The organism is Aurantiacibacter sediminis, from assembly GCF_016019885.1.
Lineage (GTDB): Bacteria > Pseudomonadota > Alphaproteobacteria > Sphingomonadales > Sphingomonadaceae > Alteraurantiacibacter > Alteraurantiacibacter sediminis.
In genome coordinates this window covers 337815-394138 of record NZ_JAEANY010000003.1, presented here as the reverse complement: position 1 = coordinate 394138, position 56324 = coordinate 337815, and the positions used below count along the sequence as shown (strand labels likewise).

The following is a 56324-nucleotide window of genomic DNA, read 5'->3' as shown; positions in this document are numbered from 1 at the left end:
GCGATCCCTTTTCGTTATCACGCTCCTTTATGGCGGTATGACCGTGATCGCCGGCGTGCTGGCGTTCAAACAGTTCGCTATTCCTATTTTCGATCTTGGCACAATTAAAGTGGAGAGCGGAATCCTGGCTTTCCTGCTGCTGGTTGTGATGTCGAGTACGGTCTCGCAATTGCACGGCAAGGCAGCGGCAGACCGGCTGGTGTTGTGGGGCTTTCTCCCCCTTGCATTCTCCATCGGACTGATCTGGATCGTGCTCGCACTGCCTGCATCGCCGCAGATGCCGACAGAAAATCTCGACGCCTTCAACACGGTGCATGCGCAAACGCCGCGGATTATGGCGGCAGGGCCGGTGGCTTACGGTGTATCGCTGTTGCTCAATGTGTGGATCTTCAACAAGCTGCGCGGCAAGGGTGAAGGCGGCGGTTTCTGGCTCATGGCGCGCGGGGCGATTGCCTCTGCAATCAGCCAGGCGATCGACACGCTGATTTTCATCACGCTCGCTTTCTACGGTGAATTTCCGATTGGCGACCTGCTGGTCGGCCAGGCCATCGCCAAAATCGTGCTTAGCTTCGCGCTTGTGCCCTTCCTGATTGCAGGTGCGATCGCCATTGCGAAGAAGCTGGATGCACAGCCGGCGGGCGAGGCATCGTGAGCGACCTCCTCGCCAAGGCCAAAGAGGCGCGGCTGCGCGCCCATGCACCCTATTCGGGTTTCATTGTCGGCGCAGCGGTCGAAAGTGTCGATGGCGAAGTGGCGGTGGGCGCGAATATGGAGAACGCGTGCTACCGTCTCGGCGTGTGTGCGGAGCAATCCGCGCTTACCGCAGCCCAGCAGGCGTTTGGGCTGGAAAATGTCGCGCGCGTGCTTGTGATCGGCGGTCCGGCGGATGAGAGCCAGCCTAGCGTCGGCCCGGTGACTCCTTGTGGTGGTTGCCGTCAGGCGATTGCAGAGGCTGCACAGCTATCGGGCCGCAATATTGAGATCCTATGCTGTGACAGGGAAGGGGAAGAGACCCTCACCACCAGCATTGCCGAATTGCTGCCTTCCGCCTTTTCGCTCGACTAGGCGAAGCGGCGAAAGCTCCCGCCATCGTCAATCACTTCGCGCGCGCAATTGTGGCCCGGTGCGCCGGTGACCCCGCCGCCCGGATGCGCGCCCGATCCGCACATGTAGAGCCCCTTTACCGGTCCACGATAGGCACCATGACCGAGAACGGGCCGCGCCGACCAGAGTTGGTCAAGGCTCATATGCCCATGGAAAATATCCCCGCCCACGAGGCCGAACTTGCGCTCCAGACCTTTGGGGCTGAGCACCTGCTTGCCGATGATCGAGGCGCGAAAACCGGGAGCGTGGCGCTCTACTGTGTCGATAATGGTATCGACCGCAGCCGCCTCTTCGTCATCCCAGTCGCGGCGATCGGGCAATTCGGGCGCGAATTGCTGGCAGAACAGGCTGGCGACGTGCTGGCCCGGCGGAGCGAGGCTGTCGTCCACTGTGCTGGGTATCAGCATCTCGACGATCGGCTTGCGTGACCAGCCGTGTTGTTTCGCATCGAGAAACGCGCGGTCCATGTAATCGAGCGTCGGCGCGATGATGATGCCGGATGAATGATGCTCGCCCGGTTCGGGGTGAGCGGTGAAGCGCGGCAATTCGCTCAGCGAGACATTCATTCGGAACGTGCCGCCGCCTGCCTTGAAGCCTTTCATCGCGCGGCGGAATTCTTCTGGCTGATGGCTCGGATCGAGCATTTTGCCGTAGAGCAGCTTGGGCCCGACATTGGCGATAACGCGCTTCGCCGCCACTTCCTCGCCGCTCTCCAGCTTTACGCCCGCCACCGTGTCACCATCGACCAGCACTTCGCTGACCGGCGATTCCAGGCTGATCTCCACACCCGCTTCGCGGCAAGCTTTGGCCATCAGCTGGGTGATCGTGCCCATGCCGCCGACGCAGTGACCCCACGCGCCCTTCTTGCCGTTCACCTCGCCAAACACGTGATGCAGCAGGACATAGGCGCTGCCGGGCGTGTCGGGCGAAGCGTAGTTGCCGACGACCGCGTCAAAGCCGAACGCCGCCTTCACCGGCTCGCTTTCAAACCATTGTCCGAGGAAGCTGGTGGCGGATTTGGTGAACAGGTCGAGCACATTGCGCTTCGCCTGGGTGTCCAGCCGAGACATGCCATAACCCTGCAACGCTGCTGCAATGATACTGCGAAAACCATCGCCCACGTTTGGCGGAGTCTTCAGTGCGAGCGCGCGAAGGACTTCGGCAACACCTTCCAACGCATCGTAATAAGCGGGCAGTGCCTCCGCATCAGCGTTTGAGAACTTGCGAAACTCCGCTTGGGTCCGCTCCAACCCTCCGCCAAGTTTCAGATAGCCGCCATCCTCCTGCGGCAGGAAGTTGAAAATTGGCCGCTCGATCACGCGGTAGCCTTTTTCTACCAGCCGCATATCCGCGATCACCTTGGGCTGCAGAAGGCTGACCGTGTAGCTGGCGACGGAGTTGCGGAATCCAGGATGAAATTCCTCAGTAACCGCCGCGCCGCCCACGACATCGCGCCGCTCCACAATGCGCACCTTAAGGCCGGCCCGCGCAAGGTAGAAGGCGCATACGAGGCCATTGTGCCCCGCGCCGATGATCGCTGCATCAAATTGCTCGCTCATGTCTGCGGTGAACCGCGTTTTCCCGCGCAAGTCCAGCGCATGGGCGCTACTCGCAGTTGAAACATTGTGCCCAGCGTTTGTTAGCGTATGAAGACGCACGGGACTGAAAAACACACACGCAACCAGACAGGAAGCCTATGCTCCGCAACAATTCGCTTTTCGCCGCCAGCCTGCTCGCCATTGCGATTGCCATGCCTGCCCACGCGCAGGTGCAGCCGCCCGCCGAGTCAGATGATCCTCCGGTGGAAAGCGAAGCGACGGAAGATGAGAATACGAGGGTGGCCCCGCCTGCCATTCCCGAATCCGACCAGACGGGTGAAGGCGATGCCGCACCCGCTACGGCTGAGGCCGAAGAAACCGGCTGGGACGTTAACAATCCTCCCGGCGTGCAAATCACGCAGGTGCCGATCCGCACCGATGAGGGCACATGGATGGATGTCGATGTGTCGCCGGACGGCAGGACGATCGCCTTCTCGCTGCTCGGCGATATCTACACCATGCCGATGACTGGCGGCACGCCGACGCGGATTGCCGAGGGGCTTGCCTGGGAAGTGCAACCGCGCTTTTCTCCCGATGGCAGCCGCATCGCTTTCACGTCCGACAGGGGTGGCGGCGACAATATCTGGATCATGAATGCCGATGGCTCGGACGCGCGGCAGCTGACCAATGAAGATTTCCGCCTGATGCACCAGCCGAGCTGGTCGCCTGACGGGCAATTCATCGTCGCCAAGAAGCATTTCACGACCGGCCGCTCGCTCGGCACGGGTGAGGTGTGGATGTATCACATCTCCGGCGGCAGCGGCGTGCAGCTCGTCGCGCGGCCTAACGAACAGCACCAGAAGGAGCTGGGCGAGCCGATCTTCACCGCCGATGGCACCGGGGTATATTACACCCGCAATGTCACTCCGGGCGGCACTTTCGAATATGCGCAGGATTCCAACCAGGGCCTATTCAACATCGAACGCTATGACCTCGCCACTGGCGAAGTGACGACGGCGGTTTCCGGCCTCGGTGGATCGGTGCGGCCAACGCCTTCGCCCGATGGCACGATGATTGCCTTTGTGCGGCGCGAGCAGATCAAGTCGCAGCTCTGGGTGCGCGATCTCGAGACGGGCGAAGAGCGCCGGATCTATGACGATCTCGACCGCGACGTGCAGGAGACATGGGCCATTACCGGGGTCTATCCGAACATGGACTGGACGCCGGACAGCCGCTCCATCGTCTTCTGGGCTGGCGGCAAGATCAATCGCGTCAATGCCGATGGTACGGGCTTGGCCGAAATTCCCTTCGTGGTCGACGATACGCGCGGCGTCTTGCCTGCACCGCATCCGGCGATCCCGGTGGCAGCAGACAATGTCGATGTCACCATGGCGCGCTTCGCTACGGTCTCGCCCGATGGTGATACGGTCGTATTCGAGAGCCTTGGCCGCCTTTACACCATGCCGGCGAGCGGCGGCACACCGCGCCGCCTGACGCGGGACAGTGGCGATGCGATGGAAGCATACCCCGCATGGTCGCGCGACGGATCACAGATCGTCTATGTGCGCTGGACCGATGCTGGGTTGGGAGAAATTCGCACTGTGGGTCCGAACGGGCAGGGCGGCCGCGCAATCACCAGCACCCCGGGCCATTTTTCGCGCCCGCAATTCTCTCCCGACGGCCGCACTATCGTGTTTGAGCGCAACTCGGGCGGTTATCTGACCGCTCCCGAATACAGCGACAATTCGGGCGTGTATCGCATGTCTGTTGGCGGCGGGGAGCAGGTGCTTGTCAGCCGGACGCACCGAACTCCGCATTTCGGTGCGAGCAATAATCGCATCTTCATGACCGGGTCTGACAGCGGCGCGCAGGCGCTGTTCTCCAGCGATCTTAACGGCGAGGACATCCGCACCCATGCGCGCGGCGATCTGGCGACAGGTTTCTATGTCTCGCCAACTGGCCGCCATGTGGCTTTCACCGAGAATTACGACGCCTTCGCCATGCCACTGATGCCGGGCGGGCAGACCGTCACCGTATCGGGCAGCGCGCGCGCACTACCGGTGGTCGAGGTTTCGGATTCGGGCGCGGATTACGTGCATTGGTCCGATGGCGGAGAGCGGCTGAATTGGTCGCTCGGCGCAACGCTCTATTCTGCAGCAGCCGACGAATTCTTCGCTTCGGCCCCTCCGGGGGATGGTGATGAGAGCGGCTATGAGCAACCCGAGAACGGGGTCTCATTGCTGCGCACCGTGCCCGCGGATCGCTATGAGGGTTCGCTCGCCATCACAGGCGCACGTATCATCACCATGGCGGGTGAAGACGGCGGCATCATCGAAGGCGGCACGATCTTGATCAATGGCGATGTCATCGCTGCGATCGGTCCTGCTGGTGAGGTGCCCGTCCCTGCTGGCACGCCCACGATCGATGCGAGCGGTCGCACGATTATTCCAGGGCTGGTCGATGCTCATGCACATGGCCCGGTGGCGACAAACGATCTGGTGCCGCAACAGAATTGGCACCTGCAGCAGGTCCTCGCGCTGGGCACGACGACGATCCACGATCCGTCGAGCGACAGCCCCTTTTTCGTTGCCGAAGACATGCAGCGCACTGGCATGATCCTCGCCCCGCGCATGTTCAGCACCGGCCGGATAATTTACGGCGCGCGCAGCCCCTATGCCTATGCGCAGATCGACAGTCTCGAGGATGCTCTCGACCATGTCCGCCGCCTGCGAGCGGAAGGCGCGCCAAGCGTCAAGAATTACAACCAGCCGCGCCGTGAACAGCGGCAGATGGTGGTCGAGGCTGCGCGGCAGGAAGGCATGATGGTCGTGGCCGAAGGTGGCTCGCTTTACGGCATGGACATGAACCTTGTCGCCGACGGCAATTCGACGCTGGAGCACAACCTGCCGGTCGAATTCATGTATGAAGACGTGCTGCAATTTTTCGAGCACGCAAATACCAATTACACCCCGACAATCGGGGTCGGTTATGGCGGTCTCGCGGGCGATCCCTACTGGCGTCAGGCGACCAACGCTTTTGAGCAGCCCCTGCTGCAGGCACATACGCCTCCGGCCATCCTGCGCGCCGCCACTGCACGCCGTACTACCGCGCCCGAAGGCGATTTCGTGGATGACGATATCGCGCGCGAATCCCTCCGCCTGATGGAGCGGGGCGTAGAAGTTGCAGCAGGCGGCCACGGGCAGCAAAGCGGGATCGACATCCATTGGGAAATCTGGTCATTCCACCGCGGCGGCATGACCCCGCTGCAAGCGCTTGAGACCGCCACCATCATGTCAGCGCGATCGCTTGGGATGGCCAGCGAGATTGGCTCATTGGAAGTCGGCAAGCTGGCCGATCTGGTGATCCTGACAGGCGATCCGCTGGAGAATATCCAGAACACCCAGACGGTTGAAACCGTCGTTCTGGGCGGCCGCGCCTTTAATGCAGCGACGCTGAATGAGGTCGTGACGGGAAACCGCGAGCGCGCGCCTTATTGGTGGGAAGACTGAGGGCGCAGGGCGCTAGTTGAGTTCGACTAGCGTCCGCTCCTGCAATTCGCCGAAGAGCTTGCCGAGTTCGCTGCGGCAAGTTTCTTCGGCGACATCATATTCACCGCACATGGCGTTCACCAACGAGCCGAATTGCTTCTCGTCTTCAAGCAGCTCCCACGCGCGCCTGCCGGTGTCCTTGAGGCTGTAAAACTGGCCATTGACGATGTGCAGCAGAACCAGCTCGTCATCGACGACGGTCTCTACGAAGTTATCGGTCTTTCGGATGGTGGTGTCGTTTGCAATATCCACGATATTTCCAGTCCCTCCCTCAAGGCTTGTAGCCCAGTTCTTCCATCACGTCGCGATGGGCCGTGTAAAGCCTCTCGCGCAGCTCGTCATCAAGCAGGTCCCAGCCGTCGCCGGCGCGGCCCGCGCGAAAGAAGCGCTCTGTCTTCTCAGGCCGCTCACGAAATCCGTGTTCATCCTCTTTCGCGCGTAGCTTTTCAAAGCGGCTCTCTTCCACCGCGCGCGCGATTGCTTGCTTATCATCAGCCTCAGGCAGTTTCAGGAAACGCCCCATCCGTGTGAGGCACGCTGCCGTATCGGCAAGCATGTCCTCATAGCGAATGGTGAGCACGGGGATCTGATCCTGGCGATGCCATGTCAGATAATGTTCGCTCCAGGTCAGCAATTTCTGGCGCAGCTGGCCCTTGCTGCCGCCCGCCATGATATGTGCCGGATTGGCCATGTGATTAATGGTCTTCGCAAAATCCTGATGGCCCTGATGGCTGGCATAGGAAACCGCCACGTCGAAGGGATGTCGCACGAGGTAAATTGCGCCAAGGCTGCAATCTGCCGGAAAAAGCGGCTTTCCCGCGCCGTTGCCGTGATAGGCATCGTGAACTTTGACAAACTGCCGCTCATCTCCGGTCCGTGCGAGCTCGCGATAATAGTCCGGGCGCAGCAAATCGATTTCGTCATCGGTCAGATCGGATGAGGGCAGGCCGCTGACCGCGTCGAGGCCTACCCGATTGGAGGAAATCGAGCCGTGGAGCGGAGCAAAATTGTCGTCGGTAATGTCATCAGGCGCGATCAGATTGGAAAGCAGGATGCGCGTCCAGGTATTGCCCGATTTGGGATAGGAAGCGAGCCAGGTGATTCCGGGCTTGTCTAGCGTATCCGACGCCTCAGTCATTGCTCTTGCCAAAATCACAGATCCAGCCGCGCATGGCTGCCGTGGTTTCAGGAAACGCATGTTTGTTCAGAGGCCTATCGAAAGTCTGCACATGCACGGCCGAAATCAGCTGGGCGAGCGCGCTGTAAAGCTTTTGCCTCCCCATGATCGCCACCCCGAAACGCATGCGATATATGCTATCGCGAAGGCGCTTGATGGCGACCGCTCCGCTAAGCTTTTCGATTTCCACCGGCTGCCGGTCTCGCCGCGCGTTCTCGTTCTTCAGGATCGAAAGGCTGGCAAGATTACCACTTCCTGCGCTTTCTGAGGTGGCGGGTGTGGCGAAGAATTTGTTGAAGCCCGGCTCGTCACGCACCGCGCCCATTTTGCTCGCGCCTGTCAGCGTCAGCGCATCGGCCCATAGTTTCATATCCTTCTGGCCTGCAAAGCAGCGCGCCGCGCCATCGCTTATCTGCGCCGGATCGATGATCAGCACATCGTCCGTGAAGAAATCGAGGCCTCTCTTAGCCAGCGCCGCGGCGAGCGTGGATTTGCCCGCGCCAGATTGTCCCGTGAAGGCGTGCACCTTGCCCTTATGTATTACGGCGCTTGCATGCAGCGGGACAAGCCCGCGCTGGAAACAAAGCGCTCCCCAGGCAGAGCCGAGAAGGAACAGCGCGACGTCGCGGTCCGACGCGCCGTTTCGCCGATAGGTGATGCGCTCGCCCCCTTCGACCAAGTAGGTCGCACCATTAGGCACGTTCAGCAAAAATTGGCTGGAATTTACGCTGAAGTTGGTGCCCATATCGTCGCTTTCGATAGCGTCGGGGACTTCGCCTTCTACGATCGTCACCTCGCCGCCGCTATCCCGCACATAGGGAGCGACCCGCGTGCCGAGATCGAGATCGGCAGTAATCGTAAAAGGCACATCGTTCATCGGTTCCTGCCTTCTACCCAATTAATAAAGCGCTTAATTCCAAACATTCGTCCCATACCGACCATGGCGAGAAGGTAATCCGGATGATCGTTCGCATCGAGCGGAGTCTTGTCCGGCCAGGTGTCGAAGACTCTACGAATACGGGGAATGTCGAAGCGCTCTGCCATGTCTGGATCATGCGCCATAGCTTCGAATTCTTCGCGGTGGCGATCCAAATTCTGGGTGAAGCGCGCATGCCAATCGGCAGACTGCCGCCCGCGCTGTTGAAAATTGACAATTTCTCGCGGCAGGCGGTCTTTCATCAGCCGCCTTACCAGCCAGCGATCGACGCCCGGCGTCATATATTGCTCGTCCGGGATGGCGAAACAGAATTCGGTGATGCGACGACACCCTAGCGGATCGCGGCTCTGCACGCCGCTCGAACTTTGCATGGCAGCGCGCATCAACGCATTTTGCTCACGATTTCCGTTAAAACTCATACGTTTGCGCATTTCCTGCGGGCTGCGCATGGTGCTGAAGCTGTCGTCCCAGCCCATTTCCTGTGCGCGTTCACCCACGCGCATTTCCGCCGCGTAGTCCGGGTTGATCGCAGAATATCCTGAGTAACCCGCCATACTCTGATCGCGGCGAACGCGGCCGATCAGCTTGTTGACTGACGCAGGAAACAGGGGTTGCGCGACGAAGCGATAATAACGCTTGGCAATACCCTGCTCGATATTGAGTGCGCGCAGCATCCGGTGCAATTCTCCCCAGCGCCGTTCCTTGAAAAGCTTGGGAAAGATGTAGCGATTGGAGAAGGAAATGGTGCGATTGCCGCTGCCGCCGCCAAGCAGCACATTGCGTCCGGTTTCTTTCGTCAGCCGCTGGATTTCTGCGCCCCAATGGAGATTGTTCCACCCAAAGGGCGGCATTTCGCTCAACCGGATGACCTCATCCAGCCCATGGTCGAGCGGTAGACCTTCCGAGGCGACGAAGGTCACGTCGAAGTGCGGATACATGGCGGCAAGCGCTTTGACCGGTCCGGACTCGTCACCCAACCGTCCTTTGCCATAGGTGCGGCCATCCCAATCTTTTCCCGGCACATGTGTGAAGCCGATCAGGGGATCGGTCAAACCCGGCACGCCGCGCTCCAAGGCTTCGAGCGCGTAGACCGCAACCGTCGAACTATCGAGACCGGCGCTCACCGTACATGCTGGCGTCTTGAGTGCGCGCATGGAAGTAGCGACGGAGTCCTGCATCAGCGCATCGAGCGCTTCGACATAATCTTCGTCCCGGGCGAAGCGGATCGGCTCCAACCTATCGACATCGTAAAATCCGGTGATCGTGCTCGCGTCGCGCGTCACTTCCATCCAATGGCCGGACGGGAGCGAGAACACGTCTTTGAAGTAAGTCTTCTCCTTGAATTCGAAATTCAGGATAAGCGCGTCGGCAACGCGCTCTTCATCGACCATGCGCGGGATCGTCGGCAGGGCGAAGAGCCCGCGGGGAAAGCTCGAAATGGCGAAGCGATCGCGGCTTTCATGATAGACCAGCGGCGGCGCGTGAAATGGGGATCGGGCTGCTGTCAGGCGCTGGTTTTCCGCATCGATGACGATAAGGCTCCAGCCACCTTCAAGTCGATCGAAACTGTCCGTGCCCCACTTTTCCCACGCTGCCATTGCAAGGCCGCTATCTGCCATTTTTGCGGCTGTGGCTGTTTCCAGTCCGAGCGCGCGAACGAGGTCATCGCGGTAATCGAGCCGGCCGACGAAGAGGAAACTACCTGATGGCAAACTCATCGGCTGGTGATCGAACAGATCTTCGGGGGTGTATGGCGTGCCTTGCGTCCATGCCGCCGCAAAATTGCCGAAGCGCGCATTTTGCTGCTTGCGTTCCCCATGCACGCGAAGCGCGCTCATAATTCGCTCAGCGTCCTGCTTCGACGCTGGTTCACCGCTTCGTTCGAACAGGGCGCCGATCGCTGTCATCGCTGACTGCCTAATCACGGTGCGATGCGCGGCACAAGAGCGTGTTGCAGCACATTCACAAGCTGGGTTAGAGGCCGGTATGAATTCACCGCCCCGTCAACTTTTGGAACTGGCCGATGCGCTGCGGCCTGCCCTGCATCATCCGAACGCGGGGCCGCCCAAGCCGAGCATCGCGCTTGCGCAATTCGCGGTCTGGCGGCATCGAGTGGGAGCGTTGCTTGATCGATCTTGGTCGAATGCTTTGGAGCAAGAGGGCGAGCACACTTCAGAAATCATCGCAGTGCGCGATTATCTCGCGCGCCACCTCGACAAGATGACGCGCCGGGAATTGCGGCAGAAAGCAGCGAGCAAGCGCTTTCGTCCACTTCTGGAGGCTGAGGGCGTAGCGTCAAGGGAAATCAAAGGCTGGCGCCTGGGAGAGGAGCTATATGGCCGCTCCACGCTGCGCGCATCGAAGGATGTCGACCTGCTGGTCTCGCCTGAAAACTTCGAGGCGGCGATCGATCTCGCTGCTGATAATGGCTACCTCGTCGCTGGTGAGCGCGGCCCCGAAGGCGCTCGCAGAGCACGGCGGATTGCCAGGTATCATCGTGAGATCAGTATTTTCGATCGCGACCTGAATACTGAAATTGAACTGCACTCGCGCACTTTGGGTGAGCCTCCCAGTGGTTGGCGGGACCTACGTGTCGAGCATGGCGACCGGAGCGCGCTGGAGGACCCCGATTACATCCTGTACCTGATCATTCACGGCGCTGTAACAGGCTGGAAACGCATGAAATGGCTGTGCGATCTTGCGATGATCGTTGAGAAGACCGACGCGGATATTCGCGCGATAGTTATCGCCAGATCCGATGATCTCGACTTTGCTCCGGCGCTTCTAGCCAGTCTGATGCTGGGTAAGGAGCTTTGGCCAGACTGCCCGATCGAACCATGGGTGGGCGAACTGCGCGTCGACCCTGGTGATGAGCGAGTGCAGGCCCACTTAGGCGCATTTCGGCGACGCTTGGCTCAAACCGAGGCCGAGCCATTGCCAAAGCGTGTCCTGCGGCACGCACAGATCATTCGCGATCCTCCGGTTTTCGGACATCACCCCAGCCGCATTCGCGTGCTTCGCAGCAATGCCATGTTGTGGTTGCTGTGGAAGCTCTGATAGGCGACAAAGCATGACGGTTGTACGATCAATCAAGCGGCGTGTCGTGCGGATGGAGATCTGGCTTAGCCTTGCCTGGGCGCGATTCCTGATCCGCTATGTGCCCTTTCGTAACTGGCGGCATACGCTGGGCCCCATTGATGCGGAACCTGATGCTGGCGCATGGCCTGTGCTGAGCGAGCAGCGCCTTGATCAGGCATCGAACATCGGCCGCTTGGTCAATCGCGTCGCCAATCGCATTCGGCTGTTTCAGGTGGTTTGCCTGCCGCGCGCCATGGCCGGGCGCTGGGTGCTGGCACGCCGGGGCATACCGTCACGCATCATCATCGGATCGAAGCGCGGCGAGGAGGAAGGCAAGAGCCTGCTGTTCCATGCCTGGCTGATGGTAGGTGACCGCGTTCTGACCGGAGCGGACGAGCGCGCAGAATTCCTCGCTTTTCACAATTCGCGCGCCGACCTGGAACGCGGCTGAGCGTGGCCGGAAAGCCATCAGGTGGATTGCGCGCGCTGCTTGGCGCCATTCTCTCATTTGCAGGGCCGCGCCTGCCGGCAACCATTGCTGTGGTGGCGCTTGCCGCCGTCCTCGAAGGTGTCGGTCTGGTCCTGCTGCTCCCGGTCGCCGAAACGGTGTTCTCGCAAGGGTCAGGTAGCGAAGGCGGACTGAGCGGCAATTTGCTGAGCTGGCTGTCCAATGTCGGTGCAGATACGCCACTCGAACAGCTTCTTGTGATGGGTAGCGCGTTCCTGCTCCTGATCATACTGCGCGCGCTCGTGCTGATGAAGCGCGATGTGATGATGATGCAATTGGCACAGGGATTTGTCGATCATATCCGGCGCGGCTTCTTCGATCGGCTCGCCCATGCCGATTGGCCGGTCATCAAGCGTTTTCGCAAATCGCAGCTGCTGAATTCGATCACCACTAATATCGGCAGGCTGGCCGTCACCATGCAATTCCTGTCGAACGGTTTGGTGCTGTCGATGATGTCGCTCGCCTATCTGGTCGCAGCATTTGTCGTCAGCCCGGTACTGGGAGTGGCACTTCTGGGAATGATTGCGCTGGGCCTGGTCTTCGCAGTGATCTGGATGCGGCGCAGCCATCGCCTCGGGCGCAATCTCAATCGTGCGAGCCGGGGCGTGATGCATGAAACTACGCGCTTTCTTGAAGGCATGAAAGCGGCAAAGGCAGCGCGCGCAGAGGCCGAATTGGCCGAGCGTTTTGCGCAGAGCATTGCCGAAACGCGGGCCATCTCCGTGCAATTCGTGATGCAGCAATCGCGCCTTCGCAACGCCGTGCAGGTGATCGCCGCATGTTTCGCGCTCATCGTACTGCTTGTCGGCTTCGGCATCGTAGGCTTAAGCGGAGGTGAGCTGCTTGTCATGGCAGCCATCGTGCTGCGCCTCGCGCCCAATCTGGTCGCGACCTTTGGCGGGCTGCAGTCGATCGCCCACGCGCTGCCAGCATTCGAAAGCATCCGCGCATTGGAAGCGGAACTGGACGAGGCGCATCGCCCTTGGCGCTCATCAGCTCCGTTGGACAACAAGAACGCTGTCTTGCCCGGTGGCCTGCTTCGGCTAAAGGATTGCCGCGTCGAAGTGCAGGATGATCACGGCGATCCGGTAACGCTTGTTCAGTCAGACCAGCTCGAAATCGCACCCGGTTCACTGGTACATATTGGCGGACCATCAGGCGCCGGAAAATCGACTTTGGTCGAAGTCATCGCGGGCCTGCACCTGCCGGCTCGCGGCGATGTCACATGGGGCGACGTTTCGCTGAACACAGAAACACGCCGTGCGTGGCAATCGCAGATCGCATTCGCGCCGCAAGAGCCCTTCATTTTCGACGGCACGGTGCGTGAAAACCTGCTTTGGCCCAATTGTGAAGCCAGCGATGAGCTGATCCGCGAAAAGCTGGCCGAGGCGGAAGCCGATCGGATTGTTTCTGCTCTGCCAGATGGATTGGATGAAGAGCTGCTTGATGGCGGCGCGCGACTTTCGGGTGGAGAACGCCAGCGGCTATGCCTCGCCCGCGCGCTGTTGCGGCCCGCACGAATGTTTATCCTCGACGAAGCAACCTCGGCAATGGACCCGCAGCTCGAGCGGCGGATTATCGGCGGATTGCGAGAAAGGGTAGGCGACCGCATCATCCTGATGGTCTCCCATTCGCTAAATGCCGTTCAATATGCAGACATGCGGATCGCTGTGAGCGACGGGCGTGCGCGCGTGGCTGTGTAAAGTATTTGAAACCTTTCCCCGCGCTCGACCGTATCTCTTATGTACCAATCGGATGTTGGCTCCCCTCGCATCCAGCGGAGAGGGTTTACGCCGGGAAGGAAACAGAGCATGTTAATGACCGTGGAAAATGCAGCATTTGATGACGTCGATCAGCGTGTGATCGATCTGATTGCATCGAACCCGATCGCCTCTGTGGTGAGTGACCCGCGCTTGCCCGATAACCCGATTATTGCCTGCAATGACGCGTTTATGGAGCTGACCGGATATACCGAAGAAGAGATTATCGGTCGCAATTGTCGCTTCCTCTCCGGCCCCGGCACAGAGCCGTGGCTGACCGAAACCATTCGCCAGGGCGTGCGAGAGCGCAAGGCGGTGATGGTCGAAATCCTGAATTACAAGAAGGACGGAACGCCATTTCGCAACGCCGTGGTGGTAGCGCCGATTTTCGATGAAGAGGGCGAACTCGAATATTTTCACGGCTCGCAGGTCGAGCTGGAAGATGGGGCGCAGACCCCTGAAGCAACGCGCCGCGCGCGGGCTGTCGAAAAGATCAAGGACCTGTCAAAGCGTCAGCTGGAAGTGCTGACCATGGTTGCTGCAGGCCTGCGCAACAAACAGATCGCCTGGGAACTGGGCCTGTCGGAAAAGACGATCAAGATGCACCGTGGCCTCGCCATGGAGAAGCTCGGCGCGAAAAGCAGTGCGGACATGATCCGGCTTGCGGTTGAAGCGGGTATTTAGGCACGCAATCGGCAGAAATCCTGCCCCAAAGCCCATGTTTCATTCGGCGGAAGGCAGGTTCAAGAGAAGCTTGCATCGTAGCCGGAAACGCGGGGCTGCATTACCTTCCACCCTCCCGCCTCGCTTCCTCCATCCCACTCTTTCCGGTTGCGATGCACTTCCATTCCAAATGAGCAGTAGAGACTAGGGCTGAGGGGTCTGGCTTCGGTCAATTTCGATCACGACATCAGCGCGTTCGGGCATCTCGTCCAACATGTGCCGCGTCAGGCGCTCATAATGTGAGACGAAGCGAATAAGCGCGTCCTCATCCAGCACGCCAGGACCTAGCGGGTTCATCGCCGCGAGCTTTTCTTCCTGTTTGCGGCGGTTGGCGAGAACTGCATCGAAATGATCGACTTTCAGCATCACCAGCATATCGATGAGCGCGAAAAGGCGGCTGTAATCTTCGCCAAGCCAGTGGTTGACCAGCGTGCGCCAGATGGCATCCGGGTCCTCTTCGGACTCGAGCACATTGATCGGTCTCCTCAGCTTTTCAGGCGGTTGCGCGGCGGCTCCGACACACCAGCCTTCGAACAATAGCACATCGACCGGGCCGGAAACGCGGGTCAATTCGTTGGAGCGATCATCGTAGCTCTTGTCGAATTTGGGTATTTCGAATGCCCGGCCCGCCAGCACATCCTCAATGATCGCAAAGCCCATTGCCACTGCATGAGTGCCCGGGACACCGCGCGTGGCGAACAGCGGGTGCACCTCCGCCGCCAATTGCAGGCGTTCGGCATAGGTCAGGTACAGATCGTCGAGCGAGAGCGTCAGGGCGCGCAGGCCGCGTTGCTTCAGCAGGATTTCGAGCACTTTGCAGACCGTCGTCTTGCCGCTTCCTTGCGCACCATTGATGCCGACGATCAGCGGCTTCCGATCCGCAGCCCGCCGCGCGATTTTCGTGGCGAGCGGCTTCCAATGCTTCTCGACAATCTGCGCATAGTCTTCGGGCAATTCCTCGCGCGCAATCAGCTGCGTGATTGGATCGTTCATGCTACACGGTCCGGCAAATCATGGCCTTTGGCATGGGCGCGGATGTTCTCAAGCGCACGCATTCCCATTGCTTCCCGCGCTTCCCTTGTCGCGCTGCCGAGGTGCGGCAAGAGTACGGCACTGTCCACTTCTAGCAGGTCAGGAGGCACATCTGGCTCGTCAGGGTATACGTCCAGTCCTGCGCCAGCCAGATGGCCAGAATGCAGTGCATCGGCCAGCGCGTTGTGGTCGAGGACGCTGCCTCTCGCCGTGTTGATCAGGTATGCTCCGGGTCGCATCGCGGCGATCGCTTCCGCGTCGATCAGATGTTCGGTCTCCGCGCCGCCGGGCATATGGAGGGACACAATTTCGGAATTCGCGAGCAGGTCATGCAAGTCGTCGAAGTATCTCGCATCCACTTCCTTAGCTTCCGATTTCTCGGAGCTTGAGTGATAAGCGATCCGCATGCCGAATCCGTGTCTGGCTCGCCGCGCCACCGCTTGCCCTATGCGCCCGAAGCCGACGATGCCAAGCACCTTGTCCTGCAACCCTGCGCCGATCAGATGCGTAGGCCGCCAGCCGCTCCAGTCACCGCGCCGCAATTCGCGCTCACCTTCGCTCGCGCGGCGCGTTGCCATAAGCATGAGCGTTATCGTGAGGTCGGCGGTGGCATCGGTAAGCACGCCGGGTGTATTGGAGACTGCAATCCCCGCCGCCTTCGCCTCTGCGCAATCAATATGATCGAAACCGACGCCGTAGTTGGCTATTAGCTTCACCCGATCTCCGCCGCACAGAACTTCCGCATCGATGCAATCGGAGACTGTGGGGCAAAGCACGTCGTATTCGGCCATTGCGCGGGCAAGCTCAGCTTGGGTGAGAGGCGTATCGGACCCGTTCAGTGTAACATCGAATTTATCGGCAAGCACCGCCTCGACAGCCTCCGGCCAGCGCCTTGTCACCAACACCCGCAACATGCGCTCACAGATCGCCGAGCAGATGCGGACCGAGCGCGAGGAGCATGCGCGTATCGATAGCCACATCGCCGCGGCGGAAGTCTTTCAGCACCTGCGGGAATTCGCTCAGCTTCACCCGGTGAACGGCGATGTCTTCGCCGCCTACACCGCCACCCGGACCGGTTTTCCTGAGGCCAGTAGCTTTCAGCAGGGTGAAGCTCTCGCTCACCATTCCGGGGGATGAGAAAAACTCGCCGATCTCTTCCCAATGCTCAGCTTCATAGCCCGTTTCTTCCAGCAGTTCGCGCTTGGCCGCGCTCAGCGGATCGTCATCTTCACCGCCATCATCGTCGCCGATCAGGCCGGCGGGCAATTCGAGCGATTGCTGGCCGAGCGGCACACGGTACTGCTCGACAAGGATAATTTCGCCATTCTCGACGGCGAGGATCACGGCGGCGCGGATATTGTGAGCGCGGCTGCAATATTCCCAGCGCCCTCGCTTTTTGGCGGTGATCCACTCGCCTTGCCAAGTCACTTCTTCGAGAGCGTCAAAATCGGGTGCGGTCATGCCGCGAGCGCTAACCGAGCGTCAGACTTCGATCAAGCGGTCGGGCAATTCATTGTCGTCATCTTCGCCGCGCGGGAAGTGTTCGGAAAGCACTTTGCCCACATCGCGTACGCCTGCCGCAATCCCTTCGGCGACACAGCCCTTGCGGATTTCCACGAGCATATCCGCCATCGCCTCGCCCCAGACCTCTGCGGGCACGAGATCGGTGATGGAATCGTCGGCGACGATTTCCGCGCGATGTTCCTGCATGGAGAGGTACAGCATCACGCCCGTTTTCCCATGCGTGCGCCCTTCCGCGCCGACTTTGAAATGGCGGATCGCGCGCTCATTCACCCGCTGGCGCTTCACCGGGGAGGGGATGAAAATGAAACGCAGGCGATCCCAGCTGAGAAGTGCGAAGACAGCCACAAATTTGACGAGGCCTATGCCGACCGCCCAGGCTATGACTTCGCCATAGGTCCATTCGCTGGTCCAGCCGCCGATCAGGACATCGACCTTGTCGAGAAAGAATTCCGGGAATGCGGCAAACAGGCTCATCGCGGTGAATGCCGCTGCAATCGCCCACCACAGGACGACATCGGTATAGCCGTCAGAGCGATCGGCGATGACCGGCACGATTTCGCCGCTGGTGGTAAGCTCGGCCTCGCGAACGGCGGCCGAGACGATCTCGTGATCTGCTTCAGAAAGATACGCCATTACCAGCCCCCCGAAGCGCCGCCGCCACCAAATGAGCCGCCTCCGCCGGAGAAACCGCCGCCACCGAAGCCGCCGCCTCCGCCAAAACCCCCTCCGCCGCCAAAGCCTCCACCGCCGCCAGATGCACCGCGTGCGATAGCCTTGCCGACTTCCCAAAGGACAATGTCACCGACAGCCCCGGCGACGCCTGCCCGGCGATAGCCGCGAGACGCGCGGCGTCCCCCTCGGATCATTGGTAGTACGAAAAAGAAGAACAGGAAACCGAGCCAGATCAGCGCCCCGATGGGAAAGCCTCCTTCGCTTCGCGCGTCGCCAGCGCTCTGCGCGATGGCTGCGGCTTCCTCGGGCGGCAATTCAAGCTGCGTGATGATCTGGTCTGCTGCCCATGCAATACCGCCCGAATAATCGTCATTGCGGAAAAAGGGCTTCATCCCCTCGATATATTCAAAGGCAAGACCATCGGGGATGACAGCCTCGAGACCATAGCCCGTTTCGATGCGCATCCGCCGTTCATTGGGCGCGACGATCAGGATGATCCCGTCATTTCTCTCCGCGTCGCCCAAGCCCCACTCGCGCCCAAGCTGATAGCCGTAATCCGCAATATCGTAACCCTGCAGGCTATCAAGCGTCACGATCACGAATTGGCGCTGATTGCGCTCTTCAAATTCATCGAGCTGCTGCGTCAGGCGAGCTTCCGTCGCTTCATCGATGATATTCGCCTGATCGAGCACAGGAGCCGTGCCGCGCTCCGGGAACGTCGGCTGGGCGTGTGCACTGCCGACCCAGCCCACTGTCACGAAGACAGCAAGCAGGATCAGCAAATGTCGGATACAATTGGTTTGCACCGCGAGAAACCTCACTCGCTGCGCATATCCAGGTCTTCGGCGACTTCTGCGCCTTCCGTCACGGCTTCATAAGGCACCATCGGCTCTGCGCCGTGGATGATGTTTGCGCCGATCGTATCGGGGAAGGTGCGGATCGTGGTGTTATATTGGCGCACCGCTTCATTGTAATCGCGAATGGCGACGCGGATGCGGCTTTCAATGCCTTCGATCTGTACCATCATGCGGCCGAAATTCGCCTGGCTCTGTAGTTCAGGATATTGTTCCTGCACGACCATGAGGCGCGAGAGTGCGCCGCCGAAAGTATTCTGCGCCTGCTGGTACTGCGCCATGGCTTCAGGATCAGACAGGTCTTCACCGCTCAGCTGGATTTCGGGACGGGTGGCAGATGCGCGCGCTTCAATCACACCTTCAAGCGTCTCGCGCTCCTCTTCAGAACTGGCCATGGTGATTTCCTGCAAATTGCCAAGCAAATTGGCGCGCTGCTGGAAGGCAGCCTCTACATCGGCCCATTTGGCCTTGGCGTTTTCTTCGGCGGCAGGCACCGAATTGATACCGCAGCTTGCGAGCGCAAGACTGCCGAAGACGAGAGCGAGCAATGTGCTCAAGCGCTTGAACATGCGAGTGGTCCTCCAAAATCCCGTGAAAGGTGTATTGCGAATATAGCACGGCGGGGCAGGGAAACAAGGAGAGGTCGGCTCGTTTTCCTGCAATCAGCCGGCCAGCTTCACATGCGTTGTCGGCACCCAGCACCTGTGTGGAGAACCCCGAATGATCACCCAGTTCAAGAAATTCATCGCTCGCGGCAATGTGCTCGATCTGGCGGTCGGCGTCATCATCGGCGCATCCTTCGGCCGGATCGTCACATCGCTCAATGAAAGCATGATCATGCCGGTGATCGGCTGGGTTTTCGGCGATATCGATTTTTCGAACTGGTTCATCCGGCTGGGTGAAATTCCGGCAGATTACGATGGCAGCCTGACCAATTATGCCGAGCTGAAGGAGGCGGGCGTCGCCATGATCGGCTATGGCGACTTCATCACCCAAACGGTGGATTTCTTCATCATCGCGCTGGCGCTGTTTTTCATCATCCGTTCGGTGAACCGTGTGCTGGATGAAATGCAGGAGAAAGCGAAAAACTCGGAAAACTCTTCGACTGAGGAGGATATCCCCACCGATCCGCAACTCGATGTTCTGAAACAGATTTTGGCAGAGATGCGGACGGGCAAGGAGCCTGTGAAATTGTAAAATCACGTCGGTCTGGGGGCGCAAACGGGCCTCGCGCTTGCTGAACGGATAAACATGGTTACACTTCTCTTCCGAACAATCGGGGAGAACGGGACCATGTTTGCAGAGTTCAAGGAATTCATTGCCAAGGGCAATGTCATGGAATTGGCGGTCGCGGTAATTATCGCCGGCGCCTTTGCGGTGATCGTCACTTCGCTCACCAACGACATGATCATGCCGATCGTCGGCGCGATCTTCGGCGATGTCGATTTCAGTGCGAAGTACACGGTGCTGAGCGGTGCCGAGCTGGTAGAGCCGGGTATGTCTCTTGAGGCTGCACGCGAAGCAGGGGCCAACGTGCTGGCATGGGGCGCTTTCGTCACCAGCATCATCAATTTCCTGATCCTGGCTTTCATTATCTTCATGCTCGTCCGCTATGCCAACAAGGTGCAGTCTCGGTTCGAGAAGAAGGAAGAGGAAGCGGCGGAGGAAGCAGGCCCGACTGAAATCGAGCTGCTCCAGGAAATCCGGGACGCTTTGAAAAAGTGATTAGCTTTGCCTCCCCTCCCGCTCGCGGGAGGGGTTGGGGGTGGGCATGGGCCGGAACGGCCCACCCCGCTGCGACTAGGCAGCAAGCTGCCAAGTCTCGCTCCCCTCCCGTAAACGGGAGGGGTTTTCACACATACACTTCACATTAAGCGGGCAGCGCCTATATAGGTCCTGCCCGTTTTTAATGGGCTATGGCGATAAATTGCGCCGTGTAATAGGTACAGCGGACCCGGGGGCAGTACCCGGCGGCTCCACCAAAATTCGCGGATTTCCGCAGATCCTGATGGGGCCGAACCAGGATCGACGTGTGCTGAAAGACGGTGTTTTTGCCCGGGCTGAAAACCCCGTAAAACTGTTCAAAACCTATAAGTGCCAACGATAACGAAGCACTCGCTATTGCAGCGTAATCTGACGTCCTAACGGACTGATCTTACAAAGCTAAAGCGCGGTTGGACCCACCGGGCAACAGAAGCGGATTCCGGGGCCCCGGGGAGAGGCTAGCAACAGAATCTCCCCATCTTATTCTGACGTAAGTGCGACCTCGGTTTGGGCCCAGCGGTCCTCTCCCCGGACAGGACAAGTTGGCGGGTAGCTAGCAACAGAAACCCCCACTCTATTCACCACAGGACAAGCCATTCCGGCCTGCGAATGCACGTTCGCTGCGCTTCCAGTGCTCACGGCCATAAAGGCCGCTGCGCTCCGGTTCTCGCGCGCGCACATTCTCGGCTCGATCTGGCTTCGCCCTAAGGCGAATTGTTTATCTCAGCTGGGAGTTTTGGCAGCCTCGCGCTCGGCCTGTTCGTATCTCAGGCAATCGAGGATTTTTGCGCCGGCCAAAAACACCGCGCCAGTGCAGGCGAGGAAAAGCAATTTGCCGCCCCAACCGGGGTATTGGTCCAGATAGGCAACGCCGCGGCTGGTAGCGCCGAGGGCAAGCGCGTAAATGATCAGATACGCTTCCCAGCGTGTCTTGATCACGAACAATCTGCCTAGCTTGCGAAACATGTGCTGCCTTTCGTTAACACGTCACATAGCAAACGCCGTGCCAAGCGCGGTGTTCCGCCGTTTTCGATGGTTAATGCAGGGGCAGTTGTAAAGCAGACCGACAGGCTTGCAGCTACACTCAGATGAGCTCTGAAAGTTCCAGTGCTTCCAGCAGTCTGGTGCGCGCGGTGCGGACTGTCTCGGCAAGGGACGGATCGCCGATCTGGCCGGTGTCGATCGCCTCGGGCCAGTATTTGCCGATGACCGATTCAATCAGGCCTGCCTTGTCAGCATCGAGCATGAAGCACTGGTCGACCGTTGCAGGATCAGCGACGACGCGCAGGCGCAGGCAGGCGGGGCCGCCCCCATTGGCCATGCTCTGGCGCACATCAACGACTTTCACGTGCCGGATCGGGCCATTGCCTTCGAGCATCGACTGTAGCCAGCTCCACACAGCGCCGTTCTCACGGCATTCCTCCGGCACCACCAGGGTCATTTCGCCATTGGGCGGGCTGAGAAGCTGCGCATTGAACAGATACGAGCTGACGGCATCGGCAAGACTCACCGCGCTGGCAGGCACTTCCACCACCTGTACACCGGGGCATCTGGCGCGGATCTCATCATAAGTGCCTGCCGGATCGGCAAAGGCCTGTTCATGGGTGAACAGCACGTTCTCATTCGCGACCGCGACCACATCATTGTGAAACGCGCCCGCTTCGATTGCTTCGGGGGCCTGCTCGACGAACAGCGTATGTTCGGGATCGAGCCCGTGGCTTCGCGCGATGATGCGGCTCGCCTGCTCGTGCTGGCGCGCGGGGAAGCGGCCACCGGTGCGGCCATAAACGAAGACTTCGAGGCCCTTTTCGCCGTGCGATGGCGTCAGGCGCATATGGTTGGCTGCGCCCTCATCGCCGAAGGTCGGCGGCACAGCTGTGTGGACCGCGAAGTGATCCCGATCGGCGAAAGCGACCTCAAGCTGGCGAAGCGTGTCGGGCCATTCGTGGCTGCGATGGGGCATGGTGACCAAGTTCGCGACCGTCAGGTGGCACTTGCCATCCGCCGTGTCGCTCGCCGGGCTGACGGTGGCGGCATTGGCAGTCCACATGCTGCTGGCAGACCATGCACCAGCCACCAGCGCGGAATTGGTGTCGTCATCCGCCGCCAGCGCGTCCAGCCAGCCGGTATCGGGGCGCGGCAGCGGCAGGAAAAAGCCCTGCGCCAGTCCCATCTTCATATTGTGCCGCATCTTCGCGATACCCTGCAAAGCCGCGGCGCGGGGATAGGACGTTTCGCCCGCATTCTTGGTCGCCGCCAGATTGCCGAGGCTTAAGCCGGCGTAATTATGGCTGGGGCCGACGATGCCATCGAAATTGATTTCTCGGATATTGCTCATCGCGGAATGCTCCAGACATCGTCGCCTTCACCCACGCGAAGCAATTCTGCAGCCTGCGCATCAATCGCCACGCTGTCACCGCGAAGCTCTCGCGCGCCGTAACAACACCGGAAATCGGCAAAGCGACCGGTTGCGATTAGCGCCTTTTCGCCTTTCTCAAGCGTTACACTCTCGACTTGTCCGTGGTGCGCATTGGCGATGGCGCCCACCTTATCCGTTTCGGCGAGCATGGTCGGGCCGCCATCGAAAATATCCACATAGCCTTGATAGGAGAAGCCCTCGTTCTCCAGCATGCGCATCGCCGCGCGGCCGCTGGGGTGGGGCAGGCCGATCACGCTGCGGGCATCTTCACTAAGCATGGCGATGTAGACGGGATGCTTAGGCATCAGGTCCGCAATGAACTGGTTGCCGTGAATTGCGTTGAATTCATCCGCTTCCTGAAAGCTCATGCGGAAGAATTTGCCGCCGATTGCATCCCAGAAGGGGGATCCACCACGTTCATCGATGATACCGCGCAGCTCCGCCAGAATGCGATCACCGAAGCGTTCACGATGGCCGGCGATGAAGAGATAGCGGCTTCGCGCCAGCAACATGCCGAGCCCGCCCGCCCGCTCGCCCGGGTGTAGGAACAGGCCGCCCACTTCGCTGCAACCGCCCAGATCGTTGGTAAGGCTCAGCATCTCGGCTGCCACTGTTCGCTCGAGCTCCTGCGAATGCTGGGTGAGCGTGGTGATGCGGTAGGAGTAAAACGGCCATTCCTGACCTACGGCGGTGAACACCTGGCACGTGCCGCGCACCGCGCCGGTTTCTGTATTCTCCAGAACAAGGACGAACGTCTCGGCGGCGATCTCGTCACCCTCGCGGGCGAAGGCTTCATCGGAACGCTCCAGCTTGCCGGTCAGCGAATTGCGATCGGGTGGCAGATTGGTGAAGCCACCACCGGTGAGCTTGGCCATTTCATACAGCGGTTGCAGGTCGTTCGCGCGCGCTGCACGCATGACGAAACTCATAGGGATGCTCCGGTGGCGAGGCGGTGGAGGACGATAGCCGATAGCTGCGCGCGTTCGGTAAGCGAAGGTACGATCATGAATTCATCGGGCGAATGGATCTTGCCGCCGCGCACGCCCATCGTATCGACGACAGGGACATGATTGGCCGCTATATTATTACCATCGCAAACGCCGCCAGAGGATTGCCAGCCAATCTTTTGCCCCAGCGCGGCGCCCGTGTCTTTGACCAGGTCGAACAGTTTCTGCGCCCGCTTATCGACGGGCTTTGGCGGGCGCGAAATTCCGCCATGCAGGTGGATGGACACTTCATGCTCACGCTCAAGGTCGGCAAGCATGGCTTTCAGATCATGTAGGAATCTGTCCGCGGCCTCGGTCGCCTTGGGCCGAATGTTGAAACGCAAAACCGCGTGATCAGGCACGACATTGTTCGCCGCACCGCCTTCGATCTTGGCCGGGTTGATGGGTAGTTCAGCATGCTGCATCGCTTTGAGGCGGATTGCACAATCGGCGGCGGCGACGATCGCATTGCGACCATCCTCCGGATTGCGACCGGCGTGGGCGGAACGACCGGTAAAGGTCACGGAGAAATTCCCGCTGCCACCGCGTGCATGCGCGAGCGTGCCATCGGGCAGGGCGGAGGGCTCGTAAGTGAGCGCTGCATATTTCCCGCGCGCCAGCTGGTCGATCAGTGCTGCGGAGGATAGCGAGCCGGTCTCTTCATCAGCATTGATCATCACATCATAGCCGATGGCCTGCGCCGCCTCGCTGGTTTCGAGCGCCGTGAGCGCCTCCAGAATGATCGCGAGCCCGGCTTTCATATCAGCGGTGCCCGGACCGTTCAGGACATCATCGTCGAGCCATGTGAGCGTCTGAAACGGATGATCGGCGGGAAAGACGGTATCCATATGGCCGGTCAGCAGGAAGCGTTTTTCCGCATCGGGCCGGACCGAGCAGACGAGGTGCTGGCCATGCGGCTTTTCCACCTCGTGACCGTCGCCATCGATCACGCTGACGCTGGCCGGATCGCGCAGCGTCACTTCGCCCGGAAGCGAGGAAAACGCGTCTGCAAGCATGGCTGCGACTTTGGAGAGGCCATCCAGATTGGACGTGCCGGAATTTACCTCTGCCCAGCGCGTGGTGTGGCCCAGCATGCGCTGTTGACCGATGCCGCCGATCAGTTCTGTTTCTGCAGGGGTGAGTTGTTTCATGTCGAACTCGCCATAGCTTCCAAGCCCTCGCTGTCAAACACAGCTGGCGGGCACTGCGGCGGCAGGCGCCGGTTGGCCGACAAGTTCGCCGCCCCGCGCAATCGGCTTTAACGCGGCCATAAGAAATTCCCGCTAGTGCGCGAACGGTGAGAGATGCCGGAGTTCCCAGATGCTAGCTGGTAGTGAGCAGTCTCGGCTTGAGACACGCCATACTGCGATGCTGCAAGCCAAGATGCGTGACGAGCGCAGCACCAGGCCTGTGCGTGTTGGCGACATCTCGCCCCGGGGGATGAAAGTCGTGACTGACAGGCCTCCCGCTCGCGGCTCGTTCGTCGATATCCTCGTCAGCGGACATCAAGTGGCTGGCCAAGTGCGCTGGGTGAATGGTCGGCAATTCGGAATCCGCACGCATGATCGGATCGACATGAAAGCGATCCTGTCCGGCAAATCGCCCAACACGCGCATCAAAGGAAAAAGGATCGAGCCAGACAACGATCCTGACAAATGGCCACTTGGCAAACTGGTCGCAGCATATAGCTTGCTGGGCGTGACAGCGTTTTCTTCGGCCTATCTGTTGGTAACCTATTTCGTGCTCTGATCGAGCTGGCGCGCGATTCCTACGAATTCTTCCACGCTGACGGTTTCTGCTCGACGGGTTGAGTCGATTTGCAGTTCCTCAACCGCCTCTAAACCACCGTGTAGGCCCTTCAGGCTCTGTCGCAGCATCTTGCGTCTTTGACCGAACGCAGCCTCCGTCACCCGCGCCAAAGTGCTGACGCTGACGCCCTCTGGCGCAGCATCGGGTTCGACGTGGACAATCGCGCTCATCACTTTGGGCGGCGGGGTAAAGGCGCTCCGGTGCACTTTCATCGCCAGCTTGGCGCGCGATCGCCACTGCGCCAGCACAGCAAGGCGTCCATATTCTCCGCTGCCCGGCTTGGCGACGATCCGCTTGGCGACTTCCTGCTGGAACATCAGCGTCAGGCTCTGCCAATGCGGCGGCCATTGCTGCGATGAGAGCCAATTGGTGAATAGTCGCGTGCCGACATTGTAGGGAAGGTTGGCTACGACCGCGAAGGGCTCACCCATCAGCTGCGCATGATCGACTTTCAGCGCGTCAGCCTCGATGACAGTAAGCTGGCCGGGAAATGCCTCCTCAAGTTGCGCCAATGCCGGTAAACAGCGGCTATCCCGCTCTATCGCCGTCACGCGGGCCCCGGCGCGCAGCAAAGCGCGAGTGAGACCACCCGGGCCGGGACCGATTTCGAGAACGGCCTTGTCATGCAAATCGCCAGGGATTGCAGCAATACGATCGAGCAATTGTTCGTCGAACAGGAAATTCTGGCCCAGCGCCTTGGAAGCGGAGAGCCCGTGCGCCTTGATGACTTCGCGCAGGGGCGGCAGATCAGCCATTCGCGCGCCGCTCGGCGATTTCACCCGCCATGCGGATGGCAGCGATCATCGCATCGGGACGGGCGATCCCTTTGCCTGCGATGTCGAATGCCGTGCCGTGATCGGGCGAGGTGCGGACAATGGGCAGGCCAAGCGTCACATTGACGCCTTCATCGAAGTCCAGCGCTTTTAGCGGGACTAGCGCCTGATCGTGATACATGGCGATGGCGACGTCATAGCTGCCACGCTTGTGCGGCGCGAAAAGCGTATCTGCAGGATGGGGGCCGCTCGCATCAATGCCTTCGCCGCGAAGCTGGGCGATGGCTGGGGCGATAATATCGATCTCCTCACGCCCCATGCGCCCGTCTTCACCGGCATGCGGATTGAGGCCGGCGATGGCGATGCGCGGCGCCTCGATACCGAAGTCGGTATGCATGGCGCGCGCGACGATGCGCGTGCGCTCCATGATCAAATCCTGCGAAAGAAGGCCGGGGACTTCGGATAGCGCGCAATGCACCGTCATCGGCACCGTCCGCAAAGACGGCCCGGCAAGCATCATCACCGAAGCATCGTGCGACAGATCGCATGCATCGGCGAAAAACTCGGTCTGGCCAATGAAATCGGGCTGGAGGGCAGCGATGGCGGATTTCGCGATAGGACCGGTCACCAGGCCGCTGCATTCGCCGCTCTGCACCAGCCGCGTCGCCTCTTGTAAAGCATCAAGAGCGATACGCGCCGTATGAGCAGTAGGACTGCCCGCCTGGCATTCCGCGTCTTTTTCACCGATCACACGGAAGGGCGGCAAGCCCAATTCGTTGGCCCGAGCGGAAGCCGCTCCTATAATCTCCGGCCCGACGCCCGCCGGATCGCCAATGGTGACGGCAAGCGGGCGGGGCATGGGATCAGTTATAATCGATTACGGCATCGCGGCGCAGATCGCGCAAGTAACGCTGGGCGCGGCGATTGATACGCTCATCTTCCAGCTGCGCCATGATCTGATCGACGGACGGTCCGCTGGTATCGGTGGGGTCATCACGACCGCACAGCATCAAAACGCGAATGCCTTCCTGCAAGTCACCGAAGGGTGGCGTCGTTTCGCCGACATTCAGCTGGAGCAGTACGGTCTGCAAAGCTTCCGGGAGCGCGCGAACGGCAATCTCGTCATTATTGACGGTAGATGCGCCAACAGCCGAAGCGCGCGCATCGGCATCGCCGCATCCATTCATGCCTTCGACGGCTTCCACGAAAGCGGCTGCCTGCGTCTCGGCCTGCTCCGGCGTAGTGCCGGGGCCGAAGGTGTAGGAAATCTGCTTTAGGCTGAGCACGGCATCGCGGGGATCGGGCATGCCGATTTGCCGCTGGTCGATCAGCAACAGGATGGAATAGCCACCGGGAATTTCCAGCGGACCGACAAGCTGTCCCGGCGTCATCTGTGCCACGGCCGCTTCGAGCGTAGGCTGCTGCAACTGCTCAAGCCGCAGCCAGCCAAGGTCGCCGCCCTGAATGGCGCTGGTCGCTTCGGAAAACTGGCGGGCATAGGCGATAAAGCTGCCGCCTTCGCGCAACTGCTCGATGATCTGGTTGGCATTCGCCTGCACCTGGGCGCGATTCGCCGGGGTAGCAGCGAGATAGATTTCGCCGACGCGATACTCGGTCGTGCCGCGCGATGCTTCAAGCCGCTCCCACAGCTCGGTGACTTCGCCTTCCGACACGTTGACGAATGGGCGGACGTTCCGTTGCAGCAGTCGATCCCATGCAAGCTCACCCTGGATCTGGCGCTTGATGGTACGCGGTGAGGAGCCGATCGAGTAGAGATACTCGTTCATTTGCTCGACACTCATGCCGCGCGCCTGCACGGCGTAGCGTTCATAGCTCTGATCGACGTCAGCCTGGGTGACCGCCATGTCGAGATTGGCGGCTTCCTGCACTTTCAGGGTCTCATCGATGAGATTGCGAAGCACCTGAAGGCGCAGAGCAGGCATTTGCTCCGGCGAAATTTCGGATTCCTGCGCAGCGACGAACAGCGCCACTCGGTGATCAACATCAGTGCCGGTGATGATGCTGCCATTGACCCGCGCCGTCGCGCGACGCTCATTCGGGTTGGAGCGCTCGACGATGAACGAGATATCCTCCGGCAGGTTGAAAGCATCGCTGCCCTGCGTTGCGACTTGCGCCTGCGCGGCGCCTGCCAGCAAAGGCAAGGCCATCGCCATGGCAGCAGCGCTGGATACACACATCTGCATTGTTCTGTTTGCGAACGAAATCACGTCGATAATTTTCCTGTTTGCGGCGCTCAAAGCTCGCGCCTCTCTATGCAGCTTCCACTGACAAGTGCTGCCTTAACCCTAGCTGAGCCGCACGGCCTAGCCAATAGGAGAGGCTCAGCCAAGGCCCGGGGGCCAAGCGCGGTGGATAGCTTTCAAAAGCCGAGATTGCGAAGGTTGAAATAGACCCGAAAACTGCTGCCGCTTTGCGCGTCGGCCAGCTGGATGTAATCGCGCCGCCACGTAAAACCGAATTCGAGGCATTCGTCCGCATAAGCGATGCCGAGCCTTGTGCGCAGCGGCTCAAACCCGTCAGCCGTGAAGCTGGGGTCTTCCTCTCGATCGGTAAGATTGACGACAGCCGATCCGAATACCGACCAGTGATCGGCAAAAGCGACGCGGCCGGCAGCGCGCAATTCCTCGCGGTCCTGCAAATCTTCAAACGACAAGTCGATATCCCGGTCTAGTCGCAGATAGCCGACTTCGATATAGGTCGCGTCCGAGCCGACCGTCGCGTCGATCTCATTGCGGCGGACGGCGAAATTGTCCTTGTCGAGCCGGAAGCGATGAGTGAATTTGACGAAATCGTTATACCGTACCTGCGTGCGGCCAACGAAATCGGACCACTGTTCGTTCAATCCTGTGCCATCGGGAAAAAGCGTCGGCTCGTCAGTCAGACGGTAGGATTGGCCGAGAGTCGTCTCGATCCGCCAGCCGGGGAAAGTGGCCTGCCAATCGAAACCGTAGGTCAGGCGAACGCCATCCTCCACCCGGTCATATCCTGGAAAGCGATTGAGCGCGAACAGGTTCGAGTCTTCCAGATCGATGGCGCGCGCATCCTCATTCGGGATGTCCATATTGCGGATGTCCGGCGCAGCGACGAGTTGAACGCGCGGTGTCAGAATCTGTGTTCCGCCCATGAAGTCGCCCGCAAAGGGCCACGTCACATCCACAGCCGCAATCGCGACACCGCGCGCCTGCCAGCCGCCTTCACCGCGATAACTGGGCGTGATGGTGAGGAAATTGTCATCCGAATGATAGACATCGCCGCGGACGAGCCCGGTGAGCGTGATTTCCTGCCCCATCGGCGTGAGAGTGCGATAATCCCATTGTGCGCGGGCAAATGCTCGCTGCGTGTCCTGACCCTCTGCGCGGGTGATCGCGAGTGTATTCGCCTGCAACTCCACGTTGCCGCCAAGGATCGGATCTTCCAACCGATAGCGCGCATCGATAAGCGGCAGCGCCAGCGGCACCTGCCCTTGATCGGTGCTGACGAGCAGTGCCTGCGTCGCCCAACCCGATATCGAAACGTAGGAATCGTCATCGATCCGCTCGAGCTGGACGGTCGAGCGGAGGCGATCTTCGCGGCTGATGTCATAGCGGCGCAGGAAAGTGCGGTCGCTGGCAAACCGTATCGATCCGCTCGCGGTCCAGTTTTCATCCAGCTGGAAGCGGCCATTCGTCTCGATATAGCCGCGGATGTCCTCTTCGCTGGTAGCTACCGTCGAATTGAGCGGAATGCGCGTGCCATAGGTACCGTAGGCTGTGACCTGAAATGCGCCCCTGTCCGTCAGATGTCGATATTCGGCCGACACCATCGGGGCGGCCTCTGTGAAGACATAGCCGGTGAGAGTCAGATCGCGGTTGTCGGCAAGGCGCCAGTAATAGCTTCCGGAAAGCTCAATCCCGTTGGACGCGGTGATCCCGATATTGGGAACGAAAAATCCGCTCTCGGCGCTGCCATCCGCGCGCAGCGTCAGGCCGGGGAGCGGCAGGATGCGCGCGCCGAACAATTCCAGATAGGCGTCGGAGAAGCGAATCCGCTCGCTCTCGCTGTCATACCACACACGCTCTGCCGTGATCCGCCAGCTGGGGCTCTGCGCGCAGCCCTCTGCATTGGTGACAGGGCAGGCAGAATAGACTGCGCGTTGAAGCTCGATATTGCCTTCCACATCACGTGTTGCCTGCTCGGCCGCAAGCCGTGCACCCTGCCGGAATGCGAACAGCAGATTGGTCATCGCGCCCGCTTCCAGCTCGTCTGTCAGTTCGAGACTGTCGGTGAAAAGCTGGTTGCCGTCTTCATCGACGAAACGGACGTCGCCCGTCGCCATGATCTGGCCTGTCAGGCGATTCCACGTAACGGCATCGGCGCGCACCGACTGATCCCCTGATCGCAACAGCACATTGCCAGACGCGGTGACAGTGTCGGTATCCTGATCGTAATTCAGCTCATCCGCTTCAAACCCGATCTGGCGCTGGCCATCCTCGTTGAATTCTGGGACGAAATCGGGATCGGCCGCGGAAACGGGGACAGTCTCGTCCTGCGCAAGAGCCACAGGCGCGGCCCACAACAGGGCGTTTGCAGCGAGGCCCGTCGCCAAAAAACGGCGCAAGGAATCGCACGGCAGGGGAGATGGGCCAGGGACCATGGCTTGCCTATCGCACCGAGCGCCCCTAACTGCAACGCCAGCTTTGCAAGGCGCGCTGCCTTGCCATTTTACATAGATATAAATTCCGGGGAGCCCCTATGAAAATCCACTTCAGCGACAGCCTGACCGCCGATAGTCCGCGCCTTGTTGCCCGCATTGTTGACCAGGACAAGCTGCCGCAGGACCTGCCCGATAATTTCGTGGAAGCCGCAGAGGCATCGCGCTTTACCGGCAAGACCGGGCAGACTTTCGAGGGTTTCTACAAAAACGACGGCAAGCTGGTGCGGCTTGCTCTTGCAGGGGGTGGCAAGGCAGACGACGATCAGCGCAACGCGGCGCTCGAAAAGGCAGGCGCGGCGCTGGCGGCGAAATATTCTACCAGTGGCGAAACGGCTATCGCTCTTGATGCAGGCTCCAGCGATCTGACCGCCGAAGAAATCGTTGCCGTAATGACGGGCATCAAGCTGCGCAATTGGCGGTGGGACGAATATCGCACCAAGCTGCGCGATGAGCAGAAGAAATCGCTTAAGGAAATTGCCGTCATCGGCGCGCCTGACGGCATCGAGGCGCGTTGGCAAGAAGCCGAAGCGATCGCGACCGGCGTCGATTTCACTCGCGAACTCGTCGCTGAACCTGCCAATACCATCTACCCGTCAAGCTTCGTCGAGCGCTGCCAGAAGCGCTTCGAAGGGACGGGCGCGGAAATCCAGGTGCTCGGCGAAGAGGAAATGGAAAAGCTCGGCATGCACATGCTGCTGGGCGTCGGCCAAGGCTCGCGAAAAGAGAGCAAGCTGCTTGTCATCAAATGGATGGGGGGCAAAGAAGGCGAAGCGCCGCTCGCATTCGTGGGCAAGGGCGTGACGTTCGATACGGGCGGCATCTCGATCAAGCCCGGCCCCAACATGGGTGACATGAAATTCGACATGGGCGGTGCCGGCGCAGTTGCCGGTGCGATGCTTGCGCTTTCACTGCGCAAGGCGAAAGCCAACGTGATTGGTGTTTGCGGGCTGGTAGAGAATATGCCTGACGGCAATGCGCAGCGCCCCGGCGATGTGGTGAAGTCCATGAGCGGCCAGACGGTCGAAATCCTCAACACCGATGCCGAAGGGCGGCTGGTGCTGGGCGACGCACTCACCTGGACGCAGCGTGAGTTCTCGCCATCACGGATTGTCGATCTTGCTACTCTGACAGGCGCGGTCATCATTTCGCTCGGCAATGAGCACGGCGGCCTGTTTTCCAATAATGACAGCCTTGCCGATGATCTGCTGGCCGCTGGCAAGAGCTCCGGCGACAAGCTGTGGCGACTCCCCATCAACTCCGCTTACGACAAACTGATCAACAGCCCGATCGCCGATATGCAGAATATCGGCGGACGCGGCGCTGGTTCGATCACGGCTGCGCAATTCCTCGGTCGCTTTATCGAGAATGACACGCCCTGGGCGCATCTCGATATTGCTGGCATGGTGTGGGCGGACAAGCCCGGTGCGACTTGGGATAAAGGCGCAACCGGCTACGGCGTGCGACTGCTCGACGACTTTGTCCGCGCAACGGCGGAGGGGTAAACGCCTCTATGGGCCGCATGCGCAAGAAATCGGATTTGCCCAGCAAAATCTGTGAGACGTGCGGCCTGCCGTTTACATGGCGCAAAAAGTGGGAGCGGGATTGGGAGAATGTCCGCTACTGCTCCGAACGCTGTCGGCGCAATAAGAGTCAATCCACATCATGAAGATCGACTTCTACCTCCTTTCATCGGACCCGGCGCCCGCAGCCACTGCGCTTCTGGCCCGTAAGGTGCGCGAGCAGGATGAGCGCCTTCTGATCGTCGCCAATGATCTGGAATTGCTCGAGACGATTTCGCAAACGCTCTGGACATGCGCGCCCGAACACTTTCTCGCCAATGGCATAGCTGGTGACGAGCATGACGCGCGCCAGCCCATCCTGTTGTCGAGCGAAGTAGACCCCACCAACAATGCGAGGTTCATCCTCATTGCCGATGGCGATTGGCGCGAGCCACCCGAAAGTATCGAACGCGTATTCTACCTTTTCGATCAGGAAACAATTACGGGTGCGCGTCAGACATGGAAGGCGCTGCAGGATCGCGAAGGAATGGAGTGTCGTTTCTGGAAACAGCAAGGCGGCAAATGGGTGGAGGGGCCGTGATGCGCAAAACGACATTATTCCGCACTATGGCCCCTATTTTGGTGCTCGGCATTTTGGCATCTTGCGGTGACGGCACGGCTTCTTCGGAAGCCGAAGGCGAGGAAGCAGTCGCCATCGCGGACGAGCAAATGCCCGAAGGTTTTTCGCTGCCCGAAGGCACGCAGATCGTGTCGAGCACCAGCGTCGATATCGCAGGCGGAGCGGGCACAGTCCTCTTGCTCGACAGCACGCTTTCCACTGAAGAATTGGAAGAGCACTTCGCCGAAGAAGCGCGCGCGGCTGGCTTCAATCTTACCGAAGGCATTAACGCGACCGGCCAACGGCAAGTGTCCGGCGAGACTCCCGACGGGCTGATGTTCGATTTCGCTGCTGCCAGCACGCCCACGGGTCCCACCCGCGCCAGCATGGCGGTCGGCCGCGAGCGATAGGCGCGCGGCTAGGCGCAAACGCTGTTCAGGCTTGCCCAAACCCGGCAGTGGCGCTAGTGGCGCGCGCAATATTCATTCCCTGACTATTGTGAAGGAATTCCCCCATGGCGGTCACCCGCACGTTTTCGATTATCAAGCCCGATGCCACCAAGCGCAACCTTACGGGCGCTGTCACCAAGATGCTGGAAGATGCCGGCCTGCGCGTCGTCGCCTCCAAGCGTATCCACATGAGCCGCGAGCAGGCCGAAGGCTTTTACGCCGTGCACAAGGATCGCCCTTTCTTCGGTGAACTCGTCGATTTCATGATGAGCGAGCCTGTCGTCGTGCAGGTCCTCGAAGGTGAAGACGCCGTGAAGCGCAACCGCGACATCATGGGTGCTACCAACCCGGCAGAAGCCGACGATGGCACCATTCGCAAAGAATACGCGCTGTCGATCGGTGAAAACACCGTCCACGGTTCGGACAGCGAAGAAAACGCCAAGATCGAAATCGACTACTTCTTCGACGAAGACGAAATCGTCGGCTAAATTTCCGTTTCTGAAATGGGAGAGCGGGCCGGGCGGCATGTATCGCCCGGCCCTTTTTCTTTGTCGAATTGGCTTTCGTGTCTTCAAATGCCCCCTAATCGCAAGATAATGTTATCGTGTGTCTGGATGGGTGGGGTTGACGAGTCGTTTCAGGCCCCTGAATGTGCGGGGGAACGGTATGTTTGGGTACAGGAAGCGCCAGAACATAAAGCAGGTCCGGCGGTATATCGCCGCACTTAACAATCGGGATGCTGACGAAATGATCGGCATGCTTCATGAAGATTGCTGCTTCGTCGACAGCAAGGCATTTTGCGTAGAAGGGCGAGCTGACTGCGCTTCCTCAATTCGCAATTTCATGAGAATGAACATAGGCTTTCGCCTGAACGCACAGTCCTTTTCGGTGCGCGATGGCGATGTACTCATCAAGGGGTACACCGAAGCAGACGATGCTTCTTTTGCGCAGGACACTTTATGGATGGTGCGGATGGCGGCCGGCAAGCTGGCTCACTGGCAAAGCTTTGGCGGCTCAGAAGGCGCATCTGTAGCGCGTGCCGTACTGCCAGCCGCTGCGAAACCGTTCAATCAGCTGCCTTACTGACTTGGTCTGACGAAATGTCTGAAAACTCATCGCGCTGTTTCGCGTGATGGCGATGCGGTGAGGCCGCGGAACGCGCCTGTTCATCGCGCATCGCAGAGGCCGTTACCCCGGTGAATTCGAGATCCAGCACGCCATAGACGCGTCGCATTTCGCCTTCCCAATCCCCTCCCAAGGCATCGAAATCGACATGGGCGCGCGGGCCGGAGGATTCCGCGAGCGCAGCCTCCATGCGATTATCGCGCAGAGCGATCTTGCGGCTGACCTCGTTCTCGATCCACTCCATGTCGACGGCGTCGGACTGCATGGTCATCTGGTTGGCGACCAGCGATGCGGCGCTACTGGCGAGATCATCTTCGCAGCGCTTGGTCACGATGACGCGCGCATCAGGGAATTCGGACAGGATGGCGGGCAGATCCTCGGCAAATTGCGGGACTTTCAAAACGCGCGGCCGGTTTGCATTCTTGTGCCAGGTCGCATCGGTACGCAGGATACGGCCAAATTCGCGGTAGATGGGCGCAGGATTGCGGTCCTCGGAAAAAGCCGTGAAGCTCGGCACGCGCCATTGCGCTTCGTACGCGCAATGATCCAGCGCGCAGGCGAGCCAGCCGAGCTCTTCATCGGGCCGTGTGGTGCCAAAGGGGTGGATCGAATCCAGCCACGGATCCAGTGTGCGGGCGAATAGCAATGTCAGCGCAGACCAGGCAGGCCGCGTATCGGGCCTGCGCGGAACCGGATGCCAGCTATCGCAGAACCGTGTGGCGGCGAATTGCGGGTCGGCGGCGAGAAGGCGATGCACACGTGTTGTACCACTACGCATCTGGCCGACGATTATGATGGGCGGGGCAAGCTCCGCATGGACAAGATCGGGCTGCTCTGACCACAACTCGCCCAATTCAAGCCGCTGCCGGATCACGCGGACGAGCTGGCCATGCGCCATGGTCAGTCCGAGTGCGTTGAGCCGCGCTTCGGATTGCAGCGATTCCGACAACACTTCGAGCCGAAGCCGGAAATCGGCCATCTCTCCTTCACTGCGCGGGCCACGCTCACCTTCGGCAGGTACATCGCGCAGCGCTTTACCCCACAGCACGTCGGTATCGAGGGATGGGACATCGGTAATTCCGCGCGCCCAGCTCTTCTCAAGCCATCCGCACACACGCTCGACATGCGGCGAGCGGGCGAGGGGATGGGGGCGAGGCGGTGGGGGCATGGCCTAGAATTGATCCGCCGCGTCGAGCAGCGTGGTCAGCCGTTTGGGAGCGACCATGCGCCAGCTGCGGGAAAGCCATTCCTCAACCATATCCCAGTCAACGCCGGGCCGGTTGAGAATGATCCCGACCCAGCCCGATGCGCCGTAATAGGCGGGCTTGAAATAGGTCTCCGGCGCGGTTTCGGAGAGGCCTATGACTTCGTCCGGTCCGCTCGTCTTGACCAATACCGCAATATGCTCGCTGCCATGATGCTGGTCGAGGAAATGAGCGAAAAACTTCCCGCTTTTGCCGCCAGTATGCCAGCCGGGCGAGCCGTGGCTTTCGCGCTCCTCTGCCTCAGGCTGGGCGAGCGCAAGCTTGTTCACTTTCCCGAGCAGCCAGTCCGCGCGGTATTGCCGCCCGACATATTCAGCAAAGAGGCGCGGGTAGAGCTGATATTCAGCCAGGATCACGCGCGCGGCGAGGCTGTCTGCCGTGTCGTCGGGAAGGATGGCAACTGGCACCTGACCAAGCAGCGGACCTCCGTCCAGTTCCGGCGTCACGATGTGGATCGAACAGCCGCCAAACTTGTCGCCGGCATCGATCGCGCGCTGATGAGTGTCGAGCCCTTTGTACTTCGGCAGCAGGGAGGGATGGGTGTTGACCATCCGGCCTTCCCAGCCGTTCACGAAGTCTTCCGTCAGGATGCGCATATAGCCGCACAGGGCGAGATATTCCGCACCGCTTTCGCGCAGCGCCGCATCCATGATCTGCTCATGCTCCCGGCGGTCCAGACCCTTGTGATCATGCGCAAAGGTGGCGATGCCTTCCGCTTCGGCAATCTTCAATCCCGGCGCGTCGGGCCGGTTGGAAGCGACGAGCACGATTTCGTAGGGGCATCCCGGCAGGCGGGAATGAAACAGCAGCGCAGACATGGTCGTGCCGTTGCCGGAAAGCAGGCAGGCGACCTTTACCTTGTGCTGCCCGTCACCGCTGCCTGTGTCAGGCATCGTGGCTGGCTTCCCAATCGCTTGTGCCGCTCCACGTGCCATGAGAGCCGCGTACGGTGCAGCCGCGCGTGCCTTCGACGATCTCGCCGATCCGCAGCACGTCTTCGCCAGCTTCGGAAAGCGCATGGATTACGCCGTCGACATTGCCCGGCGCGACCGCCAGCACCATTCCGACGCCGCAATTAAAAGTGCGCGCCATTTCGCCCGGTTCGATATTTCCCTGGGCTTGCAGGAAAGCCATAAGCCGTGGTTGCTCCCAGGCATCGGCATCGACCACGGCCCGCGCGCCCTCAGGCAGCACGCGTGGAAGGTTTTCAAGCAATCCGCCGCCGGTGATGTGCGCCAGTGCATCGATCAATCCGCGCCGCACGACGGGCAGCAGGCTCCTCACGTAAATCCGCGTCGGCTCGATCAGGTGATCGATAAGCAGCTTGTCCTGATCGAACAGGGCGGGGCGATCGAGCTTCCAGCCCTTATCTTCGGCCAGGCGGCGCACCAGCGAATAGCCGTTGGAATGAACACCTGAACTGGGGAGGGCCAGCAGGACATGGCCGGGCGCGACGCGCTCTCCGGTCACCTGCTCACCGCGCTCGACCGCGCCGACACAGAAGCCTGCGAGGTCGTAATCGCCATCGGCATACATTCCGGGCATTTCCGCCGTCTCTCCGCCGATCAGTGCGCATCCGGCCTGTTTGCAGCCTTCCGCGATGCCTGCGATTACGCGTTCAGCCACGCCATTATCCAGTTTTCCGGTGGCAAAGTAATCGAGGAAGAACAGCGGCTCCGCGCCTTGCACAATCAGATCGTTCACGCACATGGCGACAAGGTCTATCCCGACCGTATCGTGCCGGTCATTCTCGATCGCGAGTTTCAGCTTGGTGCCAACGCCATCATTCCCCGCGACGAGCAGCGGGTCCTTATATCCCGCCGCCTTGGGGTCGAAAAAGCCGCCGAACCCGCCGATTTCACCATCCGCACCGGGGCGCATAGTTGCTTTGACGAGGGGGCCAATCGCCTTGACGAGGCGGTTGCCTGCATCGATGGAGACCCCGGCCTGTTCATAGGTATAAGAATTTTTGTCCGCGCTCATGAGACTGCCATAGTCTTTCGGGCTTGGATTTCCACTCGCCTTTGGGCAAAAGGTACGCGATTTCCCCGATGAGCATGCTTTCGATCACTCCTCGCCTTCAGGCACCCCGCTTTCCAGCCCTTTTCGGTCTGGCAGCTGCGGCGTTGCTGTGCCTCGTCGCAGGTGCATCCCTGCTGGCGCAAGTTTCGGGTGATCGCGGGATTTCGCCGGTCGCCAGCAGCACGGATATCGATGTGCGCGGGATCGAGGTCAATGTGACAGGCGATAGCGCGGAAGAGGCACGTGCCAATGGCTGGCGAGAGGCGCAGCGGTTGGCTTGGCAGCAATTGGAAGGTCCACCCATTCCCGATTCGCGGCTCGAATCGCTGGTCGCTGCCATTGTGGTCGAGGAAGAGCAGATTGGGCCGCGTCGCTATATTGCCCGGCTTGGCGTAATTTTCGACCGCCAACGCGCGGGCGGCCTCCTCGGCGCAAGCGGCAATCGCGCTCGTTCTGCACCCATGCTGACGCTGCCGGTGATGGTGAGCGACGGCACACAGACGATGTTCGAAACGCGCAATCCGTGGCAGCGGGCTTGGGCGCAATATCAGTTCGGCAGCAGCGCGATCGACTATGTACGGCCCTCGGGTGCGGGGGGTGAAAGCCTGACTCTGACCTATGGCCAGACAGGTCGGCGCAGCCGCGCGTGGTGGAACAACATTCTCGATCAATTCAGCGCTGCCGATGTGCTGGTGCCGATTGTGAACCTTTCTTGGCAATATCCCGGCGGCCCGGTCGAAGGTCAGTTCACCGCGCGATACGGTCCGGACAATCGGTATCTCGATAGCTTCGCCATGCGTGCAGATAGCGCTGACGAATTGCCTGCCATGCTCAACCGCGCCGTCGCCCGTTTCGATCAGATATTCAGCGAGGCTCTGGCCGACGGGACGCTTCGCCCCGATCCGACGCTGACGCTCGATAATATTGAAATAAGCCCGGAAATCCGCGCCCTGCTCGATGAAGCGCGCCGTGCCGAAGCAGCAGAGGCAGCCGCAGCAGCAGGAGAAGCCGACGATGTCGCATCCGCCGGTCTTCCCGATAGCGATACCGCCACCGCAACGTCGGAACCGGCGGTAGCTGCAGCGACTTATGTGGTGCAGGTGGCAACGCCCGACGGCAACGCTTTCGACAATGCTCTGACACTTCTGCGCGGAACCCCGGGCGTCAGCTCGGTCGCAGTCGGTTCGACCGCCATCGGCGGCGCATCGGTGCTGCGGGTCACTTACAATGGAGAATTGCCCGCCCTTGCCGCAGCATTGCGTTCGCGCGGCTGGGCGGTGAACGAGGGCGAGAACGCACTCGGCATTTCTCGTTAAGCGCATCAGGAGCGCATCCTTGGAGCAAATCGCCTTACCCCTCAAGGCTGGCAAAGGCCCATCGCGCATCACCATCGGTGCAGCGAATGCGCATGTCGCACAGGCACTAAGCGATCCGACGAATTGGCCATTTCGCACCGCTGTGCTCAGCGGTCCGCCGCGTTCGGGAAAATCGCTGTTTGCGAGATGGTTTGCGGAAAGCGGCGCGGGCGATGCGATTGATGACGCGCAATTACTTGAAGAGGACGCTTTATTCCATCGCTGGAACCGCGCGCAGGAAGCGGGCACCCCGCTGCTTATAATTGGCGGAGAACCACCATGGGACATCGACCTGGCCGATCTCAAGTCGCGCCTGGGCGGATCGCTGCAATTGGAAATCGGCCTGCCCGACGATGAGATGGCGCGCGAACTGCTCCTGTCGCTGGCCGAAGAGCGCGGCCTGCCGCTGCGCAGCGATGCTGCGGACTACCTAATCCCAAGGGCCGGGCGCTCACAGGCGGAGTTGGAGCAGCTTGTCGCGACAATCGACCGCTTGTCTCTTGAGCGCAAGGCCCCACCTAACCTTGGAATTTGGCGATCCGCGCTGGAAGCTGTGCACGGCCCGGAAGAGCCGCGCTTGATTTGATCAGGTTTTGATGGAAAACTGATGGCGATGTTTGAAAGGCTAGTCAGCTACCTTGACTCGGTGCGGTCGCGCGATCCGGCACCACGTTCACGCTGGGAAATCCTGTTATATCCGGGAGTTATCGCGCTCGGCCTGCACAAGGTCGCGCATTGGCTGTTTGAGGCGAAGCTGTTTTTCTTTGCCCGCTTGATAAACCATTTCAGCCGTTTCCTCACCGCGATCGATATCCATCCCGGCGCGAAAATCGGGAAGAATTTCTTCATCGATCATGGGTTTACCGTGATTGGCGAAACCGCAGAGATTGGCGACAATGTCACGATCTACCAATGTGTTACGCTTGGTGGCACAAACCCTACCAATGGCGAAGGTGGTAAACGCCACCCGACTTTGCGCGACAATGTAATCGTCGGCTCCGGCGCGCAGGTTATCGGGCCTATCACCGTGGGTGAGCGCTCGCGCATCGGGGCCAATGCAGTTGTCACCGATGACGTTCCCGAAGGCGCGACGATGGTCGGTCTCAAGGCTCGCTCCACACTCGTCCCGGCAGAAGAGTGGATGAAGGAGTTCATTCCGTACGGAACGCCGTGCGACGATCCCTGCGCGGAGGGTGTGAACGGGGATTGCGTTGAGAAATTGCAAAGGGACGTCGCGCGCTTGCAAGAGCAGATCGATGCGTTGAAGAAGCAGGGTGAGGTATCGGTCGGACCCGACCTTTTTTCTGATCGCAAAAGCGGCACCAAAAGCTGATGAAGGCAGCCGCAGGCTCCCCCAATATCATCGCATTTCCCGGCCAGAGGCCACCGTCACAGGTTGGCTTTGACCGGCAGGAATTGGGGCGCATTCTAGACCTTTACGGACGCATGGTCGCGGCAGGTGAATGGCGCGATTACGCGATGGATTTCGATAAGAACTGCGCCACATTTGCGGCTTTCCGCCGCACGGCGGACACACCGCAGATGCGCCTCGAAAAGCGTCCCGCCATGCGCAATCGACAGGGCATGTGGACGCTGTTTGGCGAGCAGGGCCAGGTCCTGAAACGCGGCCATGAACTCGGTAATGTTCTTGCGCCGGTCGAGCGGCGTTTGGTCAAAGCCGTCGACAGCTGAATACTACTCTTGGTCAGGTAGGCTGAGCGAGCGGGCCTACGACCGGCAGGCGCCCCTGCAGATCGTGTGGCAGTGCCAGCACCAGTTTTTCGCGAATGGTGGTCCAAAAAGCCGACAGTGTCAGCAGGGCAGATCCGATAACCAGCGCAGTCAGTGCAAACGTCAATTCGACGGCGCCGAAGCGATCGAACAGGAACGTCAGCGCAATCAGGACGTAGACGAGAGCCGAAACGAGCAGCGCGCGACGATCGATCGCAAGCGCCACCAATCCGAAAACAATGTAGACGGCGAGCACACCGATGGCTGAGCCGACGCCCAGCATATCGTTGTCCATAACGCCGATCAGCGCGAAAATCGGATGTGCAATCATCGGCGCGGCCAGCAAATGCAGCCAGAAGGCGACGTCTGCCCGGCGAGTCTTGCGCTCCCGGTCACTCATGTCCCAGCGCATCGCGAAAGCGAATACGGCGATCCCGGCGACGAACACCAGCGACCAGAGGGTGGTCTCCGCATTGTCAGCAGAGGGATTAATCGCGGCTATGACGAGTGCGATAACCATGCCGGCAAGCGCTGCTGCGCCCGCGGCGATGGTGATCGGCACCCTGAACCGTTTCCAATGAAGGAAGGCCCCAATCGCAGCGAAGAGTCCGCCCAGCGCGGCGACCATCGCGATAAGCGAGTCGGCCGGATCGCCATCAGCCGTAGTCGAAGTAATCGCAATCGCGCCGCCGCCGAAAGCGACGAAGAACAGTCCCCCCACGAATGCGAGCAAAAGTATGATGCTAGGAAGCGCCATGCGCCGCCGCTTCGTAAAAAACTCTCCCAGCACCCATGCAGTCGCTGAAACGAGGACGCCGGAGAGGACGAATGTCAGGAAGATTTGCTGCTCGCGCGCGCGATTATAGGCTACCCAGTCGGCTTCATCGGAAGTCGCCCAATTGAGTTCGGCCGGGCTTATGAAAATCCCTGCAATAGCCTGTCCGATGGCACCCACCGCCAGCAGCATGATGACCACGCCGATAGCGACAAAGATGTCGTTGAAGGAATTTATAAGGCGAAAGTTTTCCTCATCGGTGATCGGCATTTGTCGCATATGCGCGACATGCGCCCGCAATGATTGCGCCGCCTCTTCCGATATCGCTCCGCCAGCGACAGCGTCGCGCAGATCTTGTTCGCTATACATTTTGTGCCCCCTAGGCGTGATACTTGCGGCGAGTATGATGCTAGTGTGTTATCGTGTCAACACACGGACGCTTTTCAGAGTGCGCGGGCCGCATCTACAAAGCCGTGCCAGGCCGCGAAATGGGCGTCGCTGCCGAGATCGCCATGCGCGACATCGGCATAGCCACCGGTAAAGGTGAGCACCGGCACGCTTGCCGCCCGCGCGGCGCGCACGTCGTATGTGGTATCGCCCACCATCAGCGCGCGGCCACCGCCACAATCGGCAATCGCTGCATGGAGCATATCAGGGGCAGGCTTGGCATTTTCCCGGCCGAGCGTATCGCCGCCGTAAATCGCATCGAAGTGTGCGGTCATGGCCAGAGCGTCGAGCAGTTCGCGCGCCGGTTTTTCGGACTTGTTCGTGCACAGGGCGAGCGAAACGCCGCCCTCGCGCAACTGCGCCAACGCGTCCTCGCAGCCGGGATAGGGCACGGTATGGACGGCCAGATTATCCCAGTAAAAATCCAACAGTGTCTGGCTAAGCTCGCAATATTCGTCATCGCCGATCATGCCGCCCGTTGCTTCCAGCGCGCGGGTCAGCATCATGTCCGTACCGCCGCCGATCAGCGTTCGCGAGGTGCCTTCACTAACGGGATCGCGCCCGATCCGGGTCAGCGCGTGGTTCACCGCAGGACACAGGTCGCGGGCGGAATCTACCAGCGTGCCATCGAGGTCGAACAGGACGATATCGAAAGGAAATTTGCTCATGTGCCCTCGCAAATAGAGTGCGATGTGGAAACCGCAATGATTTGGTGGCATGGGCACTAACTATGAGTGGAAACAGACCAATCGCCGCCGTCATTCTTGCTGCGGGCAAGGGGACGCGAATGAAAAGCGCGCGCCACAAAGTGCTGCATGAAGTGGGTGGGCGATCGATGATCGAACACCTGCTTGCCAGCGTCGAGGCACTCGCGCCGCAGCGGCTGGTGACGATCGTTGGCGAATCGCGTGAACAATTGCACGATGCGCTGGGCGAGAGGGTCAGCTTTGCGGTACAGGAACCGCAATTGGGCACGGGCCATGCGGTGCAGCAGGCAAAGGAAGCGCTCGCCGATTTCGATGGTGACGTGCTCGTTCTTTACGGAGACGTGCCCTTCGTCTCGACGGAAACCATGCGTGCTATGATCGCGCGGCTGAATGCGGCTGACACCCCGGCAAGCGTGGTGCTCGGCTTCGAGCCGGAGGACCCGCTTCGCTACGGACGGATCATTTCCCAGCAGGGCCAGATCATCAAAATGGTCGAATGGAAGGATGCCAGCGAGGAAGAGCGCGCCTGCACGCTGTGTAATTCCGGGCTACTCGCCGCGCGTTCGCAAGACCTCTTCGCCCTTCTCGATCGGGTGTCGAACGATAATGCGCAGGCCGAATATTACCTTCCCGACATCGTCAATATCGCCATTGCAGACGGGCATAATTGCGCGGTAGTCTCGACTTCACGCCCCGATGAAGTTGCGGGTATCAATTCGCGCGCAGAACTCGCTGCAGCAGAGGCGCAATGGCAGGATTTGAAGCGCGGAGAAGCGATGGATGCCGGCGTGACGATGCGTGCTCCAGAAACGGTATTCTTCAGCTGGGACACCGATATCGCCGAAGATGTTGTGATCGAACCAAATGTCGTTTTCGGACCGGGCGTGAAAATCGAGAGCGGCGCGCATATCAAGGCGTTCAGTCATCTCGAAGGCGCGCATGTTGGCCCGGACACGGAAGTGGGCCCCTACGCCCGTTTGCGGCCCGGCGCGGTACTCGAAAAGGGCAGCAAGATCGGCAATTTCGTCGAGATCAAAAAGGCGACCTTGGGCGAGGGGGCAAAGGCCAGCCATCTGACCTATCTCGGCGATGCAACCGTAGGCGCAGGCGCGAATATCGGCGCTGGCACGATCACCTGCAATTACGATGGCTATTTCAAACATCAGACCACTATTGGCGAGCGCGCCTTTATCGGGTCCAACAGTGCGCTGGTCGCTCCGCTCAATATCGGCGCCGACGCCATCGTGGCAGCAGGCAGTGCGGTGACGCGCGATGTTGCCGAAGGCGAGCTGCGCATGGTGCGTGCAGAGCAGATGGTAAAACCCGGCTGGGCCGATCGTTTCCACGACGCGATGAAGAAAAAGAAGAAGGCGGAGGGCAAGTGACCGCCCGCTACGAAGGGAAACCCTTCCTGCGCCTTCTCGATTCCTACGTGCTCGACAGCATCGGCGCCTTGGATGAAGCAAACAGCAAATGGTTGACCGAGGCGGAGCCGCATTTCCGCGCAACTTATGGCGAGATAGGCACGTGGCGCGAAATTGTAGAGAAGCGCATGCAGTTCCCGGACGGGATGCCACGCGCCATCCGGGAAGTCTGGACGAAGGGGCAGGATCGCTATCGCGCACAAACGGGTGAGGAACCCGATCCCATTCCCTTCGCTATCTCTTTCGTAGACAAGAATTTTCCGCATTAAGGCGGCAAGGGGCTCAATCTATGTGCGGCATTATCGGAATTGTGGGCAATCGCCCTGTGGCAGACAGGCTTGTCGATGGCCTGAAGCGGATGGAATATCGCGGCTATGACAGCGCCGGTGTCTGCACGCTGCATGATGGCGAACTGGTTCGCCGCCGCGCAGAGGGCAAGCTCAACAATCTGGTCGAGGAACTGGAGCGGGCTGACGCTCCCGGCACCACCGGCATCGCTCACACACGCTGGGCAACGCATGGCGCACCGGTCACGAAAAATGCTCACCCGCATGCGACCCCTGCGGTGGCTTTGGTGCACAACGGCATTATCGAGAATTTCAAGGAATTGCGTGACGAATTGCGCGCCGAAGGCCGTAGTTTTGAAAGCGAGACGGACACCGAGACGGTCGTCCACCTGATAAGTCGTGAAATCGAAAAGGGCAGCTTGCCGCAGGAAGCGGTGAAGAATGTTCTTCCGCGGCTGCGTGGTGCATTTGCGCTCGCGATCGCTTTCCGCGACTATCCTGACATGCTGATCGGCGCGCGGCTTGGTTCGCCGCTCGTGGTGGGGCAGGGCGAGGGTGAGATGTATCTCGGCTCCGATGCTTTGGCACTGGCTCCGCTTACCCAGCAAATCGCCTATCTTGAAGAGGGCGACTGGGTCGTCATCACGAATGACACTGCCATCGTCCGCGATGTCGAAGGCAATGAAGTCGAGCGCGAATTCCGAAATTCGGGCGCGTCTGCCTCCGCAATCGAGAAGGGCAATTATCGCCATTTCATGCAGAAGGAGATCTTCGAGCAGCCGACAGTTGTTGCGCAGACGCTGCGGTCATATTTGCGTCAAGGTGAGCAGCAAGTCGCACTGCCGCAAATGGATTTCGATATTTCCGAGATCGATCGGATAACGCTGGTCGCCTGCGGCACGTCCTATTATGCTGGCTTGGTCGCGAAATACTGGTTCGAGCAATTCGCTCGTGTGCCCGTCGACATCGATTTCGCGTCCGAATTCCGATATCGCGAGCCTGTGCTGCCGAAAGGCGGCCTTGCCCTTTTCATCAGCCAAAGCGGAGAGACCGCAGACACGCTTGCCGCGCTGCGCCATTGTCGCGAACAGGGCCAGGTCATCGCCGCCGTTGTCAATGTGCCTACCAGTTCGATGGCACGCGAGGCAGACTTACTGCTGCCAACACATGCAGGCCCGGAAATCGGCGTTGCATCGACCAAGGCGTTCACCTGCCAGCTGGCTGTTCTGGCGGCGCTGGCTGCGCATTTCGCAGTCAAGAAGGGCCTGCTCACCCGCGAAGAAGAAGCGGAGATTGTCGAACATTTGTTGGAAGCACCCGCGTGCCTCAATGCAGCGCTCGATCATGACGATGATATTGCGGCGATGGCGCACCTGATCGCCCCGGCGCGCGATGTGCTGTATCTTGGGCGCGGTGCAGATTTTCCGCTGGCGCTTGAAGGCGCGCTGAAGCTCAAGGAAATCAGCTATATTCATGCGGAAGGCTATGCTTCCGGAGAGATGAAACACGGGCCTATCGCGCTGATCGATGAAGACGTTCCGGTAATCGTCCTCGCACCATCCGGTCCACTGTTCGAAAAGACCGTATCCAATATGCAGGAAGTGCAGGCGCGCGGGGGCAAGGTCGTCCTGATTTCCGATGCTGAAGGAATTGCCGAGGCGGGCGAGGATTGCATGGCGACGATCCAGATGCCCAAGGTCCATCCGCTGATCGCGCCACTCGTTTACGCCGTTCCTGTGCAATTGCTTGCCTACCATGTGGCCGTGGCGAAGGGGACGGATGTCGATCAGCCGCGCAATCTCGCCAAATCGGTAACCGTCGAATAGCTTCGATCTAGCGGAAAACGCACGGGTTTTACCTCGCAATAACCATTGCCGCGTATGCGGACGGTGTGAGCAAGAACCCGACCGGCTTACCGAAGCTTCCTCTGCAGCTGAATGCGCTGGAAGTGATCGGCCTGCGTGAACCGACCGAGGGGACGTGGGCGCGCTTGCGGGCTCTCCAATACGCTGATTTGCAGAAATTTTCGCGCACGCGCCTTGCTGCGCATGGCATCGCGGGCACGATGGCTGCGGCGCTGTATTTCGGCACTTTGCCACCATGGCTCCTTGCCTTGTGGCTTATCAGCATTGTCGCCGCTGTAGCGAATGTGAGCCGTATCGATCGGCAATTTGCCGATGTCGACAAGCGACACATGACGCAGCAGGAATTTCGCCGGCAGGCTTTTGCGGTCAGCCTCTGTGCGCTGCCATGGATTGCATCGCTTTTGGGCGCGACCACATTTGGCACTTCTTCCCAGCACTTTGGACTCTGGGCCCTCGCAGCGATGCTGATCGCAGGTAGCGCGGCGACAACAACTTATCCGCCCATATCGGTCTTGGTCTTCGACCTGATTGTCGGTGTCTCAGGCGCGGCGTCATTTTTGATCAGCGGAGATTATCCTTTCGCGGTGGCTAGCTTGGCCTTCGTGCTCACAATTGTCGCCGCATCGCTCAATTCCGCGCGAATTTTCCTGTCGGCTCGCATTGCAGAGGCAGGCGTTGCTGAAAAGGACGAGGTCGTGTCCTTGCTGCTGCGCGAGTTCGAGGAGAAAGAATCGGACTGGCTGTGGCAGGTCGACAAGAAGCGCTGCCTGCGATCGGTATCTCCGCGCTTTGCCTTTGCCTTGGGTAAGGAGCCGAAAGAGGTGGAAGGCGAGCTCTTCGTTCGCCTTATCGGAGGCAGCACTTTCGAAACTGGGGAAGTGCCGAGAAGCCTGCATGATCTTGCCGACCGCCTGAAGCGACGTGAGAGTTTTTCGAATCTGCTGGTGCAAGTACAGATCGGCGAGCAGCGCCGATGGTGGGAGCTGTCCGGCACACCGATGCTCGATCAATCCGGAAATTACATCGGATTTCGCGGTGTCGGCTCCGATGTAAGTGAGCAGCGTGAGCGCGATGAGAAGATCGCTTACCTTGCGCGTTACGATACGCTCACCGGACTGCCCAATCGCCTGATGCTGACGGAGGCGCTCGCCGAAGCAATGCGCTTTAGCGAGCAATGGCGTACGCGCTGCGCTTTCCTGATGATCGATCTCGATCGTTTCAAGGCAGTGAACGATTCGCTCGGCCACCTCATCGGTGACAGGCTGCTGGCCAAGGTGTCCGAACGGCTGAACGCGGTTTGCACCGACAACGAGAAATGCGGTCGCTTGGGCGGCGACGAGTTCGCCGTCGTGATCCGCGATGCGAGCGACCAGCTGAGCGTCAGCCGCATTGCCGAAACGATTATCGAGGAGCTCTCGAAGCCGTACGTTGTCGATAATCACACGCTGTTTATCGGGGCGAGCGTCGGCTCTGCGATAGGCCCGCGCGATGGGCAAACGGTCGAAACGCTGATGCGAAACGCAGACTTGGCGCTTTACCGGGCAAAAGACGATGGCGGCGGTGCGCATTGCAATTATGTCCCGTCACTACATGCCACAGCTGAAGAGAGGCGGCGGCTTGAATATTCGCTGCGCCAGGCGATCGAAAAGAACGAGTTGACGCTGAACTACCAACCGGTGGTGAACGCGCATACCGAGAAGGTGGTCAGCTTCGAGGCCCTGCTGCGCTGGAGTAGCGAGGAGCATGGCTTTATCAGCCCAGCCAAATTCATCCCGCTGGCAGAGGACACGCGCTTGATCGTGCCGATCGGGAAATGGGTTCTCTACCAGGCCTGTAGGGAAGCGATGCGCTGGGATGACGACATTAAAGTCGCAGTCAACGTGTCGGGCGAACAATTGCTCGAACCGAATTTCACCGCGACTGTCGTGCAGGCTCTTGCGGAGACGGGGCTTGCTGCCAATCGCCTCGAGGTCGAAGTGACGGAAAGCGTATTCTTGCGCGATGGCAAGACAGCCAACGAAACGCTGGAGGAAATACTCGCGCTCGGATGCTCGGTAGCGCTGGACGACTTTGGCACCGGCTATTCTTCGCTCGGCTATCTGCGCGATCTGCGCTTTTCGACAATTAAGGTCGATCGCAGCTTCGTGCAAGGCGCGTCCGAAGACAGCCCGGAAAGCCTCGCCATCGTGCGTGCCGTTGTGGCGATGGCGCAAAGCCTCGAAATGTCGACCACGGCAGAAGGCGTCGAAACCGCCGAACAGGCTGCTTTGGTGCGCGACTTAGGCTGCACGAAGATCCAGGGCTATTACTTCGGTCGCCCGATGAGCGCTGTGGAAGCGCATTCGCTGGTCGTGAAGCGCAGCCAAGCTGCGGCGTAGGCAGTCAGGCGACAACCGTCAGCACGCTTTCGAAAAGCCGCCTGCCATCGCTGCCGCCATGCGCCGCTTCGATTGCGCGCTCCGGGTGGGGCATCATTCCCAGAACATTGCCCTTCGCATTTAAAATGCCGGCGATGTCGCGCCGCGATCCGTTCACAGCGTCGGCATAGCGAAATGCGACGCGGCCATCGCCTTGCAGTCGGTCAAGCGTTTCCTCATCAGCGAAATAATTGCCGTCGTGGTGCGCAACTGGAATCGCGATGCGCTCGCCAACGGAATAGGCGCTCGTAAAGTGGCTGTTGGCGTTTTCGACAATCAGCTCAGCCGTGCGGCAGATGAAATTCTGCCCCGCATTGCGCATCAGCGCGCCGGGAAGCAGCCGCGCTTCAGTCAACACTTGGAAGCCATTGCATACGCCGAGAACTGGCACGCCGCGCTCTGCTGCCGCAATGATGGAGCGCATGATCGGGCTGTTGGCCGCCATGGCGCCGCTGCGCAGGTAATCGCCGTAGGAAAAGCCTCCGGGCAGGGCGATGAAATCGAGGCCATCGGGAAGATCGGCATCGCCATGCCAGACCTTGACCGGATCGTTACCCGTCACATCGCGGAGCGCCACCCACATGTCGCGGTCGCAATTGGAGCCGGGGAAGGTGACAACCGCGGTCTTCATCAGGCCACCTTTTCGATGCGGTAGTTTTCGATCACCGTATTGGCGAGAAGCTTCTCGCACATTTCAGCAAGCGCTTTATCGCTTGTATCGTCAGCTACATCGAGCTCGACCGTGCGACCAATTCGTACATCGTCAACGCCTTCGAACCCAAGTCCTTCGAGCGCGTGATGCACGGCGCGACCCTGCGGATCGAGCACACCGGGCTTGAGCGAAACGTGGACACGGATTTTCATGAGAAGGGGCCTTTGCACTCTGGTGTCTATGCGCCCGGCCTATGGCGTTTCCGCGCGCGCGGGGCAAGGGGTATGCAAGCGCAATCGCACAGGAAAAAGGGCGGCGTACCGATGTGGTCCGCCGCCCTTCCTAAAAGCCTAAGGTTGATTATTCGCCGTCGCTGGAAGCAACGAGGATGCGCGCATCGGCACGCCGCTCCGGCGTCAAATATTGCTGCGCCATCGCCTGAATTTCTTCAGGTGTGACGCTCATGACCGTTTCCACCGCGGTGCGCACACGATCGAGACGATCGGCCTCGCTTTGCGCGTCGCTGACGATGCCGAGCCAGTAGCCGTTGTTCTCCTGCGCCTGGCGGATATTTTCAATGAACGGCTGCCGAGCACGAAGGAGGAAGTCCTCCGTTACAGGCTCGTCGCGCAATTCGCGTGCGAGGCGATGGATTAGGCCAAGCGTCTCATCCGTCAGGTTCGGATCGATCACCGCGGACATGCTGATCGTGCCGTAATCCTCGAATGTGCTGCTCGTCGAACCACCGACACTCGGGCTGTATGTCGCGGCAAATTCCTCGCGCAGGGTTTCGATGCCTTTCAAGCGAAGCACGCCAACGAGCATTTCGTGAATAGCAACTTGCCTGTAATCATCATCATCGACCGTACGCCAGATGCTTCCGACCAGCGCCTGGTCATCCTGACCGGTGTGAGTGAAATCGGTGATGCCATCCTCCGACAGGTCGTCGAACGCAATCACCCGCTCTTCAGTATAGTCGCTGAATTCGGCTTCACGCTCGGGCAGGGCGCCGAAGCTCTGCGCCACGGCCGCAATCGCTTCATCGGGATCGATGTCACCAACGATGCCGATTTCAATCGCTCCGCTTGCAGCTGCTGCCTGTACCGAAGCAAGCAAGGCTTCGCGGTCCACCGCATCGAGTTGCTCACGGGTCGGGAAGTCCGTGTAAGGGCTATCGGCGATGAGGGCGCCGGAATTGAAGCTGAAAACCGATCCTGGCTGCGCGAGAAGCGAGTTCCAGACCTGCTCGATCACGGCATTGAAGCGCGCATCCGCCTCCGGTCGCAAGCCGAGATCGGTGAGGAAAGCCGCGCTTACTTTCATCTGCATGTCCAGATCGTCCGGCGTGGTCACACCGCCGGTGCTGAACGTGTCGGTCCCGGCGTTTATACCCGTCGAGATCTGGCGGCCTGCAGTCGCCTCCTGCAATTCGTCAGCCGTGTGCGCCTGCGTGCCGCCGACTGCCGATGCGATCTGCAAGTAGATGCCTGCTGCGGTCGCATTGGATGGATCCAGCGCAAAGCTGCCGCCATCCAGATCGACGGAGAAGCGCACGCGGCCCGGCTCGAAATCGGTCTGCTTGATATTGAGGCGAACATTGTTGTCGAACACGACCGTACGAATGCCCAGATCTTCGATCATGGTGTCCGAAACGACGGTGCCCGGCGTGCCCCAATCGTCATAGGCGAAAATCACCGCATCGGTGTCTTCGGGCGGCGCAACGGCGACGGCCGTGCTTTCGTTGAAGACCGCAGCCACGGCTTCTTCGCCGCCAATGTCTTCCTTGGCCGTGACGCGCACCAGCGGAGCGCCGACGCTCCATGCTTCGCGGAATGTCGCATTTACTGCATCGAGTGTGAGTTGCGGACGCATCGCCTCGAACAGCTCAAGTCGCCATTGCGGCGAAGTGATGAAGTCATTCTCCGTCGCGGCATTGACCAGCGCACCTGCGAGCGCCGGATGCGTGCGCGCATCGGCCTGCGCAGCAGCGCGCTCATAGCTGCTGGCGGTCTGCGTCAGCGCGTAGTCGAGCTCCGCCTGGGTGAAGCCATATTCCAGTGCCCGGCGCAGTTCCTGCTCGGCAATGGTCAGGCCCTGCTCCCACTCACCGTCGCGCGTGCTGATGCTGAGCGACGTGTAATCGGCCACACCTTCATCGCTGCCACGGCCATAGCCACCGCCAAGGATCGGGCTATCCGGCTGGTTGGAAATGCGCGAAATGCGGCGATTGAACATGATGCTGGACAGGCTGCGCAGCTGGCCTTCCATGCGCTCCGCCACGGTGTCCACCTGGTCCTCATAGGGACGCAGTTGATAGATCGCCACACCCTCTCCGATGGCCGGATCGACAAAGGTGTCGAATGCAGCCTCGCGGTCGAAATTGGCGTCACCCAGCGGCGGGGTGGAGCCAGCTTCGCCGACCGGCTGCCAATCGCTGAATCGCTCGACAATCTTTGCTTCGATTTCTGCGACGTCGATATCGCCTACCACGATCAGTGTGGAATTTTCCGGTCGATAGAAACGTTGATAGAGATCGCGGAACATTTCAGGCGATGCTGCGCGCACGGTTTCATCGGTGCCGATCGGGAAGCGGCTGACATAACGCGTCTCTGGGATGCGGAAATCGAACAGGTCGCGAAAATTGCGCAGGCCGGCAGTGTCGCGCACACGGCGTTCGCTGACGATAATCTCGCGCTCGCGGTCGACGGCTTCGGGTGTGAACAGCATTTCGCTCGCCGTTTCGCGCATCAGGAACAGTGCGGTGTCGACGCCTTCCTCATTCGCATTGGGAATGTCGAGCATGTACACCGTCTCTTCGAAGCTGGTGTAGGCATTCGTGTCCGCTCCAAAGCTAGCGCCAAGCCGCTCCAGCAGCGGGATCATTTCACCTTCGGGGACATTCGTAGTGCCGTTGAAAGCCATGTGCTCGATAAAGTGAGCGAGGCCCTGCTCAGCCTCGGATTCGGCGAGCGAACCGAAATCGACATGCAGGCGGAAAGATGCCGAGCCATCGGGCGTATCGTTCTGACGGATCGCGTAACGCATGCCGTTTGAGAGAACGCCATAGGTGATCGAGTCATCCTCTTGCACATCGGTCGCTTCAGTGCCCCAAGCCGATTGCGCCTGCGCGGGGGCAGCTATGGAAAGCGTCAGCGCCAAAGCGGCACTCGAAATACTGGCGTTCAATACACGGCGGATGGTCATGGAAAGTCCCTCTCAAAACATGTTGGGTATGGCCCGACGAATGGACGCACGACCCCGGCGCGCCCGAATGATGCGCATACTTATGCAGAGAGGATGAACGCAGCACAACCGGGCATTTGGCCCAGTTTTGCCTTATCTGCTTATTTTCAGGCTATTTCTTCGGCTTGGGCGCTGGCTGGCGCAGGCGGGAGCGGTGCGCATCCATGTCGAGGACTTCGCCTGGCGAATTGTCGTCCTCTTTTTGAAGCAGGCCGAGACGCTTGGCGACTTCCTGATAGGCCTCGGCCTCGCCGCCGAGATCGCGGCGGAAGCGGTCCTTATCGAGCTTTTCACCCGTGTTGAAATCCCACAAGCGGCAATTGTCCGGGCTGATCTCGTCGGCGAGGATCACGCGGCTGAAATCGCCATCGAAAATGCGCCCAAATTCTAGCTTGAAATCGACGAGCCGGATATCGATCGCGGCGAACATGCCGCACATGAAATCATTGATGCGGATCGCCATGGCGGCAATATCCTGCATTTCTTCGTGGCCCGCCCAGTTGAAAGCCGCAATGTGCTCTTCAGATACCAGCGGATCGCCGAGCGCATCATCTTTCAGGTAATATTCGATGATGGTGTGGGGCAGCATTTCGCCTTCTTCTATACCAAGCCGCTTGGCAATCGACCCGGCAGCGACATTACGCACCACGACTTCCAGCGGAATGATTTCCACCTGTCGCACCAGCTGCTCGCGCATGTTGAGGCGGCGGATGAAATGGGTCGGGATGCCGAGATGGGCGAGGCGCGTGAACACATGCTCGCTGATACGGTTGTTGATCACGCCCTTGCCGTTGATCGTCCCGCGCTTTTCGGCGTTGAAAGCCGTTGCGTCATCCTTGAAATACTGGATGATTGTGCCCGGTTCAGGGCCTTCATACAGAATCTTGGCCTTGCCTTCGTAGATCTGGCGACGGCGGGACATGGGCGATACCTTTCCAATGCAAAATGCGAGCGCCCCGGCAGAGCAGAACGGGTCTGCATGGGCCGGGGCGCATTGATCGCTGCGCTATACACCGAAGGCGGGGCGAGAGCAATTGCGCCGCGCACTTGCAACATTGGGCGCGATCGTCACTTATGTGCGCTTAGGCCAACCGGAGTGTCTTATGGAATCGATTGCCGCCGACCTGGAAACAATGCGCCGTGTCCCGCTGGCTGACGAGCATGTCGAAATGATCCGAAATATCGGTTCCGAGCGGACATATGAAGCAGGCGACATGGTCGTGAAAGTCGGCGAGCCGATGGACGAATTCGTCTACGTGCTCGATGGCGAAATCGAAGTCGTCGACCCATGGTCGGACAAGCGCCTGCTTGAGGCATCGCTCGGCCCGACACAGTTTATGGGCGAAATCGCATTCCTGAACAAAGGCAACTGGTTCCTGCCCATGCGCGCGGCGCAGGACACTACGGTCATTGCTGCCCCGCGTGAGGCGATGCTGGAATTGATGAGCCGCGTGCCGGAGCTTTCCGACCACATTATCGGCGTGTTCGCCGCGCGCCGCCGCAAGCAATTCGAACTGCAAAATTCATCGGTCAAGCTGATCGGTGCGGATCAGGATGCAGCCGTGCAGGAAGTCGAGAGTTTCCTGCGCCGTAATCGCATACCGTATGAAAGCTATGACCTCGATGGCAGCGATGATGAGTCAATTCAGGTTTGCGATCTGACGGGCCATTCGCCAGCCGTCATCATTGGACAGAACGAGGTGATGGACGATCCCACGCCGCGCAAAGTCGCGCAGCGGTTTGGTCTCGATCTCGAGATGTGTTCCGAGACCGTTTATGATGTCGTGATCGTAGGCGGCGGGCCGGGCGGGGTTGCAGCCGCTGTCTATGCAGGGGCGGAAGGCCTGTGCGCGCTGCTTGTCGAAGATACCGCCATCGGCGGACAGGCTGGCACTTCCAGCCGGATCGAAAACTACCTTGGCTTCCCGACCGGTATTTCCGGAGCCGACCTCGTTTATCGTGGTGAAATCCAGGCGATGAAATTCGGCACGCGCTTCGCCATGCCACGCCGTGTGGAAGCTCTTTCGCGCCGCGAGGACGGCGTGTTTTGCGTGACTTTGGACGAAGGCACCGAAGTCTGCGCGCGCAGCATTGTCGTGGCGACAGGCGTGCAATATCGGCGCTTGCCACTCGAGGGGCTTCGCGATCTAGAAGGCGCAGGTATCTATTATGCCGCAACAGACATGGAAGCACGCTTTTGCAAGAACAGCGATGCCGTTGTCGTCGGCGGTGGTAATTCAGCCGGGCAGGCAGCGATGTATCTCAGCCGTACGGCGAAACACGTGCATCTCGTGGTGCGCGGAGACAGCCTAGCCAGTTCCATGAGCAGCTATCTCACCAGCCGGCTGGAGCATGATCCGAAAATCACCATTCATTACAACACCGAGGTTAGCGACCTGCATGGCTCTGGCCGCCTGCGCGGGGTGACGCTGGATAAGCCCGATGGCGAGCAGGAGCTGGAATGCGCAGCCATGTTCATCATGATCGGCGCTGCGCCAAATACGGACTGGCTTAGCGGGCATGCCGAACTGGACGGTCGCGGCTTCGTCCTGACCGGAGCGGACAATGGTGGGGCGAGCCAATACGAAACGTCCACACCGGGCATTTTTGCCATCGGCGATGTGCGTTCCGGCTCGGTCAAACGCGTGGCGAGCGCTGTGGGTGAGGGATCGGTTGTGATCAGTGCTGCGTGGCAGCATGTCGCGAAATCGACGGCCTAAGGCTCAAAGAAAAAGGGCGCAGCGATTGCTCGCCGCGCCCTAATATCTGTCGATCAAGTTGAATCAGTCAGCCGGCGGCACGTCGTCCACGGTGGCGTAGAGGCCCTGCTCCACGATACCTTCGCGAACATCCTCAGCGACTTCGGCATTATATTCCGCAACAGTCGAGATGATTTCGCCATCCTTGTCCAGCATCAGCGCAGGCTCGCCGGAGCCGACAGGCGCCATGCGGATGTACACAGGATCGGGATAGAGGTGATTGGAAGCGCCATTGCTGGCGTCGACAACGCCGCCGATGAGACCGCCTGCCAGGATGTTCCCGGCAACGCCGCCACCGGTGCGGCTCTGGATGTACACGGTCACCGGCTCGTAACCGGCAGCGGTGAAGGTCACCATCGAATCGTCGCCGCGACGCATTTCGAATGCGCAGGGCGTCGTGCAGGTCTGGCCTGCAAGTGTTTCGATGACAGCGCCTGCCGGTTCGGATTCGAACTCGACCGGCTGGTTCGTGCCGTTCAGCACAGTTGCGCAGCCAGACAGGCTGATCGACGCGATCGCAATCGCGCTAGCGAACTTCAGATTCATGATTTTACGTCCCCGTCCAAAGAATTTTGGTTCGTTTCGATTGCAACAAAATCCACCGCTGATCAAGCGCGAGGTTCGCGCTCTGCGCAAAATGTCGCTGTGATACAATTTACGCCCAATTTTTGGTGAGTTACGCAAGCGAACTGAGGTCGCTGGACTAGGCGCGGGGATCATCAAGGTCTGCAAATTGGGAGATGGTGCCCGGGGGCGGATTCGA

At 59.9% G+C, this 56324-nt stretch carries 54 protein-coding genes, 1 tRNA gene and 1 other RNA gene (2 of these 56 cut by a window edge); 26 read left to right on the top strand and 30 right to left on the bottom strand.

Annotation, left to right across the window (positions count from 1 at the left end; translation table 11 throughout):
- Both I5L03_RS11295 and I5L03_RS11290 read left to right on the top strand, forming a co-directional pair.
- Positions 1-652: the 3' portion of a queuosine precursor transporter gene (locus I5L03_RS11295; RefSeq protein ID WP_197921863.1), read on the top strand. It extends 41 nt beyond the left edge of the window; the window shows 652 of its 693 coding nt (coding positions 42-693); its start codon lies off the left edge, out of view; the stop codon is at positions 650-652.
- Positions 649-1065 (top strand): cytidine deaminase, encoded by a 417-nt coding sequence (locus tag I5L03_RS11290; protein WP_325100182.1) that lies wholly within the window; start codon positions 649-651, stop codon positions 1063-1065. Before I5L03_RS11295 ends, I5L03_RS11290 begins: the two co-directional genes overlap by 4 nt.
- Here the strand turns inward: I5L03_RS11290 and I5L03_RS11285 are convergent.
- Positions 1062-2663 carry a phytoene desaturase family protein gene (locus I5L03_RS11285; RefSeq protein ID WP_197921862.1) on the bottom strand — a complete coding sequence of 534 codons (1602 nt, stop codon included), beginning with the start codon at positions 2661-2663 and terminating at the stop codon, positions 1062-1064. The two genes, I5L03_RS11290 and I5L03_RS11285, sit on opposite strands and share 4 nt — an antisense overlap.
- 137 nt (positions 2664-2800) lie before the next feature.
- Between I5L03_RS11285 and I5L03_RS11280 the strand changes: the two genes are divergently transcribed.
- Positions 2801-6151 (top strand): amidohydrolase family protein, encoded by a 3351-nt coding sequence (locus I5L03_RS11280; protein ID WP_197921861.1) that lies wholly within the window; start codon positions 2801-2803, stop codon positions 6149-6151.
- Between the two features lie 12 nt (positions 6152-6163).
- On the opposite strand, the gene I5L03_RS11275 is transcribed toward I5L03_RS11280, so the two are convergent.
- The 4 genes from I5L03_RS11275 to I5L03_RS11260 are packed head-to-tail and all read right to left on the bottom strand — an operon-like array spanning position 6164 to position 10142.
- Positions 6164-6442 carry a PqqD family protein gene (locus I5L03_RS11275; protein WP_197921860.1) on the bottom strand — a complete coding sequence of 93 codons (279 nt, stop codon included), beginning with the start codon at positions 6440-6442 and terminating at the stop codon, positions 6164-6166.
- Positions 6443-6461: 19 nt separating this feature from the next.
- On the bottom strand, positions 6462-7328 hold the full coding sequence (locus I5L03_RS11270) for a sulfotransferase domain-containing protein (RefSeq protein WP_197921859.1): 867 nt from the start codon (positions 7326-7328) through the stop codon (positions 6462-6464).
- A complete protein-coding gene (locus tag I5L03_RS11265; RefSeq protein ID WP_197921858.1) occupies positions 7321-8244 on the bottom strand; it encodes a hypothetical protein in 924 nt (307 codons plus the stop codon). Before I5L03_RS11265 ends, I5L03_RS11270 begins: the two co-directional genes overlap by 8 nt.
- Positions 8241-10142: an asparagine synthase-related protein gene (locus I5L03_RS11260; RefSeq protein WP_197921857.1), complete on the bottom strand. Its 1902-nt coding sequence runs from the start codon at positions 10140-10142 to the stop codon at positions 8241-8243. The genes I5L03_RS11265 and I5L03_RS11260 overlap by 4 nt, the downstream gene beginning before the upstream one ends.
- A gap of 148 nt (positions 10143-10290) precedes the next feature.
- On the opposite strand from I5L03_RS11260, the gene I5L03_RS11255 reads away from it, so the two are divergent.
- The 4 genes from I5L03_RS11255 (at position 10291) to I5L03_RS11240 (ending at position 14334) form a co-directional block, all read left to right on the top strand.
- A complete protein-coding gene (locus I5L03_RS11255; RefSeq protein ID WP_197921856.1) occupies positions 10291-11361 on the top strand; it encodes a nucleotidyltransferase family protein in 1071 nt (356 codons plus the stop codon).
- Between the two features lie 13 nt (positions 11362-11374).
- Positions 11375-11833, top strand: a complete 459-nt coding sequence (locus I5L03_RS11250; protein ID WP_197921855.1) for a lasso peptide biosynthesis B2 protein — start codon at positions 11375-11377, stop codon at positions 11831-11833.
- A gap of 2 nt (positions 11834-11835) precedes the next feature.
- On the top strand, positions 11836-13593 hold the full coding sequence (locus I5L03_RS11245) for an ABC transporter ATP-binding protein (protein ID WP_197921854.1): 1758 nt from the start codon (positions 11836-11838) through the stop codon (positions 13591-13593).
- Positions 13594-13707: 114 nt separating this feature from the next.
- Positions 13708-14334: a PAS domain-containing protein gene (locus I5L03_RS11240; protein ID WP_197921925.1), complete on the top strand. Its 627-nt coding sequence runs from the start codon at positions 13708-13710 to the stop codon at positions 14332-14334.
- Between the two features lie 183 nt (positions 14335-14517).
- Here I5L03_RS11240 and I5L03_RS11235 read toward each other — a convergent pair whose 3' ends face one another.
- From I5L03_RS11235 to I5L03_RS11210, 6 genes are read right to left on the bottom strand one after another with little or no spacing between them, the layout of a single operon-like run.
- A complete protein-coding gene (locus tag I5L03_RS11235) occupies positions 14518-15366 on the bottom strand; it encodes a kinase (RefSeq protein ID WP_197921853.1) in 849 nt (282 codons plus the stop codon).
- Positions 15363-16319, bottom strand: coding sequence for a 2-hydroxyacid dehydrogenase (locus I5L03_RS11230; RefSeq protein WP_197921924.1), 957 nt, complete (start codon positions 16317-16319; stop codon positions 15363-15365). Before I5L03_RS11230 ends, I5L03_RS11235 begins: the two co-directional genes overlap by 4 nt.
- A 4-nt stretch (positions 16320-16323) precedes the next feature.
- Positions 16324-16866 (bottom strand): NUDIX hydrolase, encoded by a 543-nt coding sequence (locus I5L03_RS11225; protein ID WP_197921852.1) that lies wholly within the window; start codon positions 16864-16866, stop codon positions 16324-16326.
- A 21-nt stretch (positions 16867-16887) separates the two neighbouring features.
- A complete protein-coding gene (locus tag I5L03_RS11220) occupies positions 16888-17562 on the bottom strand; it encodes a TPM domain-containing protein (RefSeq protein ID WP_197921851.1) in 675 nt (224 codons plus the stop codon).
- Complete coding sequence (locus I5L03_RS11215) at positions 17562-18422, bottom strand: TPM domain-containing protein (protein ID WP_325100181.1); 861 nt, start codon at positions 18420-18422, stop codon at positions 17562-17564. The genes I5L03_RS11220 and I5L03_RS11215 overlap by 1 nt, the downstream gene beginning before the upstream one ends.
- Entirely contained in the window at positions 18419-19024 is a 606-nt protein-coding gene (locus tag I5L03_RS11210; protein WP_197921850.1) for a LemA family protein, read from the bottom strand. Before I5L03_RS11210 ends, I5L03_RS11215 begins: the two co-directional genes overlap by 4 nt.
- Before the next feature lie 151 nt (positions 19025-19175).
- On the opposite strand from I5L03_RS11210, the gene mscL (I5L03_RS11205) reads away from it, so the two are divergent.
- The 3 genes from mscL (I5L03_RS11205) to ssrA all read left to right on the top strand — a co-directional run bounded on the left by mscL (I5L03_RS11205) (position 19176) and on the right by ssrA (position 20660).
- Positions 19176-19652 carry a large conductance mechanosensitive channel protein MscL gene (gene mscL / locus I5L03_RS11205; RefSeq protein ID WP_197921849.1) on the top strand — a complete coding sequence of 159 codons (477 nt, stop codon included), beginning with the start codon at positions 19176-19178 and terminating at the stop codon, positions 19650-19652.
- Between the two features lie 96 nt (positions 19653-19748).
- Positions 19749-20180, top strand: a complete 432-nt coding sequence (mscL, locus tag I5L03_RS11200) for a large conductance mechanosensitive channel protein MscL (protein WP_197921922.1) — start codon at positions 19749-19751, stop codon at positions 20178-20180.
- Positions 20181-20315: 135 nt separating this feature from the next.
- Positions 20316-20660: a transfer-messenger RNA gene (gene ssrA / locus I5L03_RS11195) on the top strand.
- Between the two features lie 282 nt (positions 20661-20942).
- Here ssrA and I5L03_RS11190 read toward each other — a convergent pair.
- From I5L03_RS11190 to I5L03_RS11175, 4 genes are all read right to left on the bottom strand, one after another.
- Positions 20943-21185, bottom strand: coding sequence for a hypothetical protein (locus I5L03_RS11190; protein WP_197921848.1), 243 nt, complete (start codon positions 21183-21185; stop codon positions 20943-20945).
- A gap of 118 nt (positions 21186-21303) precedes the next feature.
- Positions 21304-22557: an N-succinylarginine dihydrolase gene (locus tag I5L03_RS11185; RefSeq protein ID WP_197921847.1), complete on the bottom strand. Its 1254-nt coding sequence runs from the start codon at positions 22555-22557 to the stop codon at positions 21304-21306.
- The gene (locus I5L03_RS11180) at positions 22554-23567 is read right to left on the bottom strand and encodes an arginine N-succinyltransferase (RefSeq protein ID WP_197921846.1); all 1014 of its coding nucleotides are present in this window, start codon (positions 23565-23567) and stop codon (positions 22554-22556) included. The genes I5L03_RS11185 and I5L03_RS11180 overlap by 4 nt, the downstream gene beginning before the upstream one ends.
- Positions 23564-24775 carry a hydrolase gene (locus I5L03_RS11175; protein WP_197921845.1) on the bottom strand — a complete coding sequence of 404 codons (1212 nt, stop codon included), beginning with the start codon at positions 24773-24775 and terminating at the stop codon, positions 23564-23566. The genes I5L03_RS11180 and I5L03_RS11175 overlap by 4 nt, the downstream gene beginning before the upstream one ends.
- A gap of 169 nt (positions 24776-24944) precedes the next feature.
- On the opposite strand from I5L03_RS11175, the gene I5L03_RS11170 reads away from it, so the two are divergent.
- The gene (locus I5L03_RS11170) at positions 24945-25373 is read left to right on the top strand and encodes a PilZ domain-containing protein (protein ID WP_267904223.1); all 429 of its coding nucleotides are present in this window, start codon (positions 24945-24947) and stop codon (positions 25371-25373) included.
- Here the strand turns inward: I5L03_RS11170 and rsmA are convergent.
- From rsmA to I5L03_RS11150, 4 genes are all read right to left on the bottom strand, one after another.
- Entirely contained in the window at positions 25358-26188 is an 831-nt protein-coding gene (rsmA, locus tag I5L03_RS11165) for a 16S rRNA (adenine(1518)-N(6)/adenine(1519)-N(6))-dimethyltransferase RsmA (protein WP_197921843.1), read from the bottom strand. The two genes, I5L03_RS11170 and rsmA, sit on opposite strands and share 16 nt — an antisense overlap.
- On the bottom strand, positions 26181-27065 hold the full coding sequence (gene pdxA / locus I5L03_RS11160) for a 4-hydroxythreonine-4-phosphate dehydrogenase PdxA (RefSeq protein ID WP_197921842.1): 885 nt from the start codon (positions 27063-27065) through the stop codon (positions 26181-26183). The genes rsmA and pdxA overlap by 8 nt, the downstream gene beginning before the upstream one ends.
- Before the next feature lie 4 nt (positions 27066-27069).
- The gene (locus tag I5L03_RS11155) at positions 27070-28410 is read right to left on the bottom strand and encodes a peptidylprolyl isomerase (RefSeq protein WP_234035210.1); all 1341 of its coding nucleotides are present in this window, start codon (positions 28408-28410) and stop codon (positions 27070-27072) included.
- A gap of 176 nt (positions 28411-28586) precedes the next feature.
- Complete coding sequence (locus I5L03_RS11150) at positions 28587-30812, bottom strand: LPS-assembly protein LptD (protein ID WP_234035209.1); 2226 nt, start codon at positions 30810-30812, stop codon at positions 28587-28589.
- Positions 30813-30958: 146 nt separating this feature from the next.
- Here I5L03_RS11150 and I5L03_RS11145 point away from each other — a divergent pair, with 146 nt between their 5' ends.
- The 6 genes from I5L03_RS11145 to I5L03_RS11120 all read left to right on the top strand — a co-directional run bounded on the left by I5L03_RS11145 (position 30959) and on the right by I5L03_RS11120 (position 34573).
- The gene (locus I5L03_RS11145) at positions 30959-32422 is read left to right on the top strand and encodes a leucyl aminopeptidase (protein ID WP_197921840.1); all 1464 of its coding nucleotides are present in this window, start codon (positions 30959-30961) and stop codon (positions 32420-32422) included.
- 8 nt (positions 32423-32430) lie between these two features.
- On the top strand, positions 32431-32586 hold the full coding sequence (locus I5L03_RS11140) for a DUF2256 domain-containing protein (protein ID WP_197921839.1): 156 nt from the start codon (positions 32431-32433) through the stop codon (positions 32584-32586).
- A complete protein-coding gene (locus I5L03_RS11135; protein WP_197921838.1) occupies positions 32583-33020 on the top strand; it encodes a DNA polymerase III subunit chi in 438 nt (145 codons plus the stop codon). The genes I5L03_RS11140 and I5L03_RS11135 overlap by 4 nt, the downstream gene beginning before the upstream one ends.
- A 26-nt stretch (positions 33021-33046) precedes the next feature.
- A complete protein-coding gene (locus I5L03_RS11130; RefSeq protein WP_197921837.1) occupies positions 33047-33448 on the top strand; it encodes a hypothetical protein in 402 nt (133 codons plus the stop codon).
- Positions 33449-33552: 104 nt separating this feature from the next.
- Positions 33553-33975: a nucleoside-diphosphate kinase gene (ndk, locus tag I5L03_RS11125; RefSeq protein ID WP_197921836.1), complete on the top strand. Its 423-nt coding sequence runs from the start codon at positions 33553-33555 to the stop codon at positions 33973-33975.
- Positions 33976-34153: 178 nt separating this feature from the next.
- Complete coding sequence (locus tag I5L03_RS11120; protein ID WP_267904225.1) at positions 34154-34573, top strand: nuclear transport factor 2 family protein; 420 nt, start codon at positions 34154-34156, stop codon at positions 34571-34573.
- On the opposite strand, the gene I5L03_RS11115 is transcribed toward I5L03_RS11120, so the two are convergent.
- The 3 genes from I5L03_RS11115 to purM are packed head-to-tail and all read right to left on the bottom strand — an operon-like array spanning position 34554 to position 37860.
- A complete protein-coding gene (locus tag I5L03_RS11115) occupies positions 34554-35780 on the bottom strand; it encodes a sulfotransferase family protein (RefSeq protein WP_197921834.1) in 1227 nt (408 codons plus the stop codon). The genes I5L03_RS11120 and I5L03_RS11115 overlap by 20 nt on opposite strands.
- A gap of 3 nt (positions 35781-35783) precedes the next feature.
- Positions 35784-36770, bottom strand: a complete 987-nt coding sequence (gene purN, locus I5L03_RS11110; RefSeq protein WP_197921833.1) for a phosphoribosylglycinamide formyltransferase — start codon at positions 36768-36770, stop codon at positions 35784-35786.
- Positions 36763-37860, bottom strand: coding sequence for a phosphoribosylformylglycinamidine cyclo-ligase (gene purM, locus I5L03_RS11105; protein ID WP_197921832.1), 1098 nt, complete (start codon positions 37858-37860; stop codon positions 36763-36765). Before purM ends, purN begins: the two co-directional genes overlap by 8 nt.
- A 68-nt stretch (positions 37861-37928) precedes the next feature.
- Between purM and I5L03_RS11100 the strand changes: the two genes are divergently transcribed.
- From I5L03_RS11100 to I5L03_RS11085, 4 genes are read left to right on the top strand one after another with little or no spacing between them, the layout of a single operon-like run.
- The gene (locus tag I5L03_RS11100; protein ID WP_234035207.1) at positions 37929-39215 is read left to right on the top strand and encodes a heavy-metal-associated domain-containing protein; all 1287 of its coding nucleotides are present in this window, start codon (positions 37929-37931) and stop codon (positions 39213-39215) included.
- 19 nt (positions 39216-39234) lie between these two features.
- Entirely contained in the window at positions 39235-39840 is a 606-nt protein-coding gene (locus tag I5L03_RS11095) for an HdaA/DnaA family protein (RefSeq protein WP_197921831.1), read from the top strand.
- A gap of 27 nt (positions 39841-39867) precedes the next feature.
- Entirely contained in the window at positions 39868-40587 is a 720-nt protein-coding gene (gene epsC, locus I5L03_RS11090) for a serine O-acetyltransferase EpsC (RefSeq protein WP_197921920.1), read from the top strand.
- Complete coding sequence (locus I5L03_RS11085) at positions 40587-40946, top strand: DUF2794 domain-containing protein (protein WP_197921830.1); 360 nt, start codon at positions 40587-40589, stop codon at positions 40944-40946. The genes epsC and I5L03_RS11085 overlap by 1 nt, the downstream gene beginning before the upstream one ends.
- Positions 40947-40959: 13 nt before the next feature.
- On the opposite strand, the gene I5L03_RS11080 is transcribed toward I5L03_RS11085, so the two are convergent.
- Positions 40960-42129 carry a hypothetical protein gene (locus I5L03_RS11080; protein WP_197921829.1) on the bottom strand — a complete coding sequence of 390 codons (1170 nt, stop codon included), beginning with the start codon at positions 42127-42129 and terminating at the stop codon, positions 40960-40962.
- 74 nt (positions 42130-42203) lie between these two features.
- A complete protein-coding gene (locus I5L03_RS11075) occupies positions 42204-42875 on the bottom strand; it encodes an HAD-IA family hydrolase (protein WP_197921828.1) in 672 nt (223 codons plus the stop codon).
- Between the two features lie 119 nt (positions 42876-42994).
- Here I5L03_RS11075 and glmU point away from each other — a divergent pair, with 119 nt between their 5' ends.
- The 4 genes from glmU to I5L03_RS11055 all read left to right on the top strand — a co-directional run bounded on the left by glmU (position 42995) and on the right by I5L03_RS11055 (position 48868).
- The gene (gene glmU, locus I5L03_RS11070; protein WP_407647625.1) at positions 42995-44299 is read left to right on the top strand and encodes a bifunctional UDP-N-acetylglucosamine diphosphorylase/glucosamine-1-phosphate N-acetyltransferase GlmU; all 1305 of its coding nucleotides are present in this window, start codon (positions 42995-42997) and stop codon (positions 44297-44299) included.
- Entirely contained in the window at positions 44296-44607 is a 312-nt protein-coding gene (locus I5L03_RS11065; RefSeq protein ID WP_197921826.1) for a hypothetical protein, read from the top strand. Before glmU ends, I5L03_RS11065 begins: the two co-directional genes overlap by 4 nt.
- A gap of 20 nt (positions 44608-44627) precedes the next feature.
- On the top strand, positions 44628-46451 hold the full coding sequence (gene glmS, locus I5L03_RS11060) for a glutamine--fructose-6-phosphate transaminase (isomerizing) (protein ID WP_197921825.1): 1824 nt from the start codon (positions 44628-44630) through the stop codon (positions 46449-46451).
- Positions 46452-46516: 65 nt separating this feature from the next.
- On the top strand, positions 46517-48868 hold the full coding sequence (locus tag I5L03_RS11055) for a putative bifunctional diguanylate cyclase/phosphodiesterase (RefSeq protein ID WP_325100178.1): 2352 nt from the start codon (positions 46517-46519) through the stop codon (positions 48866-48868).
- Between the two features lie 4 nt (positions 48869-48872).
- On the opposite strand, the gene purQ is transcribed toward I5L03_RS11055, so the two are convergent.
- From purQ to purC, 4 genes are all read right to left on the bottom strand, one after another.
- The gene (gene purQ, locus I5L03_RS11050; protein ID WP_197921824.1) at positions 48873-49538 is read right to left on the bottom strand and encodes a phosphoribosylformylglycinamidine synthase subunit PurQ; all 666 of its coding nucleotides are present in this window, start codon (positions 49536-49538) and stop codon (positions 48873-48875) included.
- A complete protein-coding gene (purS, locus tag I5L03_RS11045; protein ID WP_197921823.1) occupies positions 49538-49771 on the bottom strand; it encodes a phosphoribosylformylglycinamidine synthase subunit PurS in 234 nt (77 codons plus the stop codon). Before purS ends, purQ begins: the two co-directional genes overlap by 1 nt.
- A gap of 148 nt (positions 49772-49919) precedes the next feature.
- Positions 49920-52763 (bottom strand): M16 family metallopeptidase, encoded by a 2844-nt coding sequence (locus I5L03_RS11040; protein WP_197921822.1) that lies wholly within the window; start codon positions 52761-52763, stop codon positions 49920-49922.
- A 151-nt stretch (positions 52764-52914) separates the two neighbouring features.
- Positions 52915-53724, bottom strand: coding sequence for a phosphoribosylaminoimidazolesuccinocarboxamide synthase (purC, locus tag I5L03_RS11035; RefSeq protein ID WP_197921821.1), 810 nt, complete (start codon positions 53722-53724; stop codon positions 52915-52917).
- Between the two features lie 181 nt (positions 53725-53905).
- On the opposite strand from purC, the gene I5L03_RS11030 reads away from it, so the two are divergent.
- Positions 53906-55522 (top strand): FAD-dependent oxidoreductase, encoded by a 1617-nt coding sequence (locus I5L03_RS11030; RefSeq protein ID WP_197921820.1) that lies wholly within the window; start codon positions 53906-53908, stop codon positions 55520-55522.
- Positions 55523-55585: 63 nt separating this feature from the next.
- Here the strand turns inward: I5L03_RS11030 and I5L03_RS11025 are convergent, their stop codons facing one another.
- Both I5L03_RS11025 and I5L03_RS11020 read right to left on the bottom strand, forming a co-directional pair.
- Positions 55586-56107 carry a hypothetical protein gene (locus tag I5L03_RS11025; RefSeq protein WP_197921819.1) on the bottom strand — a complete coding sequence of 174 codons (522 nt, stop codon included), beginning with the start codon at positions 56105-56107 and terminating at the stop codon, positions 55586-55588.
- A gap of 195 nt (positions 56108-56302) precedes the next feature.
- Positions 56303-56324 (bottom strand) — tRNA-Phe (locus I5L03_RS11020); it runs 53 nt beyond the window's last position.

What these genes read in the sequence shown, in the direction of transcription:
- I5L03_RS11285 (WP_197921862.1), bottom strand. Translation starts at nt 2,663, where the DNA reads ATGAGCGAGCAATTTGATGCAGCGATCATCGGCGCGGGGCACAATGGC.
- I5L03_RS11280 (WP_197921861.1), top strand. Translation starts at nt 2,801, where the DNA reads ATGCTCCGCAACAATTCGCTTTTCGCCGCCAGCCTGCTCGCCATTGCG.
- I5L03_RS11270 (WP_197921859.1), bottom strand. Translation starts at nt 7,328, where the DNA reads ATGACTGAGGCGTCGGATACGCTAGACAAGCCCGGAATCACCTGGCTC.
- I5L03_RS11265 (WP_197921858.1), bottom strand. Translation starts at nt 8,244, where the DNA reads ATGAACGATGTGCCTTTTACGATTACTGCCGATCTCGATCTCGGCACG.
- I5L03_RS11260 (WP_197921857.1), bottom strand. Translation starts at nt 10,142, where the DNA reads ATGAGCGCGCTTCGCGTGCATGGGGAACGCAAGCAGCAAAATGCGCGC.
- I5L03_RS11255 (WP_197921856.1), top strand. Translation starts at nt 10,291, where the DNA reads ATGAATTCACCGCCCCGTCAACTTTTGGAACTGGCCGATGCGCTGCGG.
- I5L03_RS11250 (WP_197921855.1), top strand. Translation starts at nt 11,375, where the DNA reads ATGACGGTTGTACGATCAATCAAGCGGCGTGTCGTGCGGATGGAGATC.
- I5L03_RS11240 (WP_197921925.1), top strand. Translation starts at nt 13,708, where the DNA reads ATGACCGTGGAAAATGCAGCATTTGATGACGTCGATCAGCGTGTGATC.
- I5L03_RS11235 (WP_197921853.1), bottom strand. Translation starts at nt 15,366, where the DNA reads ATGAACGATCCAATCACGCAGCTGATTGCGCGCGAGGAATTGCCCGAA.
- I5L03_RS11230 (WP_197921924.1), bottom strand. Translation starts at nt 16,319, where the DNA reads ATGTTGCGGGTGTTGGTGACAAGGCGCTGGCCGGAGGCTGTCGAGGCG.
- I5L03_RS11225 (WP_197921852.1), bottom strand. Translation starts at nt 16,866, where the DNA reads ATGACCGCACCCGATTTTGACGCTCTCGAAGAAGTGACTTGGCAAGGC.
- I5L03_RS11220 (WP_197921851.1), bottom strand. Translation starts at nt 17,562, where the DNA reads ATGGCGTATCTTTCTGAAGCAGATCACGAGATCGTCTCGGCCGCCGTT.
- I5L03_RS11210 (WP_197921850.1), bottom strand. Translation starts at nt 19,024, where the DNA reads ATGTTCAAGCGCTTGAGCACATTGCTCGCTCTCGTCTTCGGCAGTCTT.
- mscL (WP_197921849.1), top strand. Translation starts at nt 19,176, where the DNA reads ATGATCACCCAGTTCAAGAAATTCATCGCTCGCGGCAATGTGCTCGAT.
- mscL (WP_197921922.1), top strand. Translation starts at nt 19,749, where the DNA reads ATGTTTGCAGAGTTCAAGGAATTCATTGCCAAGGGCAATGTCATGGAA.
- I5L03_RS11190 (WP_197921848.1), bottom strand. Translation starts at nt 21,185, where the DNA reads ATGTTTCGCAAGCTAGGCAGATTGTTCGTGATCAAGACACGCTGGGAA.
- I5L03_RS11185 (WP_197921847.1), bottom strand. Translation starts at nt 22,557, where the DNA reads ATGAGCAATATCCGAGAAATCAATTTCGATGGCATCGTCGGCCCCAGC.
- I5L03_RS11180 (WP_197921846.1), bottom strand. Translation starts at nt 23,567, where the DNA reads ATGAGTTTCGTCATGCGTGCAGCGCGCGCGAACGACCTGCAACCGCTG.
- I5L03_RS11175 (WP_197921845.1), bottom strand. Translation starts at nt 24,775, where the DNA reads ATGAAACAACTCACCCCTGCAGAAACAGAACTGATCGGCGGCATCGGT.
- I5L03_RS11170 (WP_267904223.1), top strand. Translation starts at nt 24,945, where the DNA reads ATGCTAGCTGGTAGTGAGCAGTCTCGGCTTGAGACACGCCATACTGCG.
- rsmA (WP_197921843.1), bottom strand. Translation starts at nt 26,188, where the DNA reads ATGGCTGATCTGCCGCCCCTGCGCGAAGTCATCAAGGCGCACGGGCTC.
- pdxA (WP_197921842.1), bottom strand. Translation starts at nt 27,065, where the DNA reads ATGCCCCGCCCGCTTGCCGTCACCATTGGCGATCCGGCGGGCGTCGGG.
- I5L03_RS11155 (WP_234035210.1), bottom strand. Translation starts at nt 28,410, where the DNA reads ATGCAGATGTGTGTATCCAGCGCTGCTGCCATGGCGATGGCCTTGCCT.
- I5L03_RS11145 (WP_197921840.1), top strand. Translation starts at nt 30,959, where the DNA reads ATGAAAATCCACTTCAGCGACAGCCTGACCGCCGATAGTCCGCGCCTT.
- I5L03_RS11140 (WP_197921839.1), top strand. Translation starts at nt 32,431, where the DNA reads ATGGGCCGCATGCGCAAGAAATCGGATTTGCCCAGCAAAATCTGTGAG.
- I5L03_RS11135 (WP_197921838.1), top strand. Translation starts at nt 32,583, where the DNA reads ATGAAGATCGACTTCTACCTCCTTTCATCGGACCCGGCGCCCGCAGCC.
- I5L03_RS11130 (WP_197921837.1), top strand. Translation starts at nt 33,047, where the DNA reads ATGGCCCCTATTTTGGTGCTCGGCATTTTGGCATCTTGCGGTGACGGC.
- ndk (WP_197921836.1), top strand. Translation starts at nt 33,553, where the DNA reads ATGGCGGTCACCCGCACGTTTTCGATTATCAAGCCCGATGCCACCAAG.
- I5L03_RS11120 (WP_267904225.1), top strand. Translation starts at nt 34,154, where the DNA reads ATGTTTGGGTACAGGAAGCGCCAGAACATAAAGCAGGTCCGGCGGTAT.
- I5L03_RS11115 (WP_197921834.1), bottom strand. Translation starts at nt 35,780, where the DNA reads ATGCCCCCACCGCCTCGCCCCCATCCCCTCGCCCGCTCGCCGCATGTC.
- purN (WP_197921833.1), bottom strand. Translation starts at nt 36,770, where the DNA reads ATGCCTGACACAGGCAGCGGTGACGGGCAGCACAAGGTAAAGGTCGCC.
- purM (WP_197921832.1), bottom strand. Translation starts at nt 37,860, where the DNA reads ATGAGCGCGGACAAAAATTCTTATACCTATGAACAGGCCGGGGTCTCC.
- I5L03_RS11100 (WP_234035207.1), top strand. Translation starts at nt 37,929, where the DNA reads ATGAGCATGCTTTCGATCACTCCTCGCCTTCAGGCACCCCGCTTTCCA.
- epsC (WP_197921920.1), top strand. Translation starts at nt 39,868, where the DNA reads ATGTTTGAAAGGCTAGTCAGCTACCTTGACTCGGTGCGGTCGCGCGAT.
- I5L03_RS11085 (WP_197921830.1), top strand. Translation starts at nt 40,587, where the DNA reads ATGAAGGCAGCCGCAGGCTCCCCCAATATCATCGCATTTCCCGGCCAG.
- I5L03_RS11080 (WP_197921829.1), bottom strand. Translation starts at nt 42,129, where the DNA reads ATGTATAGCGAACAAGATCTGCGCGACGCTGTCGCTGGCGGAGCGATA.
- I5L03_RS11075 (WP_197921828.1), bottom strand. Translation starts at nt 42,875, where the DNA reads ATGAGCAAATTTCCTTTCGATATCGTCCTGTTCGACCTCGATGGCACG.
- glmU (WP_407647625.1), top strand. Translation starts at nt 42,995, where the DNA reads ATGAAAAGCGCGCGCCACAAAGTGCTGCATGAAGTGGGTGGGCGATCG.
- glmS (WP_197921825.1), top strand. Translation starts at nt 44,628, where the DNA reads ATGTGCGGCATTATCGGAATTGTGGGCAATCGCCCTGTGGCAGACAGG.
- purQ (WP_197921824.1), bottom strand. Translation starts at nt 49,538, where the DNA reads ATGAAGACCGCGGTTGTCACCTTCCCCGGCTCCAATTGCGACCGCGAC.
- purS (WP_197921823.1), bottom strand. Translation starts at nt 49,771, where the DNA reads ATGAAAATCCGTGTCCACGTTTCGCTCAAGCCCGGTGTGCTCGATCCG.
- I5L03_RS11040 (WP_197921822.1), bottom strand. Translation starts at nt 52,763, where the DNA reads ATGACCATCCGCCGTGTATTGAACGCCAGTATTTCGAGTGCCGCTTTG.
- purC (WP_197921821.1), bottom strand. Translation starts at nt 53,724, where the DNA reads ATGTCCCGCCGTCGCCAGATCTACGAAGGCAAGGCCAAGATTCTGTAT.
- I5L03_RS11030 (WP_197921820.1), top strand. Translation starts at nt 53,906, where the DNA reads ATGGAATCGATTGCCGCCGACCTGGAAACAATGCGCCGTGTCCCGCTG.
- I5L03_RS11025 (WP_197921819.1), bottom strand. Translation starts at nt 56,107, where the DNA reads ATGAATCTGAAGTTCGCTAGCGCGATTGCGATCGCGTCGATCAGCCTG.